The following is a 57,671-nucleotide window of genomic DNA, read 5'->3' as shown; positions in this document are numbered from 1 at the left end:
GGCCGGAGTTGCCGAGACAAACACGGTCTGACGCATGCGTTGCTCGAACTCTTCCATCTTGAGGGGCCTGTTGTCCAGCGCCGAGGGCAGGCGAAAGCCATAGTTCACCAGGTTTTCCTTGCGCGAACGGTCACCCTTGTACATGGCCCCGAACTGGCCCATGGTGACATGGCTTTCATCGATGAACATCAGGGCATCGGCCGGAAGATAATCGATCAACGTCGGCGGGGGGTCTCCGGGTGCGGCGCCCGACAAGTGCCGGGAGTAGTTCTCGATGCCCTTGCAGAAACCGAGCTCTTGCAGCATTTCCAGATCGAAGCGGGTGCGCTGCTCGAGACGCTGGGCCTCCACCAGTTTGTTCTCGGCGACGAAAAAAGCCAATCGCTCGCGCAGCTCGTCCTTGATTGTCTCGATGGCACGAAGCACTGTCTCGCGAGGCGTGACGTAGTGAGAACGCGGGAACACGGTAAAACGCAGCACCTTCTGACGGATTTTTCCGGTAAGAGGGTCGAAAAGCTCGAGCGACTCGACCTCATCGTCAAATAGCGTGATGCGCACTGCCAGTTCAGCATGTTCGGCCGGAAAGACGTCGATAGTTTCACCGCGGGCGCGAAAAGTGCCACGCACAAACTCGACATCGTTGCGCTCGTACTGCATGGTAACGAGCCGCCCAAGGAGCTCTTGGCGGGGAATTGAGTCGCCGGTGCGCAAGGTAAGCACCATGGCGTGATAATCGCCCGGATTACCGATGCCGTAGATACAAGAAACCGAACCCACGATGATGGTGTCACGGCGCTCCAGCAGGCTTTTGGTGGCCGACAGCCGCATCTGCTCGATGTGCTCGTTGATCGATGAATCTTTTTCGATGAACAAGTCGCGGGCCGCCACATAGGCTTCCGGTTGGTAGTAATCGTAATACGACACGAAGTACTCGACGGCATTACGCGGAAAGAACTCGCGAAACTCTGAATACAGTTGCGCCGCCAGTGTCTTGTTGTGTGCCAGCACGATAGCCGGTCGACCGGTCTGCGCAATGACATTGGCCATGGTGTAGGTCTTGCCCGAACCGGTGACCCCAAGCAATGTCTGGTACATGAGGCCATCGTTGATGCCCTCGACCAGTGCATCGATGGCGGCGGGCTGGTCGCCGGCCGGCGGATAGGGCCGATACAGCTCAAAGGGGCTATTGGGGTACTGGATGAATCCGGGTTCTTTCAATATGGCTGTCATTCAAGTATTTGGTTGCCGCAAGTTTTTACGGCCGCTAGGTTTTCCACCGTTGCGTTTTGCACCGCTTCCCCCGGGGTTTCGGGTGGACAGTGCTAGGGTTAACCCCTTATTATCTCATTAATGCAGTACATTCATCACACATTCACTCCCCCTCTTCCCCACAATCAAACATGACATCCCTTTTCGATGCTGTCGAGCTCGCGCCCCGTGACCCTATTCTTGGCCTGAATGAACAATACAATTCCGACACCCGTCCGAACAAAGTCAATCTGGGTGTTGGCGTCTATTACAACGACGAAGGCCGCATCCCCTTGCTGCGCGCCGTGCGCCAGGCCGAGATTCAACGCATCGAAGCCGCTTCCGCACGCGGCTACCTGCCTATAGAAGGCTTGCCAAACTACAACAAGGCGGCCCAAACCTTGCTTTTGGGCGAGGGCTCCGACGTTATTGCTTCGGGCCGGGCCCTTACGGCTCAAACGCTGGGCGGCACCGGCGCCCTGAAAATAGGAGCCGACTTTTTGCGCGGGCTCCTGCCGCAATCGAAGGTCGCCATCAGCAATCCAAGCTGGGAAAATCATCGGGCGCTCTTCGAACGCGCGGGCTTTACGGTGGAATCCTACCCCTATTACGATGCCGCCACACGCGGACTCGACTTCGAAGGCATGCTGGCCGGCCTTCAGGCCTTGCCGACAAAGACGATCGTGGTGCTGCATGCCTGCTGCCACAACCCCACCGGCGTCGACCCATCGTACGAGCAATGGCAACAGATCGCCCAGACCGTCAAAAAGAACAACTTGGTGCCGTTCCTGGACATTGCCTACCAAGGCTTCGGCGACGGGCTCGAAGAAGACGCATCGGTGGTGCGCCTATTTGCCTCGCTCGGCGTCACCATGCTGGTCAGCTCGTCGTTTTCCAAATCGTTTTCGCTTTATGGCGAGCGAGTCGGTGCCCTTACCTTCATCACGTCGTCGCAAGATGAAAGCACCCGCGTTCTCAGCCAGTTGAAACGCGTGATCCGCACCAACTACTCCAACCCCCCCACTCACGGCGGCTCGGTGGTGGCGGCAGTGCTCAATACTCCCGAGCTGCATGGCCTATGGTCCGAAGAGCTTGCCGAGATGCGCGAACGCATACGCACGGTTCGCACGCAGCTTGTCGAAAAACTGAAAGCCCGCAACGTGGCTCAAAATTTCGATTTCGTCCTGGATCAGCGCGGCATGTTCTCGTATTCGGGATTGACCCCCGAACAAGTCGAGCGTCTGCGCGTTGAACACGGCGTTTATGCGGTAACCAGCGGCCGCATCTGTGTGGCCGCACTCAACAGCGGCAATATTGACTACGTGGCCGACGCCATCGCGAAAGTGCTTTGATCTTTGATATTTGCTGCAATGGCAAGACAAGCGGGCCGGGCGGCTTTTGCCCCGCCCGCTTGCTTTTTTCATGGAACTGACGCAGAATGCCTGAACTGTACAAAAACACAGGCTATATTGCGCCATGGCCATCAAGCTTACCGAACGCCAACAACAAATACTCGATCTCATCGCCCACGACATCGCTCGCACCGGCTTTCCGCCCACGCGAGCCGAAATCGCGCGCGCCCTGGGCTTTCGTTCGGCCAACGCCGCCGAAGACCATTTACGCGCCCTTGCGCGTAAAGGCGCCATCGAGCTCACCGCCGGTGCCTCACGCGGCATACGGCTGTTAACGCCGTCACCGGTCACCGCTCCCGAACCGTCCGCATCCCTGGCGGCCGTGGCCCAAATGCTCTTGCCCATCGTGGGTCGCGTGGCTGCCGGCAGTCCCATCCTGGCCGCCGAGCACGTCGAACGCGAAATCGGCGTCGAGCCCTCGCTTTTTACCCAAACGCCCGATTACCTTCTTCGTGTACACGGCCTCAGCATGCGCGACGCCGGCATCCTCGACGGCGATCTGCTTGCCGTAAAAAAAGCATCCGAAGCCCGCAATGGCCAAATCGTCGTTGCCCGCCTGGGCGACGAAGTCACCGTCAAGCGTTTGCAGCGCTCGGGCGGCTCGTATCACCTGCTTCCCGAAAACCCCGATTTCCAGCCCATCATCGTTACCGCCCAAGACGATTTCTCGCTCGAAGGCATAGCGGTGGGCCTCATTCGCAATACACCGCTTCAGTAGCCGCTTCAACGCCTTCTCAATAAACAAGATTAAAAAAAGCCCCAGTCGCCTTCATTGAAAACACCCCAAAAGTTAAGACAGCGTCCAACTTTCGGGGTGCAGTTCATATAAGGAAACTGGGGCTTTTTTAACGGTCTTCGTATTTTCAGCTATCGCTTTGCTTAACTGGCGGTAAAAACATACCGCCTTGCGGGCCATGCGTTCCTGTAAAGCAAACAAAAGCAATACCGCCCGAGCCACCATGACCCGGGCAGCAATACTGCCTAGTGCTTGAAGGCCCCGCCAGTGGCCTCGCCAGCCGTCTTGGTACTGGCCACGGCTTCGGCCGCAAGACGCGCCACCTCTTCGTCAGACAACGGAGTCGGCATGTCTTGCAAAGCAACCTCTAGCACCCGGTCGATCCACCTGACGGGAACAATTTCCAGATGGTTCTTGACGTTGTCGGGAATGTCGGCCAGGTCTTTGACGTTTTCTTCGGGAATCAGCACCACCTTGATGCCGCCCCGATGGGCCGCCAACAGTTTCTCTTTGAGGCCGCCAATGGCCAGGACCTCTCCGCGCAAGGTTATCTCGCCCGTCATGGCCACATCGGCTCGCACAGGGATGCCTGTAAGCGCCGACACCGTGGCCGTTGTAATGGCAATACCCGCCGAGGGGCCGTCTTTCGGGGTAGCGCCCTCGGGGAAGTGAACGTGCAGGTCGCGTTTTTCAAAGGCCGTATTGGGAATACCCCACTTTTGGGCACGCGAGCGCACAACCGTGCGGGCCGCCTCGACAGACTCTTTCATGACGTCGCCCAACGAGCCGGTGCGCTGCACCAGGCCCTTGCCAGGCATGTCCGCCACTTCGATGGTAAGCAGGTCGCCGCCAACCTCCGTCCAGGCCAGGCCGGTTGCTTGGCCGACCTTGTTCTCTTTTTCGGCCATGCCGTAGTTGAAACGACGCACGCCAAGGAAATCGGCCAGGTTATCGGACGTGACCATGACCTTGACGATATCTGCCTGGGGCGCGCGGCGACGCGACCGGCCTCCGGTCTGGGGATTGGCCTCGAGGGTTTTCTTGACGACCTTGCGGCAGATCTTGCTGATTTCGCGCTCGAGCGCCCGCACACCCGCTTCGCGCGTGTAGTAACGAACGATATCGCGGATGGCGGCTTCTTCGATCTCCATTTCGCCTTCGCGCACGCCGTTGTTCTTCATGAGCTTGGGCAGCAGATGGTCGAACGCAATATGGACTTTCTCGTCTTCGGTATAGCCCGAAAGACGGATAACTTCCATGCGGTCGAGCAGGGCCGGCGGAATGTTGAGCGTGTTGCTGGTTGCCACGAACATGACGTCGGACAGGTCGAAATCAACCTCGATGTAGTGATCTTGGAAAGTGTGGTTTTGCTCGGGGTCAAGCACCTCGAGCAATGCTGACGAAGGATCACCGCGAAAATCAGCGCCCATCTTGTCGATTTCATCGAGCAGGAAAAGCGGGTTGCGCACGGCGACCTTGGACATGTTCTGCAGGATCTTGCCCGGCATGGAGCCAATGTAAGTACGGCGGTGGCCGCGAATTTCGGCCTCGTCGCGAACGCCGCCCAGCGCCATGCGCACGAATTTGCGATTGGTGGCGCGGGCTATGGATTGCCCGAGCGACGTCTTGCCCACCCCCGGCGGCCCTACCAGGCACAAGATGGGAGCTTTGAGTTTGTCGACGCGCTGCTGCACCGCCAGGTATTCGATGATGCGCTCTTTGACCTTTTCAAGCCCGTAATGATCGGCATCAAGCACCTGCTCGGCGTTGCCGATGGAATTGTTGATGCGGCTTTTTTTACGCCATGGCAAGCCGATGAGCGTATCGATGTAGTTGCGCACCACTGTGGCTTCGGCCGACATCGGCGACATGAGCTTGAGCTTTTTCAGCTCGGCTTCGGCCTTTTTCAGCGCCTCTTTGGGAAGCTGGGCCGCCTCGATCTTTTTCTCGAGCTCTTCGATGTCGGCGCCGTCTTCGCCCTCACCCAGTTCTTTCTGGATGGCCTTGACCTGTTCGTTCAAGTAGTAGTCGCGCTGGCTTTTTTCCATCTGCTTTTTTACGCGACCACGGATGCGCTTCTCGACCTGCAGGATGTCGATCTCGGATTCGAGCTGGGACAGCAGGTTCTCGAGGCGCGATGAAATCTCGGTGATCTCGAGCATGTGCTGCTTTTGCTCGAGCTTGAGGGGAAGATGAGCCGCGATGGTGTCGGCCAGACGGCCTGCATCGTCGATGCCACTAAGGGAGGTAAGGATTTCTTGGGGAATTTTCTTGTTGAGCTTGACGTACTGCTCGAACTGAGCGACCACGGCGCGGCGCAAGGCTTCAGACTCGGCGCCCTGTTCGGCATCAAGCGCTACGGCCTCGACATTGGCAGCGAAATGATTGTCACCCTCGGTGACACTGTTGACGCGGGCGCGTTGCAAGCCTTCGACGAGAACCTTGACGGTGCCATCGGGCAGTTTGAGCATTTGCAAAATGCTGGCCGCACAACCAATTTCGTAGAGATCTTCGGGTGCGGGATCGTCTTTGCCGGCGGACTTTTGAGCCACCAGCATGATGTTGTTGCCACCCTCCATGGCCATTTCCAGAGCCTTGATCGAACGGGGGCGACCAACGAATAGCGGAATCACCATGTGCGGAAATACCACCACATCACGCAAAGGCAGCAGCGGCAAGTCCATGGGTTCTGAAGAAAGAATCGGGCTCGCAGACATAGTAATTTCCTTAAAAAGCTGCTTTAGAAACAAAAAGGGAAGCTTAGCCCCCCTTTTTGAGTACTACATGTGAGTGTATGTAGTGACGATAGCGGAAATTTCAAGTCGTCGCAGCGATAAACCCACAAAATCAAGGGGAATTTCAACGAGCGGCTCAGGCAGCGCCTTGAAGCTTGGGTACAGCGGGTTTCTCGGGGACCTCGTCGGCATCTTCCTCGTCTCCGTAGATAAGTAACGGTGATCCGGTGCCTTGCACGGCGTTTTCGTCCAGTACGACTCGTTTGACATTCTCGAGCGAGGGAAGTTCGTACATGGTGCCCAGCAACGCCTGCTCGACGATGGAACGCAAGCCACGCGCCCCAGTGCGCCGCTTGATCGCCTTCTGGGCGATGGCGCTGAGGGCCGGAGACCGGACCTCGAGCTCGACGTCTTCCATTTCGAACAGCTTTTGAAACTGCTTGATGAGAGAGTTCCGGGGCTCGGTAAGTATGCGAACCAAAGTCTGTTCATCGAGCTCTTGCAGCGTGGCCACCACCGGCAGACGGCCAACCAGTTCGGGGATAAGACCGAACTTGATGAGGTCTTCGGGCTCGACTTCGGAAAACAGTTCGCCAACGCCGCGCTCGGTCTTGGCACGCACTGATGCCGAAAAGCCGATGCCTGATCTTTCAGTGCGATCACGAATGACTTTTTCGAGACCGTCGAAAGCCCCGCCTACGATGAACAGGATGTTGGTGGTGTCGACCTGCACGAAATCCTGGTTGGGATGCTTGCGCCCGCCCTGCGGCGGCACCGAGGCCACCGTGCCCTCGATGAGCTTGAGCAGCGCCTGCTGCACGCCCTCGCCCGAGACATCACGCGTAATCGAAGGATTGTCGGATTTGCGGGAGATTTTATCGATCTCGTCGATGTAGATGATGGCACGCTGTGCCTTCTCGACATCGTAGTTGCAGTTCTGCAGCAACTTCTGGACGATATTCTCGACATCTTCACCCACGTAGCCGGCTTCGGTAAGCGTGGTCGCGTCAGCCATCACGAACGGCACGTCGAGCATGCGTGCCAAGGTTTGCGCCAGCAGCGTCTTGCCCGAGCCCGTGGGCCCGATCAGCAGGATGTTGCTTTTGGAAAGCTCGACGTCGTCGCCCTTGACCTCGCCGTACCGAATACGTTTGTAGTGGTTGTAGACAGCCACCGCGAGATTTCGCTTGGGAACATCTTGCCCAATAACGTAGCCGTCGAGGAAAGTCTTGATTTCGCGCGGCGTGGGCAGTTCGTTGCGAATGGCATCACGCGCAGCCTCTTGGGTTTCTTCCAGAATAATGTCGGTGCACAGATCAATGCACTCGTCGCAGATGAACACCGACGGCCCTGCGATCAGCTTGCGCACCTCGTGCTGACTTTTATTGCAAAACGAACAATGCAAAACCTTTTCGTCTGCCGATCCTTTTTTCTCGGGCATAAAACTTCAGTTCCTATAACAGCGCGGCCCGCCGAGGCCGCCCTGTCGGTAATAATCAGCGGCAGCCAGGACGGCATCCGCTGACCGGCTGGCCTACGCCTCGGCGGAGTCGGAGCGTGAGACCAGAACTTTATCCACCAACCCATACGATACTGCATCTTCAGCGGACATGAAATTGTCACGCTCGGTGTCTTCGGCGATGCGCTCAACGGGCTGGCCGGTATTCTCGGCCAGTATGGCGTTGAGGCGCTCGCGCAGGTTGAGGATTTCGCGTGCCTGGATCTGGATATCCGAGGCTTGACCCTGGGCGCCGCCCGACGGCTGATGGATCATGATGCGCGAATTGGGCAGCGTGTAGCGCTTGCCCTTTGCGCCGGCCGCCAGCAAGAAGGCGCCCATGCTGGCTGCAAGCCCCGTGCACAGTGTTGAGACATCGGGCTTGACGAACTTCATGGTGTCGTAGATTGCCATGCCAGCGTACACCGACCCGCCCGGCGAGTTGATGTACAACGAAATGTCTTTGTCAGGGTTCTCGGATTCAAGAAAGAGCAACTGAGCTACAACAAGGTTGGCCGATTGGTCATTGACCGGCCCCACAAAAAAAATAACGCGCTCGCGCAACAAGCGTGAATAGATGTCGTACGAACGCTCGCCACGGCCCGACTGCTCGACCACGATCGGCACGTAGCCCAGGCCAGTGGGCACGACGGAATCGCCCCCGTGCATCGAGGCGTAGAAGTCAGTAAATCGCTGCATTTATGCTGTTCCCATCAATTCGTCGAAGTCGACGGTTTCATCGGTGACCTGTGCCTTGGACAGGACATGCTCGACTACGTTGTCTTCGAGCACCAGGGCCTCTACTTCGGCGCGACGTTCGCGGTCGGAAAGATAATAGGCCACCACCTGAGCCGGCTGCTCGTAGTTCTGGGCAAGCTCTTCGATGCGCGCACGTACTTGCTCGGGTTTGGCGCGAAGGTCGGCGCTATCGACGAGCTCGGCCACCAGAAGCCCCAAGCGCACACGACGCTCGCACTCGGCCGTGAAGGTTTCGGGCGGAATCGGCAGGCTATCTGCATTGGGCACGCCGCGCTGCTTGAGCTCTTCGCGAGCTTGGGCCACACGGTTGGCCGTATCGTTTTCGACCAACGCCTTGGGCACGTCGAATGTGCAGGCGGCGGCCAGGGCGTCCATGACGCTGCCTTTGGTGCGGGCTTTTGCACGCGCCTTGACCTCGCGCTGGATATTCGAGCGCACGTCTTCGATAAGCTTTTCGACGTCGCCTTCAGCCTGGCCAAGCGCCTTGGCAAACTCGGAATCGATCTCGGGCAGGATGGGCTCGGCCACTTGAGTGACTGTGATCTTGAACTCGGCGGTTTTTCCCGCAACTTCTTGACCGCCGTAATCGGCCGGGAATTCCAGCGGGAATGTCTTGGTCTCGCCCGCTTTGAGACCGCGCACGGCGGATTCGAATTCGGGCAGCATGCGGCCCTGCCCCAGCACGAAGGGGAAGTTCTCGGCCGAACCGCCCTCGAAGGCCACGCCGTCGATGGTGCCGGCAAAATCGACTGTGACGCGGTCGTCGTCTTGAGCGGCACGATCATCGCGCGGCTCGTAAGAGGCACGCTGCTTGCGCAGGATGTCGAGGGTGTGCTGGACTTCGGTCTCGCCGACTTCGACATTGCTGCGCGTAACCTGCAATGCGGCCAGGTCGGGCGCGGTAACTTCGGGATAGACCTCGAAGGTGGCGGAGAAGCCCATAAAGCCTTCTTCAACGCCTTCGGTCTTGGGTTCGAGATCGGGGGTGCCCGCGATGCGCAAGCTGGCGTCGGCGATGGCCTTGTCGAGCGCACGGCCGACTTCGGAATTGATGACGTCGTAACGGATGCCGGGGCCGTGGCTGCGCTCAATCATGGACAGCGGAGCCTTGCCCGGACGAAAGCCCTGCACCTTGGCTGTACGCGCAACACGCTTGAGCTGGGACTGGACTTCTTTTTCGACATCGGCAACCGAAACGACGAGATCGATACGACGCTCCAGGCCAGACAGAGTTTCAACCACGGGCTGCTGCATTAGGGACCTATATATAAGTTGGTAAATGGATAGATGAACAGGATATTTTACCGGAAAGTCACGAGGCCGAAATATACACGTCGAGCCACGCCCTTATTGCATTCACGAGCCGACCGGTTATTTGATCGTTTCTCGTGCGCATTTGACGTCGATTCAGCTGCCACGTGGTATTCTGGATCAGAACAGGACCGCTGACTTCTGCCCTTTGGTCCCATCCCCCTTTTTCTATCGAGCCTCATTCAATTTGAATCCCCGCATTCAGAATATGCTGACAACCGGCCTGCTGCGCCTGTTGTCCGTACTGCCGTACTCCCTCGTCGCCCGCACAGGCGAAGGCCTGGGCTCTTTATTACACAGGATACCGAGCAAGCGCCGCCATATCGTGCAAACCAATCTGCGCCTTTGCTTTCCTGAAAAGAGCGAGGCAGAACGACAGCGGTTGTGCAAACTGGTCTTCAGGCAGGTGTTGCGCAGCTATCTTGAACGCGGCCTGCAATGGTACGGCAGCGCAGACAGGCTGACATTGCTTACAGAGGTGCACAGCGCAATTCCGCTGCAGGATTCATATGAGCAGCCCACTATTTTTCTGGGATTTCACTTTGCGGCCATAGAAGCCGGCTGCATGATGTATTCCATACTGCACCCGGTGGCATCCCTCTACACGCCCATGTCGGACGGAACGACCGATAACCTTGCCTTGAAGCAAAGAAGCCGGTTTGGCACGGAAATGGTGCCTCGCCACAGCAGCGCCCGCAATACACTGAGAATTTTGCGCTCGGGCAAGCCGATCATGCTGGCGGCCGATATGGATTTCGGCTTGCGAGACTCGGTGTTTGCCCCTTTCTTCGGCGTAGAGGCGTGCACCCTGACCGCGGTTTCACGCCTTGCCCAACTCAGTGGCGCGAGAGTCGTGCCGTTCGTGACCGATGTAAAGGACGGCTACGGGGGATATAAGCTGCATATCTTCGAGCCCCTGGCAAATTACCCATCGGGCGACGTGCTTGCCGACGCGCAGGCAATGAACCGATTTCTTGAGACGCAAATACAGCGCATACCCGACCAATACTATTGGGTGCACCGGCGCTTCAAGCGCCGCCCGGAAGGCCAGGCTTCAGTGTATTGACAGCACTCGCCGCGTTGCTGATGAATGCGGGTCTTGTGCTGTTGGCGCAGTGCAATTCACCGCGTTTGATGGGCGCCCTTCCCCCGTGGGGTAGAGCCGATTCCTTAAATGGTGCGAACGGAGAGACTCGAACTCTCACACCTCTCGGCGCCAGAACCTAAATCTGGTGCGTCTACCAATTCCGCCACGTTCGCATTCAAAGGCAAGCCAGAAAGTGTAGCAATATTCCATGGCTGGAGCAAACCATCTCTGGTCCTGATGTTTGGTGACACCCCCCCGCGTTAGCCATCCCTGACGTGACCAACAGGGCTTGTCGCGCAACGGGGTAAAATCACCCGCTGACTCTTCGGCGAAACGCTCATGCCACCACGCCTGCACGCCTTCTACGGCCGTCCCCTGTCTTTTTCGAACGATGGCGCCAATCACCGGCGCACGCGGCTGCCTTTGTCCAAGGCCGGCCGCTACTCAGCGCGCTCATCGGCGCAATCCCCCTGCACCGGCCGTACCTAATTCACCCCCCATCCACACAATACACATACGCATCCGATGACTACAGAACAGCAAGGCATTATTGAACGAGCCTGGAACGATCGAAGCGCGATTGATCCCGTCAACGCAAACACAGAAATCCATGAGGCGGTCGAGCGCATCATTAAAGCTCTGGACGACGGCAGCTTGCGCGTGGCCGAGAAGATCGAAGGGCAATGGGTTACGCATCAATGGATAAAAATGGCGGTCTTGCTTTCGTTCCGGCTACACACCAATCGCCCGATGGGACAGGCGCCAATGCAGTTCTACGATAAGGTCGACCTGAAGTTCGCCGACTACACCGCTGAGGATTTCGCTCAGGCCGGATTTCGCGTCGTGCCGCCCGCCGTCGCGCGCCGCGGCGCCTACATAGGCAACGACGTGGTGCTGATGCCGTCTTATGTGAATATTGGCGCCCATGTCGGCGATGGCGCCATGATCGACACCTGGGCCACAGTGGGCTCATGCGCCCAGATTGGCCGCAATGTGCACCTTTCCGGAGGCGTTGGCATCGGCGGCGTGCTCGAGCCCTTGCAGGCCAACCCCACCATCATCGAAGACAATTGCTTCATCGGCGCGCGCTCGGAGGTTGTCGAGGGCGTCATTGTGGAAGAAAACTCTGTACTTGCCATGGGCGTCTTCCTGTCGCAAAGCACCAAGATATACGACCGGGCCACCGGAAACATCAGCTACGGACGAGTGCCGGCCGGATCGGTGGTGGTGCCCGGGTCTTTGCCCGCGCCTGACGGATCATACAGCTTGGCATGCGCTGTCATCGTCAAGCGGGTTGACGCCCAGACCCGTTCCAAGACCAGTATCAACGATTTGCTGAGAGCCTGATGCCAGACTGCCCCGTACGCGCCCTGGCCGAAGCGCTGATCAGCCGGCCCTCTATCACGCCCGACGATGCAGGTTGCCAGGCGCTACTGGCCGAGCGCCTGGCGCCGGTCGGCTTCCAGGCGGAACCCATGCCATTCGAGGACGTATCCAACCTCTGGCTACGACGCGGCGACACCGCACCCTTGCTGGTGTTTGCGGGCCACACCGACGTCGTTCCCACGGGGCCGATAGAAAAATGGCATAGCGATCCTTTCGTTCCCACCGAGCGCGACGGCCAACTATATGGCCGCGGCTCGGCCGATATGAAAAGCTCGATCGCGGCCTTTACCGTGGCCGCCGAAGAATTCATTGCCGCGCATCCGGACCATCGTGGTTCGATAGCCCTGCTGATCACATCGGATGAAGAAGGCCCATCGGTCAACGGCACGGTGAAGGTCTGCGACACGCTGCAAGCACGCAACGAGATTCCCGACTACTGCATCGTGGGTGAGCCGACTTCAACATCGCGCCTGGGCGACACGGTTAAAAACGGGCGACGGGGTTCGCTGTCGGGGCGCTTGCTCATCAAGGGCAAGCAGGGGCATGTGGCGTATCCGCATCTGGCGCGCAACGCCATTCATTTGATGGCCCCGGCGTTGTCCGAGCTTACGGCCATAACGTGGGATGCCGGCAATCAGTATTTCCCGGCAACGACTTTCCAGGTATCCAACCTGCATGCCGGCACCGGCGCAAGCAACGTAGTGCCGGGTGAAGCGATCGTCGACTTCAATTTTCGCTTCTCAACCGAAAGTACGCCCGACATGCTCAAGCAAAGAGTATGCGCAGTGCTGGATGCCTGCAATCTCGAGTACGATCTGGCCTGGACGTTAAGCGGCGAACCGTTCCTGACGCCTCGCGGCGAGCTCAGCCGCGCAATCAGCGCCGCCATTTTGGCCGAGACAGGCATAGAAACCGAGTTGTCCACCACGGGGGGCACCTCCGACGGGCGCTTCATCGCCAAGCTTTGCAAACAGGTCGTGGAGTTCGGGCCGATCAACGCCAGCATTCACCAGACCAACGAGCACATCAGCATCGACACCCTGCAACCCCTCAAAGAGATTTACCGCCGTACACTGGAGAATCTTCTGCTGGACGACGGAGACACCGCATGAACGCAACAGCCTTGCAAGAACTACACACCATCCGCGACCTGCTTCGCTACGCCGTCAGCCGCTTCAACGCGGCCCAGCTCTCATTTGGCCACGGCAGCGATAATGCCTGGGACGAAGCCGTCTACCTGTTGTTGCATGTATTGCACCTGCCGCTCGATACGCTCGACCCGTTCCTGGACGCGCGCGTGCTGACGGATGAAAAAAAACGCTATCTGGAAATGATGGAGCGACGCCTGAACGAACGCGTGCCGGCTGCCTACCTTACGGGCGAAGCCTGGCTGCAGGGGCATCGCTTCGCGGTGGACTCACGAGTCATTGTGCCGCGCTCGCCCATATCAGAACTGCTGGTGGACGCACTGCAACCCTGGGTAGCCGACCCTGCCGGGGTCGATTACGTGCTTGATCTTTGCACGGGCTCGGGCTGTTTGGCAGTGCTTGCCGCCATGGCGTTCCCCAATGCGCAAGTCGACGCCGTTGACCTGTCCGAGCATGCACTCGAGGTAGCCGACCTCAACATCGAGCAGTTCGGGCTGGACGGCCGTGTCGCCACGCATCGCAGCGACCTCTTCGACCAGTTGCCTCAATGCCAGTACCAGGTCATTGTTTGCAACCCGCCTTACGTCAACAACAGTTCAATGGAATCCCTCCCCGCCGAATACCGCCATGAACCCACCATGGCCTTGGCGGGCGGCGACGACGGCATGGACATCGTACGCCGGCTGCTGCGCGATGCCCCCCAATTCATGAGTGACGACGGCATCCTGGTGTTGGAGATCGGGCACGAGTACGAAAACTTCATTGCCGCTTTCCCCGAACTTGAACCCGTTTGGCTAAGCACCGCGAACTCCGAGGATCAGATTCTGCTTCTGACCCGGGAGCAGCTAGAGTCGTGATACGAGCAACTGGACTGACGCTGCGACGCGGCGTCAAGGTATTGCTGCAAGAAGCAGACTTTGTCGTCAACCCCGGAGAGCGCCTTGGCTTCGTGGGCAAGAATGGTGCAGGAAAATCCACCCTGTTCGCCTTGTTGCAAGGCCGGCTCGAGTTGGATGCCGGCGCGCTTTCCATTCCCGAGGGCTGGCGTATAGCCAGTGTCGAGCAAGAAATCGGCGCACAAGACCGGCCCGCGCGCGAATTCGTCATCGACGGCGACACGCATCTGCGCGCGCTGCAAGCCGAACGCGCCGCCACGCCCGACAGCAACGGGCATCGAATCGCCGAACTTGAATCCGCGCTGATCGAAGCCGACGCCTGGAGCGCCCCTTCCAGAGCCGAACAGCTTCTGGCCGGCCTTGGGTTTGCGCCGGATGAGTGGATGCGCCCAGTGGGCGAATTTTCCGGTGGGTGGCAGATGCGGGTGGCGCTGGCACGGGCGCTTATGGCCCCTTCCGAACTGCTCCTGCTGGACGAGCCCACCAACCACCTCGACCTGGATGCCATGCTGTGGCTGGAGCGCTGGCTGTCCTCATACCAGGGCACTGTACTGCTGATTTCGCACGATACCGAGTTCCTCGATTCCGTGGCGCGTTCCATACTGCACTTCGACCAGGGCAAGCTCGTACGCTACAAGGGGGGATACGAAGACTTCCTGACACAGCGTGCCGAGCGCTTGCGCCAAACCCATATCGCCTGGGAGCGCCAGACGCGGGAAACGGCCCGCCTGCAAAGCTTCATCGACCGTTTCAAGGCAAAGGCCACCAAGGCGAAGCAGGCGCAAAGCCGGGTGAAGGCGCTGGCTCGTATGGAAAAACTGGCCCCCCTGCATGCGGAATCGGGCATCGACATCCGCATTCCCGCCCCGCAAAGCATGCCCGACCCGCTGCTGAGCCTGCGTGAAGTTTCGGTGGGATATCAAGGCAGCGCCGGCAGTGACATCCCAGGCGCCGGCCAGCCTGCGGGCACTAGCGCTTACGCTGCCGCCGCGGCTGACACGGCTGACGCGGCCGACAGGGTCGTACTGAAAGACGTCACCCTGATGCTGCGCGCAGGCAGCCGTATCGGCGTGTTGGGCGTCAACGGCGCGGGCAAAAGTACGCTGATCAAGACCTTGTCGGGCGATCTGCCCGCCCTGGCCGGCGAGCTCAAAGCCTCAAAAGGCTTGAACATCGGCTACTTCGCCCAGCAGCAACTGGACATGCTGCGGCTGGACGAAACGCCGCTGCAGCACCTGGCGCGGCTGGCGCCGCAAACTCGCGAGCAGGAACTGCGCAACTACCTGGGCGGGTTCGGCTTCAGCGGCGACAGCGTCAACAGTTTGGTAGCACCCATGTCAGGCGGCGAGAAAGCGCGGCTGGCCTTATCGCTGATAGTCTGGCAAAAGCCCAATCTGCTCCTGCTTGACGAGCCCAGCAACCACCTCGACGTCGATACGCGTGAAGCGCTGGCCACGGCGCTGGCGGAATTCGAAGGCAGCGTGCTGATGGTGTCTCACGACCGCCACCTGTTGCGCACGACGGTCGACAGCTTTTGGATCGTCGCAGATGGCGGGGTGTTGGAATTCGACGGCGATCTCGAAGACTATCGAGAGTGGCTTAACGTACGAGCCTCGGCCCAAAGAGCCGAGACACGCAACCTGGCGCAGGCGGCGGCGGGCGGCGATGCGACCATCGACCGCAAGGCACAACGCCGCCTTGACGCCGAGGAGCGCCAACGGCTTTCCAAGCTGCGCAAGCCGCTTGAGACCTCACTCAAGAAAGTGGAAACCCAGATGGAACAGGCCCGTCTACGCCTGGACGAACTCGACACCCTTATCGCCGACCCGCAGTTTTACGCCGATTCGCGACGCGATGAAAGACCTTCCGTATTGGCTGAGCATGGTGAGTTGACGAAGCGGATGGAGGGGCTTGAAGAGCAATGGCTCGAGCTGCAGGAAGAGCTTGAAGGCTTGGTGTAGTTGGCAGCTGTTAGTTACTTGAGTTCTTGTTATAGGCCCGGATTCCTGGACGGCTACCGTACCGGTTTCTAAAGCACTCCTGCAATGTATGGCGGGCGGCTGCTGGGTGTTAAGACGCTGTGAGCTGCTGGATTCTAAGGCGTTCCTGCGCTGTGGGGCCCCACATCACAGAAACTACAGCGTGGTATGGACTCGAGCCTTTTGCGAGGCACCATCAATGAAAGAAGCAGTGGCAAAGAAGTGGTGGACAAATCCAAGAAGAAGGTATCCGACCTATTACAATAAAGCGAGGTGCGTGGCGGGCAGGTATTTTGGGCGACGTAGAGCAAGCCGAGCACATATTGGTTTCGGGGATGCAAGCTCGCAACTGTTTGAGCGGCGCGCTTGTCGGACCGCAGGTCCGACGCCGCGAGTTTTGCGAGCGCCTCGAAACCAATGTGTGGGAGGGTAGCCGGCAAAGCCGGCCGTAGCTCTCCGGCGCCCAAAATACCTGCCCGCCACGCGCCGTTTAAAGAACCTACGGTCAGCCCGCAATCACATCCAGCTTCGCCACACCCAATGCCAAGGTCTTGGTGCCCACCTCGCGAAATTGAATCTGCGCCTGAGAACCCTGCCCCGAGCCGCTGAGCCCGATAATCGTTCCCTCGCCGAACTTTGCATGGCGAACGCCCTGCCCGATACGGAAGTGCTTGTCTCCCACCGACACGCCACTGGTCACCCCACGCGGCGCGCGTGGAGAAATAGTGCCGGCCGAGGGACGACCATAAGCATCAGAACGGCGCCACCCTGCCTGGCCCCAAGCCTCGTTCGGTATCGTCTTTGCCTCGCGAGGAGTGAGCCACTTCAGGTGTTGCTCGGGAATCTCGTCCAGAAAGCGCGACCGCATTGCATAACGCGTTTGCCCATGCAGCATGCGGCTTTGCGATAGCGTCAGGTACAGGCGCTCGCGGGCGCGCGTAATGGCCACATACATGAGGCGGCGTTCTTCTTCCAGCCCCGCCGCTTCCAGCAGACTGTTCTCGTGGGGAAAGAGCCCCTCTTCGATGCCTGTGATGAACACCGCATCGAACTCCAGGCCCTTGGCCGCGTGCACTGTCATCAATTGCACAGCGTCCTGGCCCGGCTGAGCCTGATTGTCGCCCGCCTCAAGTGAAGCATGCGACAGGAATGCCGCCAAAGGAGACATGGCAATCTCGGTGTCCGGCGATGCCGGAACCTCACTGCCTTCGCGTCCAGGCGCAACCGATGCCGTCGGATCGGACTGCTGTGCCGCAGAAGCATCCACAGCGTCTGCCGACAGGGCTTCATTCAAAACGGCCATGTCGGCCATGGACGTCAGGGGGCGCTCTATCAACAGGCCGGCCGGCAGCCCTTCAATAGTTTCTTCCACGCAGAACACCGTGGCCGCGTTGACGAGTTCCTGCAAGTTCTCCAGCCGCTCTGCACCCTCTTTTTCGGCTTGATAATGCGCCCTTAGACCGCTGTGGTGAACCACATGATCGATCAGTTCGGGCAACGACAGAATTTGCGCCTCGTGGGCCATGCCGGCGATCAGCTCGGCGAATTTCGCCAGGTTGCTGCCTGCCTTGCCCGACATGAACGGCACCGCCCCGAACAAGCTCGTGCCTCGCTCGCGGGCCATATCGGCCAGTTGTTCCAAAGAGCGCGCGCCTATGCCCCGAGTTGGAAAATTGACCACCCTCAGCCATGACGTATCGTCATGGGGATTGTCCATCAGGCGCAGATAGGCAAGTGCATGCTTGACTTCCTGGCGCTCGAAAAAGCGCAAGCCGCCATAGACTTTATACGGGATTCCCGCCGAAAACAGCGCATGTTCGATTACCCTCGACTGTGCATTGCTGCGGTACAAGACGGCGACTTCATGGCGCAAGCTGCCATCGTTGATGAGCGCCTTGATCTCATCCACCACCCATTGCGCCTCCATGAGATCTGAAGGCTGCTCAATGACACGCACGGGCTCGCCCTCGCCCTGGGCTGTCCAGAGGTTCTTGCCCAGGCGGGCGCTATTGTGCGCAATAAGCGCATTGGCCGAATCAAGAATATGCCCATAAGAGCGGTAGTTCTGCTCGAGACGGATGACCGCGCCTTTCGCGTAATCGCGCTCGAAATCCGCCATATTTCCCACATTGGCGCCCCGGAATGCATAGATCGACTGATCATCGTCGCCCACAGCGAACACGCTGGCTCCGCCGCCGGCCAGCAGTTGCAGCCAACGGTATTGCAAAGTGTTGGTATCCTGGAATTCGTCCACCAAAATGTGCCGGAACCGGCGCTGGTAGTGCTCGCGTACCGGAGCATTTCGCTGAAGCAGCTCGTAGGCGCGCAACAGCAATTCGGCAAAATCGACGACACCTTCGCGTTCGCACTGAGCCTGATACAAAGCATATATTTCGACCAGGCGCCGGCGATGCGGATCGTCTGCCGGCACAGCGTCGGGACGCTGCCCTTCTTCTTTGGCGCCGTTGATGAAGCGCTGCACATCGCGTGCAGGGTACTTCTCGTCGTCGATGCCCGCGCCCTTGATCAGGCGCTTGATAGCGGACAGTTGGTCGGCCGAATCAAGTATCTGGAACGTTTGGGGCAGATTGGCATCGCGATGATGGGCGCGCAACATGCGGTTGCACAGGCCATGAAAGGTGCCCACCCATAAGCCACGCGTATCCAGCGGCAACAGGCTGGACAGCCGCGCAAGCATCTCGCGCGCCGATTTGTTGGTGAAGGTGACAGCCAGCAGGCCATAAGGGCTGGCCTGGCTCGTTTGAATGAGCCAGGCCATGCGTGTGGTCAGGACACGGGTTTTGCCGCTGCCTGCGCCGGCCAGAACCAGCGCATGCTGTGGAGGTAAGGTGACGGCGGCTTTTTGTTCGGGGTTAAGCTGCTCGATCATGCCGCATAGCGGCGCAGACGATAGGCAAATTGTTCGAGCCCTTCGATACCGCTTTGCTGCGCGCGCTGGCACCAGGCCTGAAGGTCGTTGCGCAATTGCTCGCTGGTGGCGCTGGAGCTTTCCCAGAGCCGGATCAACTCGCTGCGCATCTGCACCAGCGTGGAAAGTGACTGGCTTTGGGCCAGGACCGTGTCGAGCTCGGCGCGCTGCGCGGGCTCGAGAGAGACGTCGGCGTTGCCAAGGGTGTGCCGGATGCGGCTAAGCTGGCGCCAGCGGCAATCGGTGCTTCCCTTCTTGCGCAAGGGCTTGAGCTTGGCAAGCTCTTCGGAAGCCGCTTTCTTGATGACGTCGGTGTAGCGTGCCAGGATTTCGTAGCGATGCTGGATGACGCCCTCGAGCGTTTTCAGGCTGACCGACTGGGCTGCGGGCTCGAGCTTGAGCTTGGGCGCCACGCGGCGCACCGTGGCCAGGCGGAAGAAGCTGAGCACCTTGATGTAGCCCCAGCCGATGTCGAATTCCCACCATTTGGCCGAAAACTTGGCCGACGTGCCGTAGGCATGGTGGTTATTGTGCAGTTCTTCGCCGCCGATGATGATGCCCCAGGGGAAGACGTTGGTGCTGGTATCGGGGCTGGCGTAGTTGCGATAGCCCACGTAGTGACCCAGCCCGTTGACCACACCGGCGGCCCAGAAGGGAATCCAGGCCATCTGGATGGCCCACACGGTAAGGCCCAGGACGCCAAACAGGGCGACATCGATACCCAGCATGATAAGTACGCCCAGCAAGCTGTGGCGCGAATATACATTGCGCTCGAGCCAGTCGTCGGGGGTGCCGTAGCCAAAACGCTTTAGGGTTTCGGCGTTGGCGGCTTCGTCGCGGTAGAGCTCGGCGCCGCGGAAGAACACCTTGCCGATGCCGTAAACCATAGGCGAGTGGGGATCGCCCTCGCGTTCGCACTTGGCGTGATGCTTACGGTGGATGGCCACCCATTCTTTGGTGACCATGCCCGTGGTCATCCACAGCCAGAACCGGAAGAAATGCATGACGGCCGGATGCAGATCGAGACCTCGGTGCGTTTGGCTGCGATGCAGGAAAAGCGTAACGCCCAGGATGGTGACGTGGGTGAGAGCCAAAGTAACGAGCGCCACTTGCCACCATGAATACTGCAGCAAGCCACCCGCCAGAAAAGAAATAATTGTGTCCATAACCACTTTGTAAGGCCTTGTGGGCCCCTAGTTGAATATCCAGTAGATTCTAACGTACATGCGTCTATTCTGACAGTAAAGTTTCAAATTAGTTTTTGAGATAAATCAAGGACATGGGCGGATCAGAGGGGGTGAAACCGCCTGAAACGCCTGTCTTGTCCCACAAGCTATGCATTTGTACGCTGCATTGCCGCCGCAAAGAAGCCGTCTGTGCCATGCCGGTCGGGCCGCATCGACAAATACGGCCCCGAAAGCGTCAGGTTCTTACAACGGTCTTTAATGATTTCGTTGGCATCCAGCAGCTCGAAACCTGGGTTTTCGGCAAGAAACGCTTCCACCTGCTGCTGGTTCTCTTCAGGCAGCACGCTGCAGGTGGCGTACACCAGCCTGCCTCCGGGCGCCACACAGCTTGCGGCCTGCCGCAAGATTCGTGCCTGTAGCTCCATCAATTCGACCACCGATTCCGGGTGCTGTCGCCATTTCAGGTCGGGATTTCGTCGCAGGGTTCCCAGGCCGCTGCACGGGGCATCCACCAGAACACGATGCGCCTTGCCCCGCAGACGCCGGACACGCTGATCGTTGTTGGGGCTGATGACCACCGGAACGATGTTGGACAATCCGCTGCGCGCAAAACGGGGCTTGGCCCGCGCCAACCGCGCAGCCGAGACATCAAATGCGTACAAGCGCCCCGTGGAGCGCATCAGCGCCCCCAGAAGCAGGGTTTTGCCGCCGGCTCCGGCACAATAATCTATGATCATCTCGCCGCGTCGCGGGCCCACCAACGCCGTAAGAATCTGGCTGCCCTCGTCCTGCACCTCAATTTCCCCGCGCTCGAACATAGGCCAGCGATTGACCGGAGGCCTGCCCTGCACACGGATGCCCCACGGTGAATACGGTGTGGGCTGGGGATCGAACTTGGCTGCGGGGCCGTCGCGCAGGGTTTGCAGCATCGTGTCTCGCTCGGCTTTGAGAGAGTTGACGCGCAGATCGAGCGGCGCCGGCTGATTCAAGGCCTCTATGAGGGCCTCGGCGTCGTCCAGATCAGACATGCGTTGCATCAGCCAATCGGGTACGCTCCATCGCACCTCGGGCGCCAGGCTTTTAACATCGATGCGCTGAATATGGTCAAGCCAGCCTCTTTCTTCCTCGGACAGGGCCTCGTCAAGCTTGGCGCGATCAAAAACCGTGTTCAGGCCAAGAATGGCGAGCCGGCGCGCAGCCGCGCCGGAACCGCTTTGGGCGAACTGCCGATAGCGGCGCAAATGGCGCAACACGTCAAAAACGCCGTTCGAGAGCTCGGCCCGGTCACGGGCGCCCAGCTTGGGGTTGGCCCTTAGCCAGCGCGACAACACCGCGTCGGCGGGATACTGCCATTGCAAGATCTCGCCCAAAACTTCTTGCGCCTGGTGTATGCGCGCCGCCGCGACGACATAGGGCCGGGCCGAACTCGTTCGGCGGTTTTTACTTGAAGCGTTCATATCTACCTTGAATCAACATCCGCCGTCGTCTGACGGCAAAATGAAAGAACGGCTAACCACGCCGTCGACGTGCACCCGTTGCATGGCATCAAGCGTAACCCGGCCTGCAGCCAGCCATTCAACCACTTCCGAATACACTTTGTGCTCGAGCCGTAAAAGGCGACGAGCCAGCTCGTCAGGCGTATCCCCCGCAAGCACCGGTACGACCCCTTGCGCGATGATGGGTCCATGGTCAAGCACGGGTGTCACGAAATGCACCGTGCAGCCATGCCACTGCACCCCCATGGCCAGGGCTTGCTGGTGGGTGTGCAGCCCAGGAAACGCGGGAAGCAACGAGGGATGGATATTGACCAGCCTGCCGTTGAAACGTTCGACGAAACCAGTGGTCAACACACGCATGAAGCCAGCCAGCAGTACGTAGTCGGGCCGATGAATCTCGATGGCCTCGGCCAGAGCCGCATCGAACTGCTCGCGCGAGGCATAGTCTTTATGGGGAACGATCGCTGTTTTCAACCCCTGTTCGCGGGCCCACTCTATTGCCGGGGATTGGGGTGAGTTCGACACGACAGCCGCCACTTCGGCGGGCAAGGCCTGATCACGCACGGTTTGCACAATGGCCCGCATATTACTGCCTCGGCCGGAAACCAGCACCACAAAACGGCGGCGGGAAGAAGAATTTGACGCTGACAAGGACGTTTTCCAGAGTAAGGCAACGTAAAATTGTAAACTCTCGGATGTGAAACCTTCTTTCAAGATCTATCGCCGCCTCCCACGCTACGATACCCAAAGCCCCAGCGCCGTCACCATCGGCAATCTGGACGGGGTCCATCGTGGCCACCAGGCCATTATCCGCCGTGTCGTCCACGAAGCCGCGCAGCGCAGCCTGGTCCCCACAGTCATGACCTTCCAGCCGCATCCGCGCGCCTTTTTCGCGCAGCGCGGGCAGCGCCCTGAACTGATTCCCACCCAGATCAGCAGCCTGCGAGACAAGGCTTGGGCGCTGCAGAAACTGCAGATTCGCCAGCTGGTATTGCAGCGCTTCAACCAGCAGCTTGCCGACATGCCCGCCGAAGATTTCATCGAACAGCTGCTGGTTCGCGGCTTGCAGACCCGATGGCTGCTGGTGGGCGAGGATTTTCGCTACGGCCACAAGCGGATGGGCGACGTGGCCCTGCTGCGCCGGGCCGGACGGCGCCACGGTTTCATTGTCGAAACCTTGTCCGACGTCGTTGACGAACATGGCTACCGGATATCCAGTTCTGAGGTGCGCACTGCACTGGCCGTAGGCAACCTGGAGCGCGCAGAGCGCCTGCTGGGTCATACTTACCGGATTAGCGGCCATGTCATACATGGTCAAAAGCTTGGCCGCAGCCTGGGCTTTCCCACGCTGAACATTCGCGTACCCACGCTATGCGCGGCGCGCTCGGGCGTTTATGTGGTGCGGGCCCATGGATTGGCCGAACAACCTTTAAACGGAGTGGCCAGCCTTGGTGTAAGACCCACCATCTCCGACTCCGGACGCATCATGCTCGAGGTCCATCTGCTGGACCGGGACGTTGATGCATACGGTAAACTCACGCAAATCGAATTTCTTCAGTACCTCCGGGACGAAGAAAAATTCCCCGACCTTCCTGCAATGATCGCCGCCATCGAAAACGATGTGCAAAGCGCTCGAGATTATTTCGCGCTCCATGGACTATAGAAACACTTTAAATCTGCCCGAAACCCCCTTTCCGATGCGGGGCGACCTTGCCAAGCGCGAACCACGCTGGGTCGCCGAATGGGAAGAGAACAAAGTGTACGAAGCCATCCGGCAGGCCAGCCAGGGGCGACCCAAATTCGTGCTTCATGACGGCCCGCCCTATGCCAACGGCGACATCCACATCGGCCATGCGGTCAACAAAATTCTTAAGGACATCATCGTAAAAAGCCGCAATATGTCCGGCTTTGATGCCCAGTACGTGCCCGGCTGGGATTGCCACGGCATGCCGATCGAGATACAGATTGAGAAAAAATACGGCAAGAACCTGCCGGTTGCAGAAGTACAGGCCAAAGCGCGCGCCTATGCGCTCGAGCAGATTGAAAGCCAGAAAAACGATTTCAAGCGCCTGGGCGTACTGGGTGACTGGAACCGCCCCTACCTCACCATGAATCACGCCGACGAGGCCAACGAGCTTCGCGTACTGGCCCGCATCATGGAAAAGGGCTTCGTCTTCCGTGGCCTGAAGCCGGTCAACTGGTGTTTCGATTGCGGTTCCGCCCTGGCCGAAGCCGAAGTCGAATACGCCGACCGCAAGGACCCCGCCGTTTTCGTCGCCTTTCGCTTCGATCAGCCTGGAAAAGTGGCCCACGCCTTCGGCCTGGAGAGCATCGACGACGGCGCCGTCGTCATCTGGACGACCACGCCCTGGACCCTGCCCGCCAACCAGGCGCTCAACGTCCACCCCGAGCTTGAATACGCCCTGGTCAAGCTGGCCCAACCGCGTGCAAGCGGCGCGGTGCTGCTGTTGGCCAAAGACCTGGTCGAAAGCTGTCTCGAAACATGGCAGCTTGAAGGCGAGATCATTGCGACCGCTCCCGGCGCCGCCCTGGCCAATCTTGAATTCCGCCATCCGCTTTACGAACTGGATGCCGGCTATCGCCGCACGGCGCCCATCTACCTGGCCGACTACGTCTCGCTGGATGCCGGCACCGGCGTGGTCCATTCGTCACCCGCCTACGGCGTGGATGACTTCCTGTCGTGCAAAGCGCATGGCCTGCGCGATGAAGACATCATCAGCCCCGTGAAGGGCGACGGCGTCTACGCCTCGACTCTGCCTCTGTTCGGCGGACAGCACATCTGGAAGGCCAATCCCGAGATCGTCAAGGCGCTCGAGGCGGCCGGCTCGCTGTTGCATGTAAAAACACTGTCGCACAGCTATATGCATTGCTGGCGGCACAAGACACCGATCATCTATCGCGCCACCAGCCAGTGGTTTGCCGGCATGGACCGGCAGCCCAAGGAAGGCGAGACGCTACGCGAGGCGGCCCTCAAAGGCGTCGAGCAGACGCAGTTCTACCCGGCATGGGGCCGGGCCCGCCTGCACGCCATGATCGCCAACCGTCCCGACTGGACCTTGTCGCGCCAGCGCCAATGGGGCGTGCCCATGGCCTTTTTCGTACACAAGGAAACCGGCGAGCTGCATCCGCGCACCATAGAACTGCTCGAACAGGTGGCCCAGCGGGTCGAAAAAGAAGGCATCGAGGCCTGGCAATCGCTGGACCCGCGCGACTTGCTTGGCGATGAAGCTGATCAATACGAAAAGAACCGCGACACGCTCGACGTATGGTTCGATTCGGGCACCACGCACGCCACCGTACTGGGCGGCCAGGGCAATGAGTTCAACGGCTCGCACGGCGACCTGCTCAAGTGGCCGGCCGACCTTTACTTGGAAGGGTCCGACCAGCACCGCGGCTGGTTCCACTCTTCGCTGCTGACAAGCTGCATGCTTTACGGGCGCCCGCCCTACAAGGCCCTGCTCACCCACGGTTTCGTGGTTGACGGCTCAGGGCGCAAAATGAGCAAGTCGGTGGGCAACGTGGTGGCGCCGCAGAAGGTGTCCGATACGCTCGGAGCCGAGATTCTTCGTCTTTGGACGGCGTCCACCGATTATTCGGGTGAGCTGTCCATCTCTGAAGAAATTCTCAAGCGGGTGGTCGAGGGCTACCGGCGCATACGCAATACGCTCAAATTCCTGCTGGGCAATTTAAGCGATTTCGACGCGGCGCGCGATGCCGTCGCCCTGGACGCCATGTTCGAGATAGACCGCTATGCGCTGGCCATGACGGCCACCATGCAGGCCGAGACTCTCGAAAATTACAAGCGCTATGAGTTTCATCCGGCCGTCGCCCGTATGCAGATATTCTGTTCCGAAGACCTGGGCGCCTTCTATCTGGACGTCCTGAAGGACAGGCTCTACACTGCGGGCCGAGACAGCCTGGCAAGGCGCTCGGCCCAGACGGCTGTGTTCCATATCACCCACGCCTTGCTCAAGCTCATGGCGCCGATCTTGTCCTTTACCGCCGAAGAGGCCTGGAAGGATCTGCACCGGGACAAGGCCGCCACCATATTCACCGAGCTGTTCCATGCCCTGCCCGACCAGGTCGACGCTTCAGCCCTGTGCGAGAAGTGGAACCGGCTGCGCGCCATCCGCGCCGAGGTGATGCGGCGCATCGAAGAAGTGCGTACCGCCGGCAAGATCGGCTCGTCGCTGGATGCCGAAATCGACCTATATGCCGACGGCGACGATTACGACCTTCTGGCGTCGCTGCAGGATGACCTGCGCTTCGTGCTGATCGTCTCGCGTGCGCAAGTGCACCGCGCACCTGGCGAGCCAGGCATCGAAGTCGCCGCCACCGAACACGCAAAATGCGAGCGCTGCTGGCATCACCGCGAAGACGTGGGGCTTGACGAGCAGCATCCCACAATATGCGGCCGCTGCGTCAGCAACCTGTTTTCAACAGGCGAGGTTCGCCGTCATGCCTGACGAACAGCCGTCCGCCGGCACGCCCGGGCGCGCGCCTTTATTCCCCAGGCGATTCTGGATCTGGATGGCATGGGCCCTGGCGATTGTGGTGCTCGACCAGTTGACCAAGGTCTATTTCGACGGCAACATGCAATATGCAGAACGTTGGCCCGTGTTGCCGTTTTTTGATTTCACGCTGTTGTACAACCCTGGCGCCGCCTTCAGCTTCCTGGCCGCCGAGCAAGGCTGGCAACGCTGGCTGTTCACTGTCATTGCGGTCGGAGCCATCGGCCTGATATTGCACTTGTTGCGGCGGCATCCGGGCCAGCTTCTGTTTGGCGCATCGCTTACCTTCATATTAGGCGGCGCGGTGGGCAACCTCATCGACCGCATCCTGCATGGCCACGTCGTCGATTTCCTGCTGTTCCACTGGAACGGCTGGCACTTCCCGGCCTTCAATGTGGCCGACATGGCCATCACCTGCGGCGCCGCACTGCTCATACTCGACGAGATCCTGCGCATACGGCGCGATCGCCAACGCAAGGCGGCCTAGTTCCAGGAAGACACCATGCCCGACCTCGACCAACAACGTTTCGTACTGGGCCTCACAGGCGGAATCGCGTGCTATAAAAGCGCCGAATTGCTGCGCCGCATGCAGGACCATGGCGCCTCAATCGATGTCGTCATGACCGAAGCCGCCTCGCATTTCATCACGGCCACCACCATGCAGGCGCTTTCCGGCCGCCCCGTCTACACCGATGCCTGGGACAGCCGCGTTCCCAACAGCATGGCGCATATCAACCTTACTCGAGAAGCCCGCGCCGTGATCATTGCGCCCGCCAGCGCCGATTTCCTGGCGAAGCTGGCCAATGGGCTGGCCAACGACTTATTGTCAACGCTATGCCTGGCGCGCGGAGGCTGCCCCTTGCTGGTCGCTCCGGCCATGAACCGCGAGATGTGGGAGCATCCCGCCACGCAACGCAACGTGCGCCAGCTACGACTGGACGGTGTACACATACTGGGGCCAGGCAGCGGTGAACAGGCTTGCGGCGAAGTGGGCGATGGGCGCATGCTGGAGCCCGACCAGCTTCTGCGCGAAATCATTGCCTTCGCACAACCCAAGCCGCTGGCCGGACGGCGCGTACTTATCACCGCCGGCCCTACTTCCGAAAAAATCGATCCGGTGCGTGTCATCACCAACCGCTCGTCGGGCAAGACCGGCTATGCCATCGCCCAGGCCGCCCATGAGGCGGGCGCGCAGGTGGTCCTGGTCTCCGGGCCCACCGCCCTGCCCTCGCCCTACGGCGTGTCCCGCATCGACGTCGAAAGCGCAGCGCAGATGCATGCGGCGGTCATGGGCAACCTACGGGACACGGATATCTTCATCGCCGTCGCTGCCGTGGCTGATTGGCATGTCGTAAACGCCAGCGACAACAAGCTCAAGAAGACGGCCTCTGACCAGCCGCCCGAACTCCAGTTCGCGCCGAACCCGGATATTCTCGCCGAGGTCGCGCACACACCCAAAGGGCCGTGGTGCGTGGGTTTCGCGGCCGAAACCGAGAACCTGCGCGACAACGCCCAAGCCAAGCGCCAACGCAAGAATGTTCCGCTGCTGGTGGGCAACCTGGCCCAGGAGTCGATGGGAGGCGACACCACCGCATTCGTGCTGTTCGACGACCAGGGCGTAGAAGAACTGCCCAGACTAAGCAAGACCGAAGCCGCCCGCCGTCTCGTCCAGGCCATTGCCAAGCGCTTTCCGGGCGCGGCCTGACGCACCGCCCAGGGCCACCGCGCAACGCGCTTGAAGCGGCGCCCCGGCTATTCCCAATCGGTCGGAGAGCGCCCCACGGCGCGCAATTCGTCCATCAACAGCCGCGCGCCGGGCGAAGACCGCTCGGGGGCCCTGCGGATGATGCCGATTGAACGGTACACGGCGCTGGACACGACGGGCAGGCGCACCAGCGCGCCGGTCTGGATGTCATGATGGAAGATACGCTGCGCGGCGGCGGTGATCAGGTCGCTCTCGCACAGCAGCCCGCGTATGGTCGACGGGTCGGAAGTCTCGACCGTGACCCGGGGATGCGGCAGATGATGGGTATCCAGCACCGCCGTCAGCGCCGCGCGGGTGGGGGTGCCTTCGGAAGGCAGCACCCATGAAGCCTCCAGCACTTCGTCCAGGCCCACATTGGGCTTTTGCGCCAGCGGATGCCCCGCGCGGGCGATGATGGATATCCAGTCGTCGAACAGCTTTTCGCACACCAGGGTGGTGTACTGCCCCACCGGCTGCAGGGCCCCGACCACCAGGTCGATGTCCCCGCACCACAGGCCGGCCGCCAGATTCTCGAACGAACCCTCGACCGTGGCGATGTGCAGGCCAGGATGCTTGTGCAGCAACCGCGCAATCGACACCGGCAAAATCTGCGCGCCGCCGAAAGGCAGCGCGCCCACAATGACCTTGCCTTCGACCCTGCCGCTGAGCAGGGTGATCTCGGCGCCGGCGTGGCGCAGTTCGGCCAGCGCGCGCTTGAGATGCAAAAGCAGGGTCTCGCCGGCTGGAGTCAGCCGCGTGTTGCCGTCAGAGCGATGGAACAAGGGCAAACCGGTGCTAAGGTCGAGCTCGTTCACCGCCAGGCTGACGGCGGGCTGGGAAATACCCAGCTTGCCCGCCACCGCTCCCATGTGCATCAGGTCGGCGAACGCCAGCAAGACCTCCAGGCGCCGCTTGCCCACGGACAAGGTGAATATCGGCGCATTGAGCAGCTTGACGCCCTGCACCTCGGCCATGTCCTCCAGCGCCTGGCGCGCCCGGCCCATCTCGGCGAAAGCCGCTTCGACACGGCGCAGCAGCACCGTGCCGATCTCGGTGAGCAGCATGCCTCGCTCATGCCGCTCGAACAGATTGCCGCCGATGTCGCGCTCGAGCTCTTCGATGGAGTACGAAACCGCGGACCGCGAACGGCGCAGGCTTTCTCCGGCCCGCTTCATGCTGCCCTCGTGGCATACCGCCGCAAAAGTCTTGAGATGCTTGGGATGGACGATGACGCCGATGCCGGGCCGGACACTGGACATACGGTTCAGGATTCTCCGAGCTCGGCCGCCGTCTTGCCCCGGATTCCCCAGTGGCTGGGCGGCACCTCGTCGACCAGCACGCGTATGTTGGCGTGGGGCGCCTGCAGGCTTTGATGTATGGCCTCGGTCACGGCATCGATGAGGGCCGCAACCTCTTCGGGGCTGCGGCCCTGCATGATGGATAGGCGGGCAATGGGCATATATGGGTCCTTTATCCTAGCCAGCGCACCAGCGCCAGCGTCAACACGGGGAAACTCACAAGCAGCGCAAGGCGTATGAAATCGGACGCGAGAAAAGGCACGACGCCGCGGAAGATCACGCGCAGCGGCAGGTCTCGGGCGACACCGTTGATCACGTAGACGTTCATCCCCACCGGAGGCGTGATGAGGCCCATTTCCATGACGACCATGGCCAGCACGCCGAACCAGATGCTTTTCTCGTCGGGCCCCAGGCCCCAGAAATCAAGGCCCAGCACCACCGGCAGCAAGATGGGAATGGTGATGATGATCATGGACAGGCTGTCCATGACGCAGCCCAGCAGGATGTAGATCGCCAGAATCGCCAACAGCACGCCGAACGGCCCCAGGCCCAGCCCCTGCACCCATTCGGCCGCGATGTTCGACATCTGGCTGACGGCCAGCAGCGAGCTGAGCATGTCGGCGCCGATCAGGATCAGGAAGATCATGCCCGTGCCCGTGGCGGTGCCCGAAATGCAAGCGGCCAGCCCGCCGTCTTTGAGGCCTCCCGACTTCCAGGCCACCAGGCCGGTTGCCAGGGCCCCGATGGCCGCCGCCTCGGTGGCGGTGAACAAGCCGCTGTAGATGCCGCCCAGCACCACCGCGAATATGAGTATGACCGGCCAGGTGGCCAGCAGCATGCGAAAGCGTCGGCCCCAGCCATGCCTGGCCACCAAGGGGCCGGCGGCATCCGGCTTGAACCGCACGACGATGCCCACCACGATCATGTATCCGATTGCGGCCAGCACGCCGGGCACGAGCGCCGCCATGAACATCTTGGCGATGTTCTGTTCCGCCAGGATGGCGTAGATGATCAGGGGAACCGAGGGGGGAATGAGGATGCCCAATGTTCCGCCGGCCGCGATGGAGCCGCCGGCCAGGCTGCCCGAATAGCCATGGCGCCTGAGCTCGGGCAAGACCACCTGGGTCATGGTGGCCGCCGTGGCAAGCGAAGACCCGCAAATGGCGCCAAAGCCCGCGCAGGCCCCCACCCCGGCCATGGCCATGCCGCCTCGCCAATGGCCGATGAAAGCATTGGCCGCCCGGAACAAGGCGCTGGACAGCCCGCCATAGGTGGCGAACTGCCCCATCAGCAGGAACAGCGGCACGACGGACAAATCGTACATGGAGAAACGCGCATAGGGTGCGTGCTTCATGGTGGCGATCAGGGCGTCCCAGCCGGAAATCCAGAAGTAGCCGATCGCGCCCGCCACGAACATGGAGATGCCGACGTGGATGCGCAGCGCCAGCATGGCAAGCATGAAGACACCCATCAGCATGCCGATCTGGACGCTGCTCATGAAGCCTCCCCCGGCTGAAGCATATTGGCCAGCGCCGCGATGCCCAGCAGGACGAAGGCAGGCGCAAGCGGTATGTAGGTCCACCATATCGGCAGGCCCAGTACCATGCTGGTCTCCTGGTATTGGCGTATTTCCAGCGTACCCACCCCGGTGCGCCACGCCAGCAGGAACGCCACCGTGGCCATCAGCAGCGAAGCCGTGACGTCAAGCCCGCGCTTGAACGGCTCTGGAGCCTTCAGGGTAAAGAAGTCGACCAGAACGTGGCCTTTCTTGATTTCGCAATAAGGCAGGCACAACACGATGCCCACCGCGGAAAACATGCGCACCAGTTCGTAGTCGCCGGGCACCGGGGCTCGCAGGGCGATCCGCCCCGAGATGCTGGCGGCCGACAACAGCGCCTCGATGAGAAACAACACAACGCCCAACATGGCGAAAAACCAGCAAACGGCCTCCAGCCAGCGGCGGCCCCGTCCCGGCCCGGCTTGTGCCTGAGATGAAAGCGGCATGGCGCCTCGTCCCTCCTGTAGGGATGACCGCGGCCGTTGCAACCGGCCGCGTGGAAGTTATTTCGTGTATTGATCGACGAGCGATATCGCATCGTCGTACAGCGCCTGGCCATCGCCCCCCTGCTTGCCGGCGGCATCGATCCACTCTTGCCGTATGGAAGCGGTGGCCTGCGTCCACCGTTCGAGTTCTTCGGCGCTGATCTTGTAGACCGTATTGCCCCGGTCGAGCGCCGCCTTGCGCCCGATGGCATCGGCCTCTTCAAACTGGGCCGCGACCCAGGCCGAGGTGTCGGCGCCGCTATGATCGTCGATGACTTTCTGCAGGTCGGGAGGCAGGCTGTCGAATTTTTTCTGGTTCATCACGTAGATCATGGTGGAGGTGGCCAGCATTCGGGGGCTTTCGGTTTCGGCATGGAACTTCGACAGCTCGTGCATCTTGACGCCGGGGATCACCTCCCAGGGCAGCATGGCGGCATCGATTACCCCTTTTGAATAGCTCTCGACCGCTTGCGGAAGCGGCATGCCCATGGCGCTTGCGCCCAGCTTGGTCAGAAGCGCGTTGCTCATGCGCGAAGGCGCGCGTATTTTCATGCCCCGCAAGTCTTCCATCGTCTTGACCTGCTTGTCGCGCAGATGCAGGTAGTTGGGCCCGTTGACCCAGGTGGCGATGGGCTTGACGCCGGCAAACTCCGACTGCGCATGCTTTTGCGTGTAGTCCCACAGCGCCCGGGACGAGGCCTGGTGCGTCGTGGCCACGAAAGGCAGTTCGAACACCTCGGAGATGGGGAAGCGGCCCGGCGTATAGCCCGGCAGCGTCCAGACGATGTCGGCGATGCCGTCGCGGGCCTGGCCGAACAACTGCGAGGGGTTTCCGCCCAGCTGCATGGCAGGATAGATCTGGCACTTGAGCTGCCCATTCGATGCGGTTTCGATTTTTTCGCACCAGGGAACGATCATCTTGCTGTGAGCCGCGGAAGCGACCGGCAGAAAGTGCGCCACTTTCAGTACGATCGGCTGGGCCTGGGCGGCGGCGGGAACGGCGGCGGCAAACAGAATACTGAACATCAATGTCGGCAGGGGTCTCATGGCAAACTCCTTGCGAGTGTGAGCATACGGCTCATGGTGGATGTCGGATTTACTGCAACCTACTTATTCCGTGAAACCCTATTCTGACGCGCCAGCACAGTATCCGTCGATCTCAAAATACTTCTACCCATGTCGAATAAACTTATATCACGTGGGTTTTGTATGACAACCCCGGGCTGACGGTGGCACACTGCACCCAATTGAAGGAGGTCTTGCATATGACTGGAATACAGGACATCAATCTCGCGGGCAAGGGCCTGCAGTTCGGCGACATCGAAGTTACCCGCGTCCAGGACTACCACGGGCCGGGCTTCGTCAGCACCTTCATGTTCCCCGATTTTCGTCCCGATATGTGGCGCCGGCACGAATCCTGGCTCGTGCCGCATTTCTATGATCCCGTCGAAGACAAGATCCGCACCAGCATCCATAGCTGGCTGGTCCGCACCAGGCATCACACCATCCTGATAGACAGCTGCATCGGCAATCACAAGCAGCGGCCCACCAACCCGCGCTTCCACATGCGCAGCGAACCCTGGCTCGAACGGCTGGCGGCGGCGGGCGCGCGGCCCGAAGACGTCGACTTCGTCATGTGCACCCATCTGCACTCCGATCATGTCGGCTGGAACACCAGGCTCGAGAACGGCCGATGGGTTCCCTCTTTCCCCAACGCCCGCTACCTGTTCACGCGCAAGGAGTTCGAGCGCTGGGACGAGCGCCGTCCCGACTACGTGCCGCGCGAATCCGAGCAGTTCGTGTTTGCGGACAGCGTGCTGCCCGTAGAGGAAGCAGGCCAGATGGAGCTGATCGAAGAAGGCTACACCGTGGATGATCTGCTGACGGTGGAGGCGGCGCCCGGACATACGCCGGGTCACGTGAAAATCCGCCTCAGGGGACACGGCGAGCAGGCCCTGTTCTGCGGCGACGTCATCCACCATCCGGTGCAACTGCCCTTTCCCGAGCTGTACTCCATCTTCGACGATGATCGGGTCACGGCCCTGCAAACACGGCTGGCCATGCTCGACGACTGTGCGCGCAGCGATGTACTGCTGCTTCCGACCCATTTCGCCGACCCCTTTCTTTGCCGGATCGAGTCCACCGGCAACACTTCCGCGCCCTCTTACCTACCGCGCTGGGGGCGTTGAATACACGGACGCGGCCGGGCAAGCCGGCTCATGGCGCAAGGTATACAATCCCGGGACGGTCGCCGGCCACACGGCGCGGCGGCCGGCCCTTCAACCTTGCAAAGGACCCCTTGTGTTCAGACGCATCGAAGCCCGCATCGTCAATCCCCTGCTCGGAACAAAGATTCCACCGCCCGCCTATGCCACCGAAGGCGCCGCCGCCATGGACTTGCGCGCTTGCATCGACGAGCCGGTGGAACTCCCGCCCGGGGGCCGGGTGCTGATCAAGACGGGCCTGGCCATCAATATGATGGATCCCGCCCTGGTCGCCATCGTCGCCTCGCGCTCGGGCCTGTCGTTGAAGCACGGCGTCCGGGTCGCCCAGGGCATAGGCGTGATCGATGCGGATTATCACGGCGAAATCGGGGTGATTCTTGCCAATGACGGCGATGCCGCCTATTTGATCGAGCCCGGCGAGCGCATCGCGCAATTGATGTTCCAGGCAGTGGCCCAAGTGGGGCTGCACTATGTGGAACAGTTCTCGATCGAAACCGAGCGCGGCGAAGGCGGCTTCGGCAGCACCGGCCGAAGCTGATCCGTTGGGCCAGCTTTACCGGCGGCCCTACACACAACCCTTCAAGGCGATACCCGTCGCGGCGGAAAGGGGCCGACCTGAAAGCTTGTCCGCCATCAGGCCGGCAAGCTCTTCCAAGACGCGCTGATGGCCCGCGACCAGGCCAGGCATGCCCTGCTCGACCGGCACCTGTATCGCCGCACGGCAGATCGCCGCCTCGCCTTGAGCGCCATGGCGCGGGGCCTGGCGCCACGTGGCCTCGAGCAGCGCGCGGTGGCCGTACACCGACTCGAAGCGATGCACCGTCACGCTCAGCAGCCACAAGGGCAGGTCCTCGGGGGCTGCGCGGGGTTCGATATCGAGCGCGCCAAGCCGGCGCGACAAGTCGCGCGACAAGGCATTGCGAATCTCGTCGGCCAGCGGCGCGGCCCACTGGGACTCGTTCAGCAGAGTGACCTGGGTGCCGTTTTCGTGGCTGAGCACGATTTGAGGACGATCGACCTGCGGGGGCACCTCGACCGCCGAGAGGCTGATGGCGAAAGCCGCCTGCGCCGTCGGCGCCGGGGCCTGCCCTTCGGACGAAGACAGGGTGTAATACTGGCTTTGCGGCGCCGAAGCGCAGCCGCCGAGCGCGGCGGCCAGAATCAGGCAGGAAAGAATGGCTGAAGGTTTCATGGCGTGCTTCTCTTCTAAGGGGCCGGCAGCACGTCCCCGGGACGGCCCCGTATCAATGCCGACGGATGCGTCTGCAGATAATCGCCCAGGGCCCGCAGCGACCTGGCCGCGCTTTGAAGCTCGCGCATGGTGCCTTCGAGCCCGGAGTTTATGGGAGAGTCGGCGTCAAGCATCCCTTCGAGCTTGTTCAGGGAAGATTGCACGGATTTCAGCGTATTGCCCACCTGCGGCCCAACGCCGCTCAGGCCTTCAAGCAGGCGGTGCAACGATGCAAGGCTGGCGTGCAGCTCTTTGCCTATGCCGTCCAGGGGTATCTTGTCGATCTTGGCGACCACATTGCCCAACTGCTCTTGAAGCTTGTCGAAGCTGCCCGTCACGGTGGGCATGACCAGCGGCGTGGCCTCGGGATCGGTTTGAACGGGCTCGGCGTCGCGCACGAAATCAAACGAGATGTACTGCTGGCCGGTCAATAGATTGGAAGCCTTGATCTGCGCCCTGAGGCCGTGCTTGATAAGCGGATCGAGCAGATGGTGGGCCGGGTAGCTTTCGGCCTTCTGCTCGTCGGACAGGCGGTCATAGGCGCCGCCGAAGCGCAGGGGATACAGATGCGCCTTGACCAGCACATGGAAGCGTTTCTCGCTTTCGTCGAACTCGAGGTCGATGTCGTAGACTTCGCCCAGCTCCATTCCGCGAAAATCGATGGGCGCGCCCAGCTTCAGGCCACGCACCGACTGGCGGAAAACCATGTCGACCCTGAACGGCGGCCCGTCGGGTTCGGCCATGGCGTCACTTTCGGAATCGGCCAGGGCGAAGGTCGCATCTTCGGGGGCCGGCGTGGTGTTGAACGGATTGGCCGACGCAAAGGCGACGCCGCCCGCGATGATCGCCGCCAAAGAGCCTGTCTTGACCTCGACGCCCGAAGCCCCCAGCGACATGTCGATGCCGCTGACGTTCCAGAAACGAGTGTCCTCGGTGACGAAGCGGTCGTTGGGCGCGTCGATGAAGGCCTGCACGTTGACCTTGCGCCCGTCCTCCGCCAGGCTGTAGCCAATGATGCGGCCGACGGGAATGCGGCGAAAATAGACCGGCGAGCCGATGTCCAGCGAGCCCAGGTCTTTGGTCATCAGGGTGACCCGCCTGCCCTGGCGGCCCGAAGCAATTTCGGGAGGAGTTTCAAGGCCCTTGAAAACAGTGACGGTCTGGCCGCCATCCAGCTCTTTGGGCGCATCCACGCTGATGTAGGCGCCCGACAGCAAAGTGCCCAGCCCAGACACGCCGCTTAGCCCCAGACGCGGGCGCACCACCCAATAGCTGGCCGATTCCTGCGTGTAATATCGCGCGCCGTCGCGATTTAGCTGGGCCTTGACCAGGACGTTGGAGCGGTCTTCGGCGATGCGGATGTCCTTGACCAGCCCCACCACCACGTCTTTATAGCGAACCTTGGTCTGCCCTATCTCGAGGCCTTCGGCCGATTCGAAGCTGATGGTGACCACCGGGCCGACGCTGAGCCAGCCGCGCACCAGCAACGAAAGCCCAACCAGCACGGCAACAAGCGGCACCAGCCAGATCCAGGATATGCGGGTCGGACGCCGCGGCTTGACCGTGGGCGCCGCCGGACCGGAGGGCCGTCCCGCCGCCTTGTCGCCGGCCTTGGCGGCATCGGGGCCGGACGAAGCCGGTTTGGAATTGTCTTGATCGCTGCTCATGCGGGCTTCCCTTTCATGCGCTGCGCCCGGCAGGATCGGCAGGCGGCGCGGATTGATTATTTCTTGCGGCGGACGCCAAGGAAGCATCGTCTGCTTGCGGATCGGCATCCCATCCCAGCCGGGGATCATAGCTCATTGCCGCGAATATCGTCAGGACGACCACTGCCCCGAAGGCCACGGCGCCCTCGCCGGCGTGAATCTGCGAGAAACCGGGAAAATTCGCCATGGCGGACAGCAGCACGACCACGAAAACGTCAAGCATCGACCACTGGCCGATGAACTCGACCAGTTCGTACAGGCGAGTGCGTTGGCGTTGAATGATCGGGCCGCGCCAGCGCGTGCGCAGCATCAGCACCGCCAGGGCGAGCAATTTGGTCAGGGGAACCACGACACTGGCTATGAACACAATGATGGCCAGATCCCACGAGCCCATGCGCCAGAACTCCACGACGCCGCCCAGTATCGTATGGGCAGATTCGCCGGCGGGCGTGTGTATCACCATCACCGGCAGCCAGTTGGCCGGGATGTAGAAAACGGCGGCGGCCATGATCAGCGCCGAGGTGCGCGAGAACGATGACGGGTTGCGCTTGTGCACTTGCGCGCCGCAGCGCCGGCACGCGCACGAGCCGCCCGGCGAAACATTCTGGACAAAGCCGCAGGGCTCGCATGCGGCATGGGGCTGATCAAGCCTTAGGCCGGCGCCCGACCGTTCGACCAGGCCGGCATCCTCGGCGTAGCGCCACAAGCGCTGGGCCGAAACCCGGCTAAGCGCCGTCAATAAAAAAACCGCCGCGACACAAGCCCACAGGCCCATGCCGAACTGGACGCTGGCCAGATCGATCAGCTTGACCATGGCCACCAGAATAGCCAGCAGCATCACCGAAAACATGCTCCAGCGCGAGATGGTGTCGAGCATGCGCATTCCGTACTTGAAATCGGCGGGCAGCCTGGCTGTGGAGATGGCGCGCAGGGCCCAATACAGGAATAGTATCTGGCCCAGCGGAAAAGCGAACGCGAACAGCGCCGTAACCAACGCCACCAGCCCGTGTCCCTGCTGCCAGGTGATCCAGATGGCGTGCGGCAGGGTGGCATGGACGCTGACGCCCTGCACGCGCAGGACGGCGATGGGAAAGTAGTTGGCTATGGCGAAGACTACGACGGCCGCAACGGCAAGCGCCGTCCATTGGCCCAATGCAAGCCCGCTTTGCCTGTACAAGACATAGCCGCAGCGCACACAGGATGCAAGAGCGCCCGCCTCGATCGGCAGGCGCTGGTGAAGCTGGTCGCAATGGCGGCAGGCAATCAGCGGCGGGGCCGACATATCAGGCCCCGCCGCAATGGACCCCGGCGCCGGGGCCCAGTGAGTGGTTGCGCTGCCTAGTCAACGAGCGCGGCTTCTGAATCGACCGGGGGTCGATGCTTGGCCTTGGGCGGTTTCGCGTCGCTGATGTCGAGCTTGACCTTGCCCTGCTCGTCAAGGTCGACGTCGACGTGGCCGCCGTCGGCGAGCCGTCCGAATAGAAGCTCGTCAGCCAAGGCACGCCGGATGGTGTCTTGGATGAGCCTCTGCATGGGACGGGCCCCCATGAGCGGATCAAAGCCCTCTTTGGCCAGATGGTCGCGCAAAGCCTGCGAAAAACTGACTTCCACACGCTTCTCGTGCAATTGGTCTTCGAGCTGCATGAGGAATTTGTCGACCACCCGCAAAATGATTTCGCGAGACAAAGGCGTGAAGCCGATGATGGCATCGAGCCGGTTGCGGAACTCGGGCGTGAACATGCGCTTGATGTCCACCATTTCGTCGCCCTGCTTTGATGGCGCGGCAAAACCGATGGTGGCGCGATTAAGCGTTTCGGCCCCCGCGTTGGTGGTCATGACTATGATCACGTTGCGGAAGTCGGCCTTGCGTCCGTTATTGTCGGTAAGGGTGCCGTGATCCATCACCTGCAGGAGGATGTTGTATACGTCGGGATGGGCTTTTTCGATTTCGTCCAGCAGCAATACGCAATGCGGTTGCTTGCTGACGGCTTCGGTAAGCAGCCCGCCCTGGTCGAAGCCCACGTAGCCCGGAGGCGCGCCGATGAGCCGCGAGACAGCGTGACGCTCCATGTACTCGGACATGTCAAAGCGCAGCAGCTCGACCCCCAGCGTGAATGCAAGCTGGCGGGCGACCTCGGTTTTGCCCACGCCGGTGGGGCCCGAGAAAAGGAAGGAGCCGATGGGCTTGTCGGGCCGACCCAAACCAGACCGTGCCATCTTGATGGACGCGGCCAGGGCCTCGATGGCGGCGTCTTGACCGAACACGACGGTTTTGAGGTCGCGCTCGAGCGAGGCCAGCTTGTTGCGGTCGTCGTTCGAGACGCTTTGCGGCGGAATGCGTGCGATTTTCGCAACGGTCGCTTCGATTTCGCCCTTGCCGATGACCTTCTTCTGGCGCGAACGCGGCAGCAGACGCTGGGCGGCGCCGGCTTCGTCAATGACGTCGATGGCCTTGTCGGGCAGGAAGCGATCATTGATGTGACGGGCGGCAAGCTCGGCCGCCGCAGTAATGGCCGCCGCCGAATAGCGCACCCCGTGGTGCGATTCGAAATGCCCTTTGAGGCCGCGCAAGATGCGAATGGTTTGCTCGACCGTAGGTTCGGCCACGTCGATTTTTTGAAAGCGGCGCGACAAGGCATGATCTTTTTCGAAGATGCCCCGGTACTCGTTGTAGGTAGTGGCGCCCAGGCATTTGAGCTGCCCCGACGACAGGGCGGGCTTGAGCAGGTTGGAAGCGTCGAGCGTTCCGCCCGAGGCCGAACCCGCGCCGATCAGGGTGTGGATTTCGTCGATGAACAAAATAGCGTTGCTGTTCTCTTTGAGCGACTTAAGCACCGCCTTGAGACGCTGTTCGAAATCACCGCGATACTTGGTGCCCGCCAACAGGGCGCCCATATCGAGCGCGAAAACCTGGGCGTCCGCCAAGATTTCGGGCACATCGCCCTGGGTGATGCGCCATGCCAAGCCTTCGGCGATGGCGGTTTTTCCGACGCCCGCCTCACCCACGAGCAGCGGGTTGTTTTTGCGGCGGCGGCACAGCACCTGGATGACGCGTTCGACCTCGAGCTCGCGCCCGATGAGCGGGTCGATGCGCCCTTGGCGGGCTTCAGCATTGAGATCGAGAGCGTAGAGTTCCAATGGTGACTTCTGCTGATCGGATTTATGTTCTGCTTCTGAGGCCGGCTGTTGTTGCTTGACCGGTTCGGTCGGCGGCTCTTCCGAAGCCTTGGTAATACCATGCGATAAAAAATTTACTACGTCTAGCCGGGTTACCCCCTGCTGTAGCAAGTAATAGACCGCGTGAGAGTCTTTCTCGCCGTACATGGCCACCAGCACATTGGCGCCAGTGACTGTATTTTTATTTGAGTTGCCCGACGACACGTGCATGATGGCGCGCTGTATGACGCGCTGAAAGCCCAAGGTGGGCTGGGTGTCGACTTCTTCTTCGCCGGGAAACACGGGGGTGTTTTCGGCGATGAATTTGCGCAAGTCTTGCCGCAGGGCATCTAGGTTTGCCGAGCACGCGCGCAGCACCTCGATGGCCGCGGCATTGTCGAGCAGGGAGAGCAGCAAATGCTCTACGGTTATAAATTCGTGCCTGGCAGTACGGGCCTCGACAAAGGCCATGTGCAGACTGACTTCAAGTTCTTCAGAGATCACGCTTCCTCCATTGCATTACGAAGCGGATAAGCATTCGATGGTTCTATTCTATGACTAAAAGGCTCTACCTGTTATGAGACCTGTGCCATCTCCGGGGGTTCCGTACTCTAACTATACCCGTAGTCGTGAATGATGAAAAACAGATTCAATCATTGCGTGTATTTGACTACTCAGGCGTCGGGGGCCGGCTCCATGATGCATTGCAGGGGATGCTGACGGGCTTGGGCAAGCTGCATGACCATCTCGATGCGAGTGGCGGCGATGTCACGCGGATAGACTCCGCACACGGCACGCCCTTCGTGGTGTACTTTCAGCATGATATGGGCGGCCTCCTCTTCGGTTTTCCCGAAAACCCTGCGCAGCACGGCGACAACGAATTCCATAGGGGTGTAGTCGTCGTTGAGCATCACTACCTGGTACATGGGGGGCGGCGCGAGCTTGCTTATTTCTACGTCTAGAACTGTACCGCGGCGTGTGTCTGTATCGATTGCCATGTTTACTTCAATCTTCAATCTAAGTAATTACCATAGTTGACTGTGGCGGGACATGTTGCGCATTATCACAGTATTCTGAGTGTTACAGCTATTTGATGGCATCCCCAGAATCGAAGGGCAAAATCCGTTCCCTTTGCTGTCGAGTTTCAACCCTACACTATAGTCGAGAGGCAGTACGCATGTCTGAACTAAGCACCCCCTCCGCTGACGATACCGAAAAGCTAACTGGAACCGTCAAGTGGTTCAACGACGCCAAGGGCTTTGGTTTCATTACGCCGGACAACGGTGGAGAAGATCTCTTCGCGCACTTTTCTTCCATTCAAATGAATGGCTTCAAAACCCTGAAAGAAGGCCAGAAAGTCGCTTTCGAAATTGCCCAGGGCCCCAAAGGTAAACAGGCGCTCAATATCACGTCTGCCTCTTGAGATCACCATCTATTAAATTAAACACACACCGATGCTGAAACTAGCACCCTTAAAGAGGCCTTCAGGGCCTCTTTTTTTAGCTCTGCCGCGCCCTGCAAAACGTGCGGCAGGCTCGTGGAAACAGGTGGGCAATAAGGCAAAAGGCGGGGTCTGCGCGGCCCTGCTCCTGGCCAGTTTAGTTCCTGTGCAAACGTCGGCGCAAGGTCGGCTATTACCCACTACCACCCTGCAAATGAATGGTATTGCCGCGTACGTCGAAGTCGCGGCCACGCCCGAAGTCCGCAATCGTGGGCTGATGTTCCGCGAGTCTCTGCCCCCTGATCACGGAATGCTGTTCGTGTTTGAGCACGACGGCTTGCAGTGCTTCTGGATGAAGAACACTCCCCTGCCACTAACCATTGCCTTCATCGACGCCGAAGGCCTAATCATCAATCTGCGCGACATGCAGCCCCATAGCGAAGCCGAACATTGCCCAGCGCGACCGATGCGATACGCGTTGGAAATGCGCCAGGGCTGGTTTGGGCAATATGGGATCAAAGCGGGAAGCGTCGTCAAAGGATTGCCTGCTCAGTAAGCTTGAGACCGGTAAGCTTGGAGCGTTTCGGTGAGTTCTTAAGGCGGTCGAGGGACGACAGACTAATTACAGGCCGCATCCTGCGGTCCCGCTACACGGGACTTCCCGAATTTTTCTGATCGGGACGGGTGTAGGCGTTGATCGGTATTGAAACGACCCATCAAAAAAGCGTGGCCACCAGGGCCACGCTTTGGGCTTCGGCCGGCCTTGGCCGGGAACCGATGCCCGGTATTACACGCGCTCGAGGATGACCGCGATGCCCTGGCCCACGCCAATGCACATGGTGCATAGCGCGTAGCGGCCGCCAGTGCGATGCAACTGGTTGACCGCGGTGATAGCCAGGCGGGCACCGCTGGCGCCCAGGGGGTGGCCCAGGGCGATGGCTCCGCCGTATGGGTTGACCCGAGGGTCGTCGTCGGCCACGCCCAACATGCGAAGCACCGCCAAGCCTTGGGAAGCAAACGCTTCGTTCAGCTCGATGATGTCGATCTGCTCGATGGTGAGGCCGGCCAAAGCCAACGCCTTTTCGGAAGCAGGCGCTGGGCCGATGCCCATGATGCGGGGTTCAACGCCCGCCGTGGCCATGGCGACGACGCGAGCACGCGGCGTGAGCCCCTGCTGCTTGGCCATGTCTTCACTGGCCACCAGCAAGGCGCAGGCGCCGTCGTTGACGCCCGAGGCATTGCCTGCCGTGATGGTGCCGTCGGGGCGCACGATGGGCTTGAGCTTGGCCAGCGCTTCAAGACTGGTCTGGCGCGGGTGTTCGTCGGTGTCGACAACCACGGGGTCGCCCTTGCGCTGAGGAATAGTGACCGAAGTGATCTCTTCGGCCAGCAAGCCGCCCTGCTGGGCGGCCGCGGCCTTGGTCTGGCTGGCCAAGGCGAAGAGATCTTGGTCTTCGCGCGAGACCTTGTAGTCGTCGGCGACGTTCTCTGCGGTTTGGGGCATGGAATCGATGCCGTATTTTTCCTTCATGAGCTTGTTCACGAAGCGCCACCCGATGGTGGTGTCTTCGATGGAAGCCTTGCGGGAAAAAGCGGTTTCGGCCTTGCCCATCACGAACGGCGCGCGACTCATGCTTTCGACCCCACCGGCCAGGACAAACCTGGCGTCGCCCGAGCGGATGGCGCGAGCGGCGGTGCCCAAGGCATCAAGGCCTGAACCGCAAAGCCGATTGATGGTCGCGCCCGGGACGCTGACCGGAAGGCCGGCCAGCAGCAGCGACATGCGCGCGACGTTGCGGTTGTCTTCGCCGGCCTGGTTGGCGCAGCCGTACAAGGCGTCGTCAAGCCGGCCCCAATCGACATTGGGGTTGCGCTCGATAAGCGCCTTGATGGGGACGGCGCCCAGGTCGTCGGCGCGAACCGACGACAAAGAGCCGCCGTATCGGCCGAATGGGGTGCGAATTGCATCGCAGATAAAAGCGTCTGTAGTCATGATGAGAAGGCCTATACAGCTATGAACTTAACCGAGGTTCTTTGCAGCGAAATCCCAGTTAGCCAGGTTCCAGAAGCTCTCGAGGTACTTGGGACGCGCGTTGCGGTAGTCGATGTAGTAGGCGTGCTCCCAGACGTCACAGGTAAGCAGCGCCACATCGTCGGTGGTAAGCGGGGTGGCGGCGTTGCTGGTGTTGACGATGTCGAGCGAGCCGTCGGCTTTCTTGACCAGCCACGTCCAGCCGGAACCGAAGTTACCCGCGGCCGACTTGTTGAAGGCCTCTTTGAACGCCGCAACGCTGCCCCACTTGGCATTGATGGCGTCGGCCAGCTTGCCCGAGGGTTCGCCGCCGCCGTTGGGCGACAGGCTGTTCCAATAGAAGGTGTGGTTCCAGACCTGGGCTGCGTTGTTGAATACGCCGCCAGAGGATTTCTTGACGATGTCTTCAAGCGAAGCGGACTCGAACTCGGTGCCGGCGATGAGATTGTTCAGATTCGTGACGTACGCCTGGTGATGCTTGCCGTAGTGGTATTCCAGCGTTTCCTTGGAAATGGTGGGAGCCAGCGCATCGATAGCGTAAGGAAGAGGAGGAAGCTCAAAAGCCATGGTCTGTATCCTTCAAAAAGCTGTTAACTAAGAAAAAACCTGCATGCCGCCCTTTATTGTAGGGGGCTTCACAGGGCTTGCATGAGCGCAAATTATTTTTGTATGGGTTGGATCACTTCGACATCGGCCCCGCCTTGGCCCAGCTCGAGAACGAGTCGATCACCCCTGTTCAAGTCTAACGCATTTTTCACCAGAGTCCCGCGCTCGTCGCGCACAATGGCGTAGCCTCGATCGAGAATCTTGCGGGGGCTGAGCGCCTCTAGTGTCTGCTGGGCCGAGTTCAATCTGGAGCGCCGAGCTGCCAGCAAATGAGGCGCGCACGTCGACAGACGGCTGACCGCGGCGCGAAGATCCCGCCGCAGCGTGGCCGTTTCCGGCCGCCGATGCCCCAGACGCGCGGCGGCCATGGCCAGCCGGCTTGCCTGGACGCGTTGCTGGCCGGCGGCCGCGCGCGCAAGACGCTGCTTCAAGGATAGCAGCCGCTCGAGCTGGCGCTCTAAACGCTGTTGCGGGGAAACCAACATGCCCACCGCCCTGTCCAGGCGCAAGGCGGCGCGCTCGAACCAGCGTCTTTGCTGAACCGCCAGCGCCTGCAATGCAGCGTCAACGCGATCCAGGCAGGCCTGGCGCGGCAGGCAGCAAAGTTCGGCGGCCGCGGTGGGGGTGGGAGCCCGCAGATCGGCGACGAAATCTGCAATGGTGAAATCGGTTTCGTGCCCGACTCCGCTGATGATGGGGATGGGGCTGGCCGAAATCACTCGCGCCAGGGACTCGTCGTTGAAACTCCAGAGGTCTTCCAAACTGCCTCCGCCACGCACCAGCAGCAGGGTCTCCACCTCGTTGCGCACGATGGCGGCGCCCAATGCCTGGCAAAGTCTGGCGGCGGCGTCAGCGCCCTGCACCGGCGCGGGGTAGATGACGACGCGGACATGAGGCGCCCGCCGAGCCATGGCGGACAACACATCACGCAGGGCCGCAGCTGCCAGCGATGTCACCACTCCGACGGTGCGCGGCATGGCAACGATGGCTTTCTTGCGTTCGACATCGAACAGACCCTCGTTGCCCAACTTGGCCTTGAGCGCCAGGAAAGCCTCGTGCAGGTCGCCCTGCCCGGCCCGCCGCATGGCTTCCACCTGCAACTGGTAGTCGCCTCGCGCTTGGTAAAGCGTGACTGTCGCGCGCAGCTCGACGCGCTCGCCGGGCCTGGGGATGAAGCCCACGGCCTGCGACCGGCCTCGAAACATTACGGCCCTGACAGCGGCTGCTTCGTCCTTCAGCGTGAAATACCAATGACCGGAGGCGGCCTTGGTGAAATTCGAGATTTCGCCGCGCACCCAGAGTTGGGAAAAATTGGTTTCGAGCAGTCCGCCGACCCGTCGGTTGAGCTGGGAAACCGTCAATACAGGGTCATTCCGAAGCGGGGACACAGACATGGTGGTCGGCAATGCAGGAAGGTGGCGGGCGAAAAAGAAATAACTATAGCAAAACGTATGCCGTCCAGTTCTTCTTACGTATTATTGCCTCTCTTTTGAGTTGGCGGCCCATCGGCCGATCAGCCCAATTCGTTTGAAGTTGACGAAAGATCCAACAAGAGGCTTTCCACAAACTGTCGCCTGCTGTCAAATCATTGAAATATCAATCAAATTGGCCCAATCTCTAATTGACGGCTTTAACTTATTCTCATAACCAACTGATATTTAAAGAACTAATTTTTTATAACCAAAAGGGCTAAAAGTAGCCACTGAACCTCCAGGCCCGGGGGAATGGGCGCGTCGCGCTTGTTATGCACAGAATTATCCACAGTTTCTGTGGATACACTCCCGAAAGCCTTGGTACAGGCCAATTTCAACCTCGATCGCCACGGAACCAGCCATTTGCGACAAATTGCATCGCCCGTAAAGCAGCACTGATGCGGGCGTGCGGCTGGCGCTGCGACGGGTCGTTCCCATTTTGCCGGGGCTCACCGTAAAATGCTGGCAACACTTTTATAACGACAACACGGTGGAGAACCTATTTTGCTGCAGATGATAGATGAAGCCGGCTGGCCGATCTGGTTCCTGATAGTTACCTCGGTGCTGGGGCTGGCGCTGATCATCGAGCGCTTTCTTACATTGCGTCGAGGGCGCGTTCTGCCGCCCGGGCTGCTTGACCGCGTGGTGGATGTCGCCAGGCGCGGTGGCGGCAGCCGCGAAACCCTCGAGCGGCTGGCCGGCAGCTCGCCCCTGGGACGCATCCTGGCCGAAGTGGTTGCCGTGCGGGGCGAGCCCACCGACTACCGCAGCGCTGCCATTGAAGAAGCCGGCCGGGACGTGGCTCACGAACTTGACCGCTACATTCCAGCGCTATCTACGATCGCCGTGGTGGCCCCGTTGCTGGGGCTATTCGGCACCGTGGTGGGCATGATAGAGATATTCGGCTCGTACACCCCGGGCGGGGGCGATCCCGCCCAGCTTGCTCGCGGAATTTCCATCGCTCTTTACAATACGGGCTTTGGCATCCTGATCGCCATTCCCGCCCTCATCTTCCATCGGTATTTTCGCTCGCGCGTCGAGCTGTATCTGCACCAAATGGAAAGGCAAGCGGGCATACTCAACCGCGTGCTGGCCGATGACGGCGAACGGAGCCGACCTTACCAGGCGCCGGCGACATGAATTTTCGACGCAGGCCCTGGCACGATGAACCCGACATCAACCTGATCCCGCTCATCGACGTGTTGCTGGTGATATTGATTTTTTTGGCGGCAAGCACCTCATTCAACCGCATGCAGCAGTTCGAGGTGAGCCTGCCCGAAGCCAGCGCTGAAGCTCCCGACCTTCAGGCGCTGGATATCGCAATCAGCCGCGAGGGGCTGTATGCGATAGACGGCAAGATAATCGGCGAAAGCCAGGCGGCGGAAATCGCCGATGCGCTGCGTCAGGCGCGCCGGTCTTCCGAGCAGGCGCTGGTTATAAACGCCGATGCTCAAAGCCCCCATGAATCCGTGATGCGTGTGCTGGAGGCAGCTCGCCAGGCCGGCATGGAACGCATCCATTTCGCAGTCCAGAGCCCGCCGTGAAGCTGTCCAGTTCCATCATTTCAAGCGTTCATGCGATATGGCAGAAAAAGGGTTTGATCAGCACTTTGATGCTGCCCCTGGCTTGGGTCACCGGCCGAGTGGTCGCCGCTCGAAAGCGGCGTGCCCAGGCGCTTCCCACCAAGCTCGCTCCTCCTACCATCGTGGTGGGCAATCTGCTGGTCGGCGGCACGGGCAAGACGCCGGTGGTCATCGCCGTGATCAAGAGCCTGCAGGCGCGGGGCTGGACACCTGGCGTCGTCAGCCGAGGCTACGGCGTGCAGATCGGCCCCGAGCCACGTTCAGGCCAAGGTGAACTGGCCGCGGCCGATTTCGGCGACGAGCCCTCCCTTATCGCCGCTTCGACCGGCGCCGCCATTGCGGTGCATCCGCAACGCGATCTTGCCCGACAGGCGCTGGCTGCGAATTTCCCCCGGGTGGATGTCGTGGTGTCAGACGACGGCCTGCAGCACCTGGCCCTAAGCCGCGATGTGGAAATTATTGTTCAGGATGCCCGCGGCATCGGCAACGGCCGGCTGCTTCCGGCGGGGCCGCTACGCGAGCCGGCCTCCAAGCTGGCCGAAGTGGATTTCATCATCGACAACAGCACGGCGCCAAATGCCGGCCCGCCGCTGCAGGACGACGCCCAACGCAGTGTCGAGCAAGTCGCCATGCGGCTTCAGCCGACTTTCGCAGAGAACCTGGGCAACGGCGAACGAGTGGCATGGCCCGAATGGGTGTTGCGCCACCGCCATCGACCAATTGCGGCAGTGGCCGCCATTGGTCAGCCCACACGCTTTTTCGACACGCTGCGCCAGGCGGGTCTGAAGCTCACCCTCACCAGGGCCCTGCCGGATCACCATGCCTATAAGCACTCGCCATTTCCCGGTATTTCGGAAGACGTCATAGCCATCACTGCAAAAGACGGGGTCAAGTGCCGCCATGTCAAGGACCCCAGGGTCTGGGTGGTTCATATAGAAGCCATCTTTTCCAACCCCGCCTGGCTGGATCGGCTCGAACAAAAGCTTTTGGCGGTCGCCATCGCACAAACCAACCGCCGCTGAATATAATCCGGCGGCGCAAGTCCTTACCCGGGGATGTTGCAGTTGCTCAAAGGCATTAAACTTAAGTATTCAACACACACTTGGAATTGACGTGGAATCCCATCTGCTCGACATTCTTGTTTGCCCGATATGCAAAAGTTCGCTGCAGTACGACCGTCCGGCCCAGGAGCTGATCTGCAAGGCCGATAAGCTGGCTTTTCCTGTTCGTGACGGCATTCCCGTGATGCTCGAAAATGAAGCCCGCACCCTAAGCGCCGTGCAGCCTTCCGACGCGCCCACCCAGGCGCCAGACGCCCCAGACGCGCAAGCCGAGTCGCCGGGCTCGCCAGAGTGAACTTCATCGCCGTCATTCCGGCGCGGGCGGCCTCGACCCGCCTGCCAGACAAACCCTTGCTCGACATCGCAGGCAAACCCATGGTGGTGCGCACTGCAGAGCGCGCAGCCCTTTCGCGGGCGCAACGGGTCATCATCGCCACTGACGATGCACGCATCCAGCGGGCAGCCCAGGCGCACGGCTTCGAGGCGCTCCTGACAAGCCTCGACCACCCCACAGGCACCGACCGGCTGGCCGAGGTCGCCGTTCAGTTGAAACTGGACGACGATGCCGTGGTGGTCAACGTTCAGGGCGACGAGCCTCTGATCGATCCGAAACTTATCGATACTGTGGCCGAACTGCTGGCTTCCAGCCCGCAAGCGGCCATCGCCACGTGCGCCGCGCCCATCAAAGACAGCCAGGCGCTCTTTAATTCCAATGCGGTCAAGGTGGTCTGCGACGCGCAACATCGGGCTTTGTATTTTTCACGCGCTCCCATTCCCTGGGCGCGCGACGCGCTGGCTGACGGCGAGCGCCGTTTGGCGCCCGGCCTTCCCGCATTGCAGCATATCGGTTTATACGCCTACCGGGCGGGGTTCCTCAAACAGTTCCCGCACCTGCCACAGGGAGCGCTTGAAAAATTTGAATCACTCGAGCAATTGCGGGCCATGGAGAATGGCTTCAGCATTGTGGTTTTGCCCATCGACGAGCATCCCGCGCCGGGGGTGGATACCGAAGCCGACCTCGAAGGGGTGCGCGGCATCTTCGTAAATCGGTTATAAATCGACCTCGAAGCTGGGCCGACGTTTTAAAATTGTTGCGTTGCCGCATCAGCAGAAACAGCAAAACATCTTTGGAGAAACTCATGCGATTGATCCTGCTCGGTCCTCCCGGCGCTGGCAAGGGAACGCAGGCCGCGTTCATCACCGAAAAATTCGGCATTCCACAGATTTCGACGGGCGACATGCTGCGCGCGGCCGTCAAGGCCCAGACGCCACTGGGCATCGAAGCCAAGAAAATCATGGACACCGGCGGACTGGTTTCCGATGACCTGATTATCGGATTGGTACGCGACCGCCTTAAAGAGCCCGACTGTGAAAATGGCTATCTGTTCGATGGCTTCCCCCGTACCATTCCCCAGGCAGACGCCCTTAAAGACGCCGGCGTGGCTCTGGACTTCGTGGTCGAAATAGTCGTTCCCGATGAAAACATCATCGAACGCATGAGCGGCCGTCGCGTGCATCCGGCCAGCGGCCGCAGCTACCACATCAGCTTCAACCCGCCCAAGTCCCCGGACACCGACGATGTAACCGGTGAGCCGCTGGTGCAGCGCGACGATGACCGCGAAGAAACAGTGCGCCACCGCCTTTCAGTCTATCAAGAGCAAACCCGTCCGCTGGTGGACTACTATTCCAGCTGGGCTGAGAGCGGCGACGCGCGCGCGCCGTCGTTTCGACAAATATCGGGCGTGGGTTCGCTGGATGAAATTCGCCAACGCATTTCCGATGCGCTGAAGTAAACGCGCAGCACGGTAATTGATGACACCAGCGGGCGCATGGCGCCCGCTCCAACAAGAGGAAGCCATGGAGATCAAGAACAAAGTATTCGTCGTCACCGGCGCCGCATCGGGGCTGGGTGCAGGAACGGCTCGCATGCTTACGGCCGAAGGCGCCAAGGTGCTGCTGGCCGACGTACAAGACGAAGCAGGCAAGCAACTGGCGCAAGAGCTGGGCCAAACCTATGTGCATTGCGACGTCACCCAAGAAGCTGATGCGGTGACGGCAATTGAGGCCGCCAAGGCGCTGGGCCCGGTTTTCGGCCTGGTAAGTTGTGCCGGCGTGGCTCCAGCCTCGCGCACAGTAGGCAGAAACGGCCCGCATGCGCTGGACATGTTCCAAAAAGTGGTGATGATCAACCTGGTGGGCACCTTCAACATGATCCGCCTGGCGGCAGCCGCCATGAGCGAAAACCAGCCTGAACCCACTGGCGAGCGTGGCGTGCTGATCAACACCGCCTCGGTGGCCGCCTATGATGGCCAGATCGGCCAGGCCGCTTATGCCGCCTCGAAGGCGGGCGTGGCAGGCATGACTTTGCCGATTGCACGCGACCTGTCCAAAGTCGGCATCCGCTGCGTCACCATTGCGCCGGGCATCTTCGGTACGCCGATGGTCTTCGGCATGCCCCAGGAAGTTCAAGACTCATTGGCGGCCAGCATCCCCTTCCCGTCCCGCCTGGGCCGTCCCGAAGACTACGCCAAACTGGTCCACAGCATTATCACGAACGAAATGCTTAATGGCGAAACCATCCGTCTGGACGGCGCCATCCGCATGGCGCCAAAATAAACTCCATGAGCCTGATCCGGTCGGCCGCCACGGTAAGCGGCCTTACCTTGTGCTCACGCATCACGGGCCTGTTCCGCGACATACTCATCGCCAGTTCGTTTGGCGCAGGCCCTCTTACCGACGCATTCTGGGTTGCTTTTCGCATCCCCAACCTGCTGCGCCGGCTTTTCGCGGAAGGCGCCTTCTCGCAAGCCTTCGTTCCCATACTGGGAGAAGTCCGCAACAAAGAACCGGCCGACGCCGTCCAGTTGCTGCTTGACCGAGTGGCCTTGTTATTGACACTGGCCCTGATGGGTGTAACGCTGCTGGGCATTATTGCGGCCCCCTGGGTGGTATCGGCCATGGCCAGCGGCTTGCTGGTTGAGTCCAAACAAACGGCCTTCGACGCTGCCGTCTGGATGACGCGGCTGATGTTTCCCTACATTTTGTGCATGTCGCTGGTGGCCTTCGCTTCGGGCGTGCTGAACACCTGGAGCCGTTTCGCCGTGCCGGCCTTCACCCCGGTGCTGCTCAACCTGAGCATGATCGGCGCCTGCCTTTTTCTGACACCGTATTTCGAAGTTCCGATCTATGCTTTAGCGGCCGGCGTCATGCTGGGCGGCGTAGCGCAATTGGCGATGCAATGGGTAGCGCTGTCCCGCCTGGGGCTTCGGCCACGCTTGACGCCCCAAGCGCGCCAGGCATGGCGCGATTCGCGGGTGCGCCGCGTCGCACGCTTGATGATCCCCGCCACTCTGGGGGTTTCAGTGGCGCAGATTTCCTTGCTGATCAACACCAATATCGCCACATGGCTCGAAGCAGGCAGCGTCACCTGGCTGTCGTTCGCCGACCGCCTGATGGAATTTCCCACTGCGCTACTGGGCATAGCGTTGGGCACCGTGCTGCTGCCCAGCCTGTCGGCGGCGCATGCCCGCCAGGATAACGATGGCTACAACGCACTGCTTGACTGGGGTTTGCGGCTGGTCGTGCTGCTGGGTCTGCCCGCGGCCCTGGGCATGGCTTTGCTCTCGGAAGGTTTGGTGGCCACCCTGTTCAATTACGGCGCGTTCGAAGCGGCGGATGTAAACCAGACGCGGTTGGCGGTTATGGCCTATGCAGTGGGGCTGCTGGGGTTACTGGCCATCAAAATTCTCGCCCCCGGGTTCTATGCCAAGCAGGATATTCGAACACCTGTTCGTATCGCCATCGTGGTGCTGGTGCTGACTCAGGCCATGAACCTCGTCTTTGTACCGCTGTTCCACCACGCGGGCCTGGCCTTGTCCATCGGACTGGGCGCCACCTTCAACGCATTGATGCTGCTGGTTCTGCTGCGCAAGCGCGGGGTTTACCGCCCATCCAAGGGCTGGCCGGCTTTCTGTGCCCGCTGCGCACCCGCCACGGCGGCTTTGTGCGCCGTATTGTGGCTGGCCGGCCAACATATCGAATGGGTCGGCCCAACGGTGCATGGCGGCATGCGAGCGTTGACACTGGCCGCGGTTCTGGCTGTGGCGGTCGCCACGTATTTCGCCATGCTCTTTGTATGTGGATTCAGGCCGCGCCACTTTACAAAAAGGGGTGCTTAAGGTATAGTAGCTGTCTTTGCCGATTAAACCTTTTAACGCAGAAGCTACAGAATATGGCCAATACCGCCCAAGCTCGCAAGCGCGCCCGTCAATCGATTGCGCTAAACAAACATAACGCCAGCATGCGCTCTATGATGCGCACTTCCATCAAGCGCGTTCGCCAAGCGATCGAAGCCGGCGACAAAACCGCCGCAACCGAAATCCTTCAGAAAGCCACCAGCGTCATCGACCGTGTGGCCGACAAGAAAATCATCCACAAGAACAAGGCCGCTCGCCATAAAAGCCGTCTGGCCGCCGCTGTCAAGGCACTGGCCTAAGACGCTTTCGGTTTAGTCGGCACGGGGGCAACCCTGTATAAAAACAGGACGCAATCAGCGTCCTGTTTTTTTGTGGGCCACACATTCGCGCAGGCCTGCTATAGTTTTCAGGCACAGGCGGGGGCGCTGGCCCCGCTCTTAACTGATAAACAAGCGGCCGATGCCATGCCCGACACCAAGCCCCTGCTATTGCAATTGTATGCCCTGCCGACCTTGCTGCCAGATGGCCAGGCCAGGCTGGAACGCGCTTATCGCGTCATTCAACTTTGGCAAGCCGACGACCCCAACGACTTGATGCGTGAACACGCCGGCCAGGTAGAAGTGCTGCTTGCCAGTGCCTTCCACCCTGCGCGGGCGGCGCTAATCGACCAGCTTCCGGCACTTAAGGCCATATGCAGCCTGGGCGTGGGATACGACAGCATCGACGTGCGGCATGCCCATGCACGCGGCGTGCAAGTCAGCAATACACCCGATGTTCTCAACGACTGCGTGGCCGATCTGACATGGGGCCTGATCTTGGCTGCCATGCGCGAAATGGGCCGAGCGGAACGCTTCGTACGCGAAGGCAAATGGGAAAACCAGCTTGCCTCCCTGCCGCTGGGCAGGCGCGTAACAGGCAAGCGTTTGGGTATCGTTGGCCTTGGCCGCGTCGGCCTGGCGGTGGCGCAGCGCGCCGCCGGGTTCTCCATGAACTTGCGCTACCACAACCGCAGCCCGCGTACCGACGTGGCCTGGACATACGAGAGCGAGCTGTCGGCGCTGGCCGAATGGTCCGACATTCTGGTGGTGGCCACGGTGGGCGGGCCCGACACACGGCACCTGATCAACGCCGAGGTTCTACAGGCTCTGGGCCCGCAGGGGGTGTTGATAAATGTCGCCCGCGGTTCTGTGGTGGATGAAAAAGCCCTGGTTCACGCGCTTGAAACCGGCGTCATAGGCGGCGCGGGGCTCGACGTATTCGAATCTGAACCCCATGTGCCCGACGCCCTGAAAACAATGGAAAACGTTGTGCTGCTGCCCCACATAGCCAGCGCCACCGTCGAAACCCGACAGGCCATGATCAACCTGTTGATTGAAAATGCCGAGGCGTACGCGCGCCGCGGCAAGGTTCTGACGCCGGTGCCCTCTTCCGTCTAAATGTCGTTCTTGGAGCGCGCACACACGACAGGGATCACATGCTGCACTGCCAAAGCCAAAGCCCCGGTGACGCGAATAAGTTCCAGTCGGCCGGTGTAAGGCGAGAGGCCGAATTCGGCGGTGCGCAAGACAGGGGCGTGAAACCAAATCGGCCTGCGCAGATAAAAAAAACCCGGCTAAGCCGGGCGTCTTCGGTCCGGGACTTCTCGTTCAGAGGTTCGCAGATCGTTATCCTTGGCGAATTCCTCGACGAAATTCCAGGCCAGGGGTTCAAGCTGCCGCAGGCGGTGATCGACGACCACGCAACGAACTCCTTCCACGACCATGGGCACGACATAGGGAGAATAGCTTAGTGGCCCACCTCGGGCGCCGCCTGGCCGGAAACGAGACATGACCCCTGCCAGGCGCTCGGCCCAGTCGCTGGGCCGAAAGCGTTGCCCCGATTGGGTAACGCCATGAATGATGAACTGCCTGATCTGGCCCTGCTGCTGTTCTTCCGACATACTGATTTCGCAAACCCCTAAAAATGCCGACCCGCCCACGGCATCCAAATTGAAAGAGCCGCGCGAAGATTGTATATGATAGCTACAATAATCGTCTTTGAACCTAGGCTTGACATGTCCCAGCACCAGCAAACGGGCCCATTGCGGCATTACCTGCAGTTTCGTGATTTCAGCAAAGAAGAAACCCTGTACCTGTTCGAGCGCGCCAAGCTCATCAAGGACAAGTTCAAACGCTACGAACCACACCGCCCCTTGCATGACCGCAACCTGGCCATGGTGTTCGAAAAAGCAAGCACACGCACGCGGGTTTCATTCGAGGCCGGCATGTATCAAATGGGCGGTTCGGTTATTCACCTGACCACCGGTGATTCGCAACTGGGGCGCTCGGAACCCATTGAGGACACCGCGCGCGTCATTTCGCGCATGGTCGACCTGGTGATGATCCGCACCTTTGAGCAGACGCGCATCGAACGCTTTGCCTCGCACTCGCGCGTGCCCATCATCAACGGGCTGACAAACGAGTACCATCCCTGCCAGATTCTGGCCGACATCTTCACCTTCATCGAGCATCGAGGCCCAATCGACGGCCGCACGGTCGCCTGGATAGGCGATGCCAACAATATGTCGTACACCTGGCTTCAGGCGGCCGAAATGCTAGGCTTCACCCTTCATGTGTCCACGCCCAAGGGCTATGAGCTTGACCCCGTCCGCATCGGCCAGCCTTCGGCCAAAGTGCTGCGACAGTTCGACGACCCGCTCGAGGCCTGCCGCGGCGCCCACCTGGTCACCACCGACGTCTGGACCAGCATGGGTTATGAAGACGAAAACGAAGTGCGCCGCACGGCTTTCGCCGATTGGTGTGTCGACGCCGAGATGATGTCGGTGGCCGACCCCTCTGCACTATTCATGCACTGCCTGCCGGCCCATCGGGGCGAAGAAGTCACCGCCGAGGTCATTGACGGCCCCCAAAGCGTGGTATGGGACGAAGCCGAGAATCGCATGCACGTGCAAAAGGCGCTGATGGAATTTCTTCTGCTGGGGCATTTGTAAGCGGCACAAGAAATGCAGCCGCCCGCAAAAAGAGCCGCTAAGCGGCTCTTTTTGTACTTGCGCGGAAAGGTTGCGGGCTTCGGCCCGGAAACCTACTTCTTGATGTCGTCCTTGAGCTGCGGCAGGGCCTCGCCCTTGCCGGACAAGAGCCCGGCCTTGGCGTAGGTGAAGAGCTTGTCGCGCGTGTCGGTGATGTCCAGATTGCGCATGGTGAGCTGGCCGATGCGATCGCGCGGCGAGAACACCGAATCGCCTTTTTCCATAGTTAGGCGGTCGGCGTGGTATGTGAGGTTAGGCGACTCGGTGTTAAGCAGTGAATAATCATTGCCACGGCGTAATTCAAGCGTAACCTCGCCCGTGACCGCACGCGCCACCCAGCGCTGTGAGGCTTCGCGCAACATGATGGCCTGCGGATCGAACCAGCGCCCTTGATAAAGCAAGCGGCCCAGCTTGAGGCCGTTTACGCGGTACTGTTCAATGGTGTCTTCGTTGTGAATGCCGGTAACCAGGCGCTCGTATGCGATAAACAGCAGCGCCAGGCCCGGCGCCTCGTAGATGCCGCGGCTCTTGGCTTCGATGATGCGATTTTCGATCTGGTCGCTCATGCCCAGGCCATGGCGGCCCCCGATGCGGTTGGCTTCAAGCAAAAGCTCGACAAGGTCGGTGTACTCGCGGCCGTTCAAAGCCACGGGACGGCCCTCTTCGAACCGAACTGAGACTTCTTCGGCCTTGACTTCCACATCGTCGCGCCAGAAAGCCACGCCCATGATGGGCTCCACGATGCGCATGCCCGAATTCAGGTATTCGAGATCTTTGGCTTCGTGGGTGGCGCCCAACATGTTCGAATCAGTTGAGTAGGCCTTTTCAGACGACATTTTGTAGTCGAAGCCATGCTCTCGCATGTACTCGGACATCTCGGCGCGTCCGCCCAGTTCGTCGATGAAGGTCTGATCGAGCCAGGGCTTGTAAATTTGCAGGTTGGGGTTGGTAAGCAGGCCGTATCGATAGAAGCGCTCGATGTCGTTGCCCTTGTAGGTGCTGCCGTCGCCCCAGATATGAACGTCGTCTTCCTTCATGGCGGCCACCAGCATGGTGCCCGTTACCGCCCGCCCGATGGGCGTGGTGTTGAAATACGTAACCCCGGCCGTCGATACGTGGAAGGCTCCGCACTGCAAGGCGGCGATCCCTTCGGACACCAATTGTGGCCGGCAATCGATCAGGCGCGCTTTTTCGGCCCCATACTCGAGCGCCTTGCGTGGAATTGCCTCGTAGTCGGGTTCGTCGGGCTGGCCGAGATTGGCCGTGTAGCCGTAGGGAATAGACCCCTTGTTGCGCATCCAAAGCAAGGCGGCACTGGTATCCAGGCCGCCGGAGAATGCAATGCCGACCTTCTGGCCGACAGGAACGTTCTGAAGTATGGTAGTCATTGCGTAAGCCAAATTTCGAATACAAAATTCTACTACGTAGCGGGAAAGTTCTCTTGCCGGCCTGCCTTTTTACACACTAGCCGTGCCTTTTCACACGCTAACTGTGTTTATCCGCTGTTGTTTCATCAATCGGTCGATCGCCCTGCCGGCGCGCTTCGCTCAGCGCTTCAGGGGTGTCGACGTCCATCAGGATTCCCGCGCTTTGCACCGGTACCGCCGACACTGCGTCGCCCAGGCGCTTGAGCAGCGTCCTCGCACCCTCATCGCCGCTCAAATGCGTCAACGAAGGTAGCGCCTGCGGAGCCCAAAGTACCGGGTTGCCCCGCTTTCCCGCGTATTCGGGCTGGAAGGCTGCGATGCTGCCGCGCCGGCCGACAACGTCTTCGGAGGCGTCAGGGACATGCCGCACGCCGCCGCCCTCGTCTCCGGAGGCGTCAAGGATATGCCTGACGCCGCAGCTACGGTCTTGAGGCTGGCCGGCTGCGCGACGAGCTCGAGTTTGATCCGTCTCGTCGGCTTGCGTGTCTTGGTAAGCCTGGATGAGCTCGTCAATTACCACGGTGGAAACCTGCGGCATGTCGCCCAGGCAAATGATCAATGCCTCGCCAGGCCGGGCGGCGCGGGCGGCGGCACGCACAGAGGCCGCCAGGCCTTCTTGGTACTCTGGGTTATCGACAAACTGCACAGGCAGGCCCGACAGCGCGCTGCGCACGTCATCGGCGTGGTGGCCCACCACCACCATCACTCGCTTGCAGCGCGAAGCCAGCGCACGTTGCGCCACCCGGCGCACCATGGGTACGCCATCGATTTCCTGCACCAACTTATTAAGCCCACCCATGCGGCGACTGAGGCCCGCGGCCAGTATTGCGGCCACGACAGGCGCTGCGTCATCAGGAGCGGAAGCCGGTTCGGCTGGGCTCGGTACGGTGTATGTAGACATACTGCAAGAATACCTCGTAAACCACCGGCACCTGCAGTGTCGGGTTCCCCGCTTGATGCCATGAACGCGCGATATAACCACCGTATTACAGGCATGCATTACGTATCAAAAACTTGTAAAATGGCCATTTTCGGGGACGTAGCTCAGCTGGGAGAGCGTCGCGTTCGCAATGCGAAGGTCGG

Annotated in this window: 51 protein-coding genes and 1 tRNA gene (1 of these 52 running past the window's edge); 26 read left to right on the top strand and 26 right to left on the bottom strand. The window is 60.5% G+C overall.

Going from position 1 to position 57,671, the window contains the following annotated elements; translation table 11 throughout:
- On the bottom strand, window positions 1-1,218 hold the 5' portion of the coding sequence (gene uvrB / locus ACIY1O_RS11745) for an excinuclease ABC subunit UvrB (RefSeq protein WP_397475289.1). The gene continues 798 nt to the left of window position 1, outside the view; 1,218 of the gene's 2,016 nt are visible here — the first part of the coding sequence; the start codon lies at window positions 1,216-1,218; its stop codon lies beyond the left edge, outside the window.
- Between the two features lie 182 nt (window positions 1,219-1,400).
- Here uvrB and ACIY1O_RS11740 point away from each other — a divergent pair, with 182 nt between their 5' ends.
- Both ACIY1O_RS11740 and lexA read left to right on the top strand, forming a co-directional pair.
- A complete protein-coding gene (locus tag ACIY1O_RS11740; protein WP_397475278.1) occupies window positions 1,401-2,600 on the top strand; it encodes an amino acid aminotransferase in 1,200 nt (399 codons plus the stop codon).
- 124 nt (window positions 2,601-2,724) lie between these two features.
- On the top strand, window positions 2,725-3,378 hold the full coding sequence (lexA, locus tag ACIY1O_RS11735; protein WP_397475277.1) for a transcriptional repressor LexA: 654 nt from the start codon (window positions 2,725-2,727) through the stop codon (window positions 3,376-3,378).
- Window positions 3,379-3,641: 263 nt separating this feature from the next.
- Here the strand turns inward: lexA and lon are convergent, their stop codons facing one another.
- The 4 genes from lon to tig all read right to left on the bottom strand — a co-directional run bounded on the left by lon (window position 3,642) and on the right by tig (window position 9,642).
- Window positions 3,642-6,113 (bottom strand): endopeptidase La, encoded by a 2,472-nt coding sequence (gene lon / locus ACIY1O_RS11730; RefSeq protein WP_397475276.1) that lies wholly within the window; start codon window positions 6,111-6,113, stop codon window positions 3,642-3,644.
- Window positions 6,114-6,267: 154 nt separating this feature from the next.
- The gene (gene clpX, locus ACIY1O_RS11725; protein WP_397475275.1) at window positions 6,268-7,572 is read right to left on the bottom strand and encodes an ATP-dependent Clp protease ATP-binding subunit ClpX; all 1,305 of its coding nucleotides are present in this window, start codon (window positions 7,570-7,572) and stop codon (window positions 6,268-6,270) included.
- Window positions 7,573-7,665: 93 nt separating this feature from the next.
- Window positions 7,666-8,328 carry an ATP-dependent Clp endopeptidase proteolytic subunit ClpP gene (gene clpP, locus ACIY1O_RS11720; RefSeq protein WP_397475274.1) on the bottom strand — a complete coding sequence of 221 codons (663 nt, stop codon included), beginning with the start codon at window positions 8,326-8,328 and terminating at the stop codon, window positions 7,666-7,668.
- Window positions 8,329-9,642 (bottom strand): trigger factor, encoded by a 1,314-nt coding sequence (gene tig / locus ACIY1O_RS11715; RefSeq protein ID WP_397475273.1) that lies wholly within the window; start codon window positions 9,640-9,642, stop codon window positions 8,329-8,331.
- Between the two features lie 244 nt (window positions 9,643-9,886).
- Between tig and ACIY1O_RS11710 the strand changes: the two genes are divergently transcribed.
- Complete coding sequence (locus ACIY1O_RS11710; RefSeq protein WP_487047373.1) at window positions 9,887-10,765, top strand: lipid A biosynthesis lauroyl acyltransferase; 879 nt, start codon at window positions 9,887-9,889, stop codon at window positions 10,763-10,765.
- Between the two features lie 109 nt (window positions 10,766-10,874).
- On the opposite strand, the gene ACIY1O_RS11705 is transcribed toward ACIY1O_RS11710, so the two are convergent.
- Window positions 10,875-10,959: transfer RNA gene (locus ACIY1O_RS11705), tRNA-Leu, on the bottom strand.
- 352 nt (window positions 10,960-11,311) lie between these two features.
- Between ACIY1O_RS11705 and dapD the strand changes: the two genes are divergently transcribed.
- From dapD to abc-f, 4 genes are read left to right on the top strand one after another with little or no spacing between them, the layout of a single operon-like run.
- Window positions 11,312-12,133 (top strand): 2,3,4,5-tetrahydropyridine-2,6-dicarboxylate N-succinyltransferase, encoded by an 822-nt coding sequence (dapD, locus tag ACIY1O_RS11700; protein WP_397475271.1) that lies wholly within the window; start codon window positions 11,312-11,314, stop codon window positions 12,131-12,133.
- A complete protein-coding gene (gene dapE, locus ACIY1O_RS11695; RefSeq protein WP_397475270.1) occupies window positions 12,133-13,284 on the top strand; it encodes a succinyl-diaminopimelate desuccinylase in 1,152 nt (383 codons plus the stop codon). The genes dapD and dapE overlap by 1 nt, the downstream gene beginning before the upstream one ends.
- Complete coding sequence (gene prmB / locus ACIY1O_RS11690) at window positions 13,281-14,177, top strand: 50S ribosomal protein L3 N(5)-glutamine methyltransferase (protein WP_397475269.1); 897 nt, start codon at window positions 13,281-13,283, stop codon at window positions 14,175-14,177. Before dapE ends, prmB begins: the two co-directional genes overlap by 4 nt.
- A complete protein-coding gene (abc-f, locus tag ACIY1O_RS11685; protein WP_397475268.1) occupies window positions 14,174-16,177 on the top strand; it encodes a ribosomal protection-like ABC-F family protein in 2,004 nt (667 codons plus the stop codon). Before prmB ends, abc-f begins: the two co-directional genes overlap by 4 nt.
- A 523-nt stretch (window positions 16,178-16,700) precedes the next feature.
- On the opposite strand, the gene ACIY1O_RS11680 is transcribed toward abc-f, so the two are convergent.
- The 4 genes from ACIY1O_RS11680 to purN form a co-directional block, all read right to left on the bottom strand.
- Window positions 16,701-19,085 carry a UvrD-helicase domain-containing protein gene (locus tag ACIY1O_RS11680; RefSeq protein WP_397475267.1) on the bottom strand — a complete coding sequence of 795 codons (2,385 nt, stop codon included), beginning with the start codon at window positions 19,083-19,085 and terminating at the stop codon, window positions 16,701-16,703.
- The gene (locus ACIY1O_RS11675; RefSeq protein ID WP_397475266.1) at window positions 19,082-20,290 is read right to left on the bottom strand and encodes a DesA family fatty acid desaturase; all 1,209 of its coding nucleotides are present in this window, start codon (window positions 20,288-20,290) and stop codon (window positions 19,082-19,084) included. The genes ACIY1O_RS11680 and ACIY1O_RS11675 overlap by 4 nt, the downstream gene beginning before the upstream one ends.
- 167 nt (window positions 20,291-20,457) lie before the next feature.
- Complete coding sequence (locus ACIY1O_RS11670) at window positions 20,458-21,768, bottom strand: RsmB/NOP family class I SAM-dependent RNA methyltransferase (RefSeq protein ID WP_397475265.1); 1,311 nt, start codon at window positions 21,766-21,768, stop codon at window positions 20,458-20,460.
- Window positions 21,769-21,780: 12 nt separating this feature from the next.
- A complete protein-coding gene (gene purN, locus ACIY1O_RS11665) occupies window positions 21,781-22,458 on the bottom strand; it encodes a phosphoribosylglycinamide formyltransferase (protein WP_397475264.1) in 678 nt (225 codons plus the stop codon).
- Window positions 22,459-22,504: 46 nt separating this feature from the next.
- On the opposite strand from purN, the gene ACIY1O_RS11660 reads away from it, so the two are divergent.
- The 4 genes from ACIY1O_RS11660 (at window position 22,505) to coaBC (ending at window position 28,044) form a co-directional block, all read left to right on the top strand.
- A complete protein-coding gene (locus ACIY1O_RS11660; RefSeq protein WP_397475263.1) occupies window positions 22,505-23,470 on the top strand; it encodes a bifunctional riboflavin kinase/FAD synthetase in 966 nt (321 codons plus the stop codon).
- Window positions 23,460-26,294, top strand: coding sequence for an isoleucine--tRNA ligase (ileS, locus tag ACIY1O_RS11655; RefSeq protein ID WP_397475262.1), 2,835 nt, complete (start codon window positions 23,460-23,462; stop codon window positions 26,292-26,294). The genes ACIY1O_RS11660 and ileS overlap by 11 nt, the downstream gene beginning before the upstream one ends.
- A 64-nt stretch (window positions 26,295-26,358) precedes the next feature.
- Window positions 26,359-26,826 (top strand): signal peptidase II, encoded by a 468-nt coding sequence (lspA, locus tag ACIY1O_RS11650; RefSeq protein WP_397475288.1) that lies wholly within the window; start codon window positions 26,359-26,361, stop codon window positions 26,824-26,826.
- A 15-nt stretch (window positions 26,827-26,841) separates the two neighbouring features.
- Window positions 26,842-28,044, top strand: coding sequence for a bifunctional phosphopantothenoylcysteine decarboxylase/phosphopantothenate--cysteine ligase CoaBC (coaBC, locus tag ACIY1O_RS11645; RefSeq protein WP_397475261.1), 1,203 nt, complete (start codon window positions 26,842-26,844; stop codon window positions 28,042-28,044).
- Between the two features lie 47 nt (window positions 28,045-28,091).
- Here the strand turns inward: coaBC and ACIY1O_RS11640 are convergent, their stop codons facing one another.
- Genes ACIY1O_RS11640 through ACIY1O_RS11620 form a run of 5 tightly spaced genes read right to left on the bottom strand, consistent with a single transcriptional unit; the run spans window position 28,092 to window position 32,471 of the window.
- Window positions 28,092-29,342, bottom strand: coding sequence for a LysR family transcriptional regulator (locus tag ACIY1O_RS11640; protein ID WP_397475260.1), 1,251 nt, complete (start codon window positions 29,340-29,342; stop codon window positions 28,092-28,094).
- A 5-nt stretch (window positions 29,343-29,347) separates the two neighbouring features.
- Window positions 29,348-29,542 carry a tautomerase family protein gene (locus ACIY1O_RS11635; RefSeq protein WP_397475259.1) on the bottom strand — a complete coding sequence of 65 codons (195 nt, stop codon included), beginning with the start codon at window positions 29,540-29,542 and terminating at the stop codon, window positions 29,348-29,350.
- Window positions 29,543-29,553: 11 nt separating this feature from the next.
- On the bottom strand, window positions 29,554-30,879 hold the full coding sequence (locus ACIY1O_RS11630; protein WP_397475258.1) for a TRAP transporter large permease: 1,326 nt from the start codon (window positions 30,877-30,879) through the stop codon (window positions 29,554-29,556).
- On the bottom strand, window positions 30,876-31,385 hold the full coding sequence (locus ACIY1O_RS11625) for a TRAP transporter small permease (RefSeq protein WP_397475257.1): 510 nt from the start codon (window positions 31,383-31,385) through the stop codon (window positions 30,876-30,878). The genes ACIY1O_RS11630 and ACIY1O_RS11625 overlap by 4 nt, the downstream gene beginning before the upstream one ends.
- 57 nt (window positions 31,386-31,442) lie before the next feature.
- Window positions 31,443-32,471: a TRAP transporter substrate-binding protein gene (locus ACIY1O_RS11620; RefSeq protein ID WP_397475256.1), complete on the bottom strand. Its 1,029-nt coding sequence runs from the start codon at window positions 32,469-32,471 to the stop codon at window positions 31,443-31,445.
- Window positions 32,472-32,689: 218 nt separating this feature from the next.
- Between ACIY1O_RS11620 and ACIY1O_RS11615 the strand changes: the two genes are divergently transcribed.
- Both ACIY1O_RS11615 and dut read left to right on the top strand, forming a co-directional pair.
- Window positions 32,690-33,613: an MBL fold metallo-hydrolase gene (locus ACIY1O_RS11615; protein WP_397475255.1), complete on the top strand. Its 924-nt coding sequence runs from the start codon at window positions 32,690-32,692 to the stop codon at window positions 33,611-33,613.
- A 112-nt stretch (window positions 33,614-33,725) separates the two neighbouring features.
- Window positions 33,726-34,187: a dUTP diphosphatase gene (dut, locus tag ACIY1O_RS11610; RefSeq protein ID WP_397475254.1), complete on the top strand. Its 462-nt coding sequence runs from the start codon at window positions 33,726-33,728 to the stop codon at window positions 34,185-34,187.
- A 27-nt stretch (window positions 34,188-34,214) separates the two neighbouring features.
- Here the strand turns inward: dut and ACIY1O_RS11605 are convergent, their stop codons facing one another.
- The 5 genes from ACIY1O_RS11605 to clpS all read right to left on the bottom strand — a co-directional run bounded on the left by ACIY1O_RS11605 (window position 34,215) and on the right by clpS (window position 40,740).
- A complete protein-coding gene (locus ACIY1O_RS11605) occupies window positions 34,215-34,841 on the bottom strand; it encodes a PqiC family protein (protein WP_397475253.1) in 627 nt (208 codons plus the stop codon).
- A gap of 14 nt (window positions 34,842-34,855) precedes the next feature.
- Window positions 34,856-36,547 (bottom strand): PqiB family protein, encoded by a 1,692-nt coding sequence (locus ACIY1O_RS11600; protein WP_397475252.1) that lies wholly within the window; start codon window positions 36,545-36,547, stop codon window positions 34,856-34,858.
- Between the two features lie 13 nt (window positions 36,548-36,560).
- Window positions 36,561-37,868: a paraquat-inducible protein A gene (locus ACIY1O_RS11595; protein ID WP_397475251.1), complete on the bottom strand. Its 1,308-nt coding sequence runs from the start codon at window positions 37,866-37,868 to the stop codon at window positions 36,561-36,563.
- A 56-nt stretch (window positions 37,869-37,924) separates the two neighbouring features.
- Complete coding sequence (gene clpA, locus ACIY1O_RS11590) at window positions 37,925-40,246, bottom strand: ATP-dependent Clp protease ATP-binding subunit ClpA (RefSeq protein WP_397475250.1); 2,322 nt, start codon at window positions 40,244-40,246, stop codon at window positions 37,925-37,927.
- Window positions 40,247-40,416: 170 nt separating this feature from the next.
- Window positions 40,417-40,740, bottom strand: a complete 324-nt coding sequence (gene clpS / locus ACIY1O_RS11585; RefSeq protein ID WP_397475249.1) for an ATP-dependent Clp protease adapter ClpS — start codon at window positions 40,738-40,740, stop codon at window positions 40,417-40,419.
- 179 nt (window positions 40,741-40,919) lie between these two features.
- Here clpS and ACIY1O_RS11580 point away from each other — a divergent pair, with 179 nt between their 5' ends.
- Together ACIY1O_RS11580 and ACIY1O_RS11575 are read left to right on the top strand one after the other, a co-directional pair.
- Window positions 40,920-41,165 carry a cold-shock protein gene (locus tag ACIY1O_RS11580; protein ID WP_397475248.1) on the top strand — a complete coding sequence of 82 codons (246 nt, stop codon included), beginning with the start codon at window positions 40,920-40,922 and terminating at the stop codon, window positions 41,163-41,165.
- A 31-nt stretch (window positions 41,166-41,196) separates the two neighbouring features.
- Window positions 41,197-41,739: a DUF192 domain-containing protein gene (locus ACIY1O_RS11575; RefSeq protein WP_397475247.1), complete on the top strand. Its 543-nt coding sequence runs from the start codon at window positions 41,197-41,199 to the stop codon at window positions 41,737-41,739.
- A 231-nt stretch (window positions 41,740-41,970) separates the two neighbouring features.
- Here ACIY1O_RS11575 and pcaF read toward each other — a convergent pair whose 3' ends face one another.
- The 3 genes from pcaF to xseA form a co-directional block, all read right to left on the bottom strand.
- Window positions 41,971-43,176, bottom strand: a complete 1,206-nt coding sequence (pcaF, locus tag ACIY1O_RS11570; protein ID WP_397475246.1) for a 3-oxoadipyl-CoA thiolase — start codon at window positions 43,174-43,176, stop codon at window positions 41,971-41,973.
- 27 nt (window positions 43,177-43,203) lie between these two features.
- Window positions 43,204-43,782 carry a superoxide dismutase [Fe] gene (gene sodB / locus ACIY1O_RS11565; protein WP_397475245.1) on the bottom strand — a complete coding sequence of 193 codons (579 nt, stop codon included), beginning with the start codon at window positions 43,780-43,782 and terminating at the stop codon, window positions 43,204-43,206.
- 92 nt (window positions 43,783-43,874) lie between these two features.
- Window positions 43,875-45,215: an exodeoxyribonuclease VII large subunit gene (gene xseA / locus ACIY1O_RS11560; protein ID WP_397475244.1), complete on the bottom strand. Its 1,341-nt coding sequence runs from the start codon at window positions 45,213-45,215 to the stop codon at window positions 43,875-43,877.
- Between the two features lie 582 nt (window positions 45,216-45,797).
- Here xseA and ACIY1O_RS11555 point away from each other — a divergent pair.
- The 10 genes from ACIY1O_RS11555 to ACIY1O_RS11510 all read left to right on the top strand — a co-directional run bounded on the left by ACIY1O_RS11555 (window position 45,798) and on the right by ACIY1O_RS11510 (window position 53,569).
- Window positions 45,798-46,433: a MotA/TolQ/ExbB proton channel family protein gene (locus ACIY1O_RS11555; protein ID WP_397475243.1), complete on the top strand. Its 636-nt coding sequence runs from the start codon at window positions 45,798-45,800 to the stop codon at window positions 46,431-46,433.
- Window positions 46,430-46,837: an ExbD/TolR family protein gene (locus ACIY1O_RS11550; RefSeq protein WP_397475242.1), complete on the top strand. Its 408-nt coding sequence runs from the start codon at window positions 46,430-46,432 to the stop codon at window positions 46,835-46,837. Before ACIY1O_RS11555 ends, ACIY1O_RS11550 begins: the two co-directional genes overlap by 4 nt.
- The gene (gene lpxK / locus ACIY1O_RS11545) at window positions 46,834-47,898 is read left to right on the top strand and encodes a tetraacyldisaccharide 4'-kinase (RefSeq protein ID WP_397475241.1); all 1,065 of its coding nucleotides are present in this window, start codon (window positions 46,834-46,836) and stop codon (window positions 47,896-47,898) included. Before ACIY1O_RS11550 ends, lpxK begins: the two co-directional genes overlap by 4 nt.
- Before the next feature lie 91 nt (window positions 47,899-47,989).
- Window positions 47,990-48,232 carry a Trm112 family protein gene (locus ACIY1O_RS11540; protein ID WP_397475240.1) on the top strand — a complete coding sequence of 81 codons (243 nt, stop codon included), beginning with the start codon at window positions 47,990-47,992 and terminating at the stop codon, window positions 48,230-48,232.
- Window positions 48,229-48,993, top strand: coding sequence for a 3-deoxy-manno-octulosonate cytidylyltransferase (gene kdsB / locus ACIY1O_RS11535; protein ID WP_397475239.1), 765 nt, complete (start codon window positions 48,229-48,231; stop codon window positions 48,991-48,993). Before ACIY1O_RS11540 ends, kdsB begins: the two co-directional genes overlap by 4 nt.
- A gap of 83 nt (window positions 48,994-49,076) precedes the next feature.
- Window positions 49,077-49,730 (top strand): adenylate kinase, encoded by a 654-nt coding sequence (adk, locus tag ACIY1O_RS11530; protein ID WP_397475238.1) that lies wholly within the window; start codon window positions 49,077-49,079, stop codon window positions 49,728-49,730.
- 64 nt (window positions 49,731-49,794) lie between these two features.
- The gene (locus ACIY1O_RS11525) at window positions 49,795-50,553 is read left to right on the top strand and encodes a 3-hydroxyacyl-CoA dehydrogenase (RefSeq protein ID WP_397475237.1); all 759 of its coding nucleotides are present in this window, start codon (window positions 49,795-49,797) and stop codon (window positions 50,551-50,553) included.
- 5 nt (window positions 50,554-50,558) lie between these two features.
- Window positions 50,559-52,115 carry a murein biosynthesis integral membrane protein MurJ gene (murJ, locus tag ACIY1O_RS11520; protein WP_397475236.1) on the top strand — a complete coding sequence of 519 codons (1,557 nt, stop codon included), beginning with the start codon at window positions 50,559-50,561 and terminating at the stop codon, window positions 52,113-52,115.
- Window positions 52,116-52,168: 53 nt separating this feature from the next.
- Window positions 52,169-52,432, top strand: coding sequence for a 30S ribosomal protein S20 (rpsT, locus tag ACIY1O_RS11515; RefSeq protein ID WP_397475235.1), 264 nt, complete (start codon window positions 52,169-52,171; stop codon window positions 52,430-52,432).
- A gap of 165 nt (window positions 52,433-52,597) precedes the next feature.
- Entirely contained in the window at window positions 52,598-53,569 is a 972-nt protein-coding gene (locus ACIY1O_RS11510; protein WP_397475234.1) for a 2-hydroxyacid dehydrogenase, read from the top strand.
- Between the two features lie 176 nt (window positions 53,570-53,745).
- Here the strand turns inward: ACIY1O_RS11510 and ACIY1O_RS11505 are convergent, their stop codons facing one another.
- Window positions 53,746-54,072, bottom strand: coding sequence for a DUF3579 domain-containing protein (locus ACIY1O_RS11505; RefSeq protein WP_397475233.1), 327 nt, complete (start codon window positions 54,070-54,072; stop codon window positions 53,746-53,748).
- A gap of 114 nt (window positions 54,073-54,186) precedes the next feature.
- Between ACIY1O_RS11505 and argF the strand changes: the two genes are divergently transcribed.
- Window positions 54,187-55,122: an ornithine carbamoyltransferase gene (gene argF / locus ACIY1O_RS11500; RefSeq protein WP_397475232.1), complete on the top strand. Its 936-nt coding sequence runs from the start codon at window positions 54,187-54,189 to the stop codon at window positions 55,120-55,122.
- A 92-nt stretch (window positions 55,123-55,214) separates the two neighbouring features.
- On the opposite strand, the gene argG is transcribed toward argF, so the two are convergent.
- Entirely contained in the window at window positions 55,215-56,549 is a 1,335-nt protein-coding gene (argG, locus tag ACIY1O_RS11495) for an argininosuccinate synthase (protein WP_397475231.1), read from the bottom strand.
- A gap of 97 nt (window positions 56,550-56,646) precedes the next feature.
- Window positions 56,647-57,489: a nucleotidyltransferase family protein gene (locus ACIY1O_RS11490; RefSeq protein ID WP_397475230.1), complete on the bottom strand. Its 843-nt coding sequence runs from the start codon at window positions 57,487-57,489 to the stop codon at window positions 56,647-56,649.
- Between the last annotated feature and the right edge of the window lie 182 nt (window positions 57,490-57,671).

The organism is Pusillimonas sp. (genome assembly GCF_044464525.1).
In the GTDB taxonomy this organism is placed as follows: Bacteria; Pseudomonadota; Gammaproteobacteria; order Burkholderiales; family Burkholderiaceae_B; genus Pusillimonas.
This window is presented reverse-complemented; position numbering and strand designations above follow the sequence as displayed.

Coding starts and splice junctions, on each gene's coding strand:
- ACIY1O_RS11740 (WP_397475278.1), top strand. CDS start 1,401: ATGACATCCCTTTTCGATGCTGTCGAGCTCGCGCCCCGTGACCCTATT.
- lexA (WP_397475277.1), top strand. CDS start 2,725: ATGGCCATCAAGCTTACCGAACGCCAACAACAAATACTCGATCTCATC.
- lon (WP_397475276.1), bottom strand. CDS start 6,113: ATGTCTGCGAGCCCGATTCTTTCTTCAGAACCCATGGACTTGCCGCTG.
- clpX (WP_397475275.1), bottom strand. CDS start 7,572: ATGCCCGAGAAAAAAGGATCGGCAGACGAAAAGGTTTTGCATTGTTCG.
- clpP (WP_397475274.1), bottom strand. CDS start 8,328: ATGCAGCGATTTACTGACTTCTACGCCTCGATGCACGGGGGCGATTCC.
- tig (WP_397475273.1), bottom strand. CDS start 9,642: ATGCAGCAGCCCGTGGTTGAAACTCTGTCTGGCCTGGAGCGTCGTATC.
- dapD (WP_397475271.1), top strand. CDS start 11,312: ATGACTACAGAACAGCAAGGCATTATTGAACGAGCCTGGAACGATCGA.
- dapE (WP_397475270.1), top strand. CDS start 12,133: ATGCCAGACTGCCCCGTACGCGCCCTGGCCGAAGCGCTGATCAGCCGG.
- prmB (WP_397475269.1), top strand. CDS start 13,281: ATGAACGCAACAGCCTTGCAAGAACTACACACCATCCGCGACCTGCTT.
- ACIY1O_RS11680 (WP_397475267.1), bottom strand. CDS start 19,085: ATGATCGAGCAGCTTAACCCCGAACAAAAAGCCGCCGTCACCTTACCT.
- ACIY1O_RS11675 (WP_397475266.1), bottom strand. CDS start 20,290: ATGGACACAATTATTTCTTTTCTGGCGGGTGGCTTGCTGCAGTATTCA.
- ACIY1O_RS11670 (WP_397475265.1), bottom strand. CDS start 21,768: ATGAACGCTTCAAGTAAAAACCGCCGAACGAGTTCGGCCCGGCCCTAT.
- ileS (WP_397475262.1), top strand. CDS start 23,460: ATGGACTATAGAAACACTTTAAATCTGCCCGAAACCCCCTTTCCGATG.
- lspA (WP_397475288.1), top strand. CDS start 26,359: ATGGCATGGGCCCTGGCGATTGTGGTGCTCGACCAGTTGACCAAGGTC.
- coaBC (WP_397475261.1), top strand. CDS start 26,842: ATGCCCGACCTCGACCAACAACGTTTCGTACTGGGCCTCACAGGCGGA.
- ACIY1O_RS11640 (WP_397475260.1), bottom strand. CDS start 29,342: ATGTCCAGTGTCCGGCCCGGCATCGGCGTCATCGTCCATCCCAAGCAT.
- ACIY1O_RS11635 (WP_397475259.1), bottom strand. CDS start 29,542: ATGCCCATTGCCCGCCTATCCATCATGCAGGGCCGCAGCCCCGAAGAG.
- ACIY1O_RS11630 (WP_397475258.1), bottom strand. CDS start 30,879: ATGAGCAGCGTCCAGATCGGCATGCTGATGGGTGTCTTCATGCTTGCC.
- ACIY1O_RS11625 (WP_397475257.1), bottom strand. CDS start 31,385: ATGCCGCTTTCATCTCAGGCACAAGCCGGGCCGGGACGGGGCCGCCGC.
- ACIY1O_RS11620 (WP_397475256.1), bottom strand. CDS start 32,471: ATGAGACCCCTGCCGACATTGATGTTCAGTATTCTGTTTGCCGCCGCC.
- ACIY1O_RS11615 (WP_397475255.1), top strand. CDS start 32,690: ATGACTGGAATACAGGACATCAATCTCGCGGGCAAGGGCCTGCAGTTC.
- ACIY1O_RS11605 (WP_397475253.1), bottom strand. CDS start 34,841: ATGAAACCTTCAGCCATTCTTTCCTGCCTGATTCTGGCCGCCGCGCTC.
- ACIY1O_RS11600 (WP_397475252.1), bottom strand. CDS start 36,547: ATGAGCAGCGATCAAGACAATTCCAAACCGGCTTCGTCCGGCCCCGAT.
- ACIY1O_RS11595 (WP_397475251.1), bottom strand. CDS start 37,868: ATGTCGGCCCCGCCGCTGATTGCCTGCCGCCATTGCGACCAGCTTCAC.
- clpS (WP_397475249.1), bottom strand. CDS start 40,740: ATGGCAATCGATACAGACACACGCCGCGGTACAGTTCTAGACGTAGAA.
- ACIY1O_RS11580 (WP_397475248.1), top strand. CDS start 40,920: ATGTCTGAACTAAGCACCCCCTCCGCTGACGATACCGAAAAGCTAACT.
- ACIY1O_RS11575 (WP_397475247.1), top strand. CDS start 41,197: ATGCTGAAACTAGCACCCTTAAAGAGGCCTTCAGGGCCTCTTTTTTTA.
- pcaF (WP_397475246.1), bottom strand. CDS start 43,176: ATGACTACAGACGCTTTTATCTGCGATGCAATTCGCACCCCATTCGGC.
- sodB (WP_397475245.1), bottom strand. CDS start 43,782: ATGGCTTTTGAGCTTCCTCCTCTTCCTTACGCTATCGATGCGCTGGCT.
- xseA (WP_397475244.1), bottom strand. CDS start 45,215: ATGTCTGTGTCCCCGCTTCGGAATGACCCTGTATTGACGGTTTCCCAG.
- ACIY1O_RS11550 (WP_397475242.1), top strand. CDS start 46,430: ATGAATTTTCGACGCAGGCCCTGGCACGATGAACCCGACATCAACCTG.
- adk (WP_397475238.1), top strand. CDS start 49,077: ATGCGATTGATCCTGCTCGGTCCTCCCGGCGCTGGCAAGGGAACGCAG.
- ACIY1O_RS11525 (WP_397475237.1), top strand. CDS start 49,795: ATGGAGATCAAGAACAAAGTATTCGTCGTCACCGGCGCCGCATCGGGG.
- murJ (WP_397475236.1), top strand. CDS start 50,559: ATGAGCCTGATCCGGTCGGCCGCCACGGTAAGCGGCCTTACCTTGTGC.
- rpsT (WP_397475235.1), top strand. CDS start 52,169: ATGGCCAATACCGCCCAAGCTCGCAAGCGCGCCCGTCAATCGATTGCG.
- ACIY1O_RS11510 (WP_397475234.1), top strand. CDS start 52,598: ATGCCCGACACCAAGCCCCTGCTATTGCAATTGTATGCCCTGCCGACC.
- ACIY1O_RS11505 (WP_397475233.1), bottom strand. CDS start 54,072: ATGTCGGAAGAACAGCAGCAGGGCCAGATCAGGCAGTTCATCATTCAT.
- argF (WP_397475232.1), top strand. CDS start 54,187: ATGTCCCAGCACCAGCAAACGGGCCCATTGCGGCATTACCTGCAGTTT.
- argG (WP_397475231.1), bottom strand. CDS start 56,549: ATGACTACCATACTTCAGAACGTTCCTGTCGGCCAGAAGGTCGGCATT.
- ACIY1O_RS11490 (WP_397475230.1), bottom strand. CDS start 57,489: ATGTCTACATACACCGTACCGAGCCCAGCCGAACCGGCTTCCGCTCCT.